The following is a 41,546-nucleotide window of genomic DNA, read 5'->3' on the forward strand; positions in this document are numbered from 1 at the left end:
AGGCAACGGGAGCCGTAACCCCCAGCGCCTTGGACAGCGGCAGCCAGAACACCGAAAAGCCATAGGCCATGCCAATGCACAAATGGATGGCCAGAGCGGCAGGTGGAACCAGCCAACGATTGAAACCGGGTTTTGCGATGATGCGTTCCTTGGACAGGAACGCCGGCTGTGAGGCAAGGCTGCCCGCAGCAATGCTGGTGCTCATTGATGTTTCCCCCATGAAGTAGAAGGTTCCCCAGACACACTCATGCCCTGACTTTGGCGCCCTTGAGCGCACAGTCTTGTTATTGGCGTAAGTTCGAGGCGCGACAATGCGCCGCAGAAGGCCTGAAAAACAGGCGGAGATTACCATTGAGGCGTAGGAGAAAGATCAAACTGATGCGGTCTTTTACGCCAAAGCTGATCTTATTATTCCGATTCAAAACTCAACAGGTGTCTAAACCGTACCTCACCGGTTTCCCGCCTCTGCATCCGACACAAGTCGCATCTGGCCACAGGCAGCCGACGCGTGGCGCTATACTCTGCGGCTAAATTTAAAACTGACCTTCACACAGACTTACAAGGACCTGCCCATGAAAGCGTTCGGCAAAATCCTGGGTCTGGTGCTTCTCGGATTGTTGCTGATCATCGTGGCTCTTGGCTTTGCCTTGAGCCATTTGTTTGATCCCAATGACTACAAAGACGAGATCCGCCAGATAGCCCGTGACAAAGCCCACATTGAGCTGACTCTCAATGGCGACATTGGCTGGAGCCTCTTCCCCTGGCTCGGCCTTGAACTGCACGACGCCAGCGTGGCCACCCTCGCCGCACCGAACAAACCGTTCGCTGATCTGCAAATGCTTGGCCTGTCCGTTCGCGTGCTGCCGCTGCTGCGCAAAGAAGTGCAAATGAGCGACGTACGGGTTGAAGGCCTGAACCTGCGCCTGACCCGCGACAAAGCCGGTCACGGCAACTGGCAAGACATCGGCCAGCCCGCACCGGCCACCGCCAGCGCCCAAACCCCGGCACAGCCTGCAGAGCCCGCGCCGACTGCCAAATCCGACACCGCCAGCCAGCCGATCAAGCTCGACATCGACAGCTTGACCGTGAACAACGCTCGGGTTGAGTACAACGACGAGCAAAACGGCAAGCAGTTCAGCGCAGAAAGCATCCAGCTGAGCACCGGCCCGATTCATGAAGCCACCAGCACCCCGGTCAAATTGACCGCGTTTCTGGGCACCAACCAGCCCGTTATGCGGGTCAAGACCGAGGTCGACGGCAAGCTGCGCTTTGACCGCGTCCTCAAGCGCTACCAGTTCGAAGACATGAGAGTCACGGGCGAAGCCTCGGGCGAGCCACTGCAAGGCAAAACCGTGACTTACGCCGCGCAAGGCCAATTATTGGTCGATCTGGCTGCGAACGTCGCTGAATGGAGCAGTTTGAAGATTTCCGCCAACCAGCTGCGTGCGCTGGGTGAACTCAAGGCCCACAGCCTGGACACCACCCCGCAGATCAGCGGCGGCCTGTCGGTTGCCCAACTTGACCTGGCCAAATTCCTCGACAGCATCGGCCACCCGTTACCGCCTATGGCGCCGGGCAGCCTGAGCAAAGTCGAAATGGTCAGCCGCCTGTCCGGCACGCCCACCAGCGTGACCTTCGATGAGCTGAACCTGAAAGTCGACGACAGCACCTTCACCGGTCGCATCGCCGTCGACGACTTCGCCAAACAGGCCCTGCGCATCCAGCTCAAAGGCGACACGTTTGACGCTGATCGCTACCTGCCGCCAAAAACTGCAGAAGCCGCCAGCGCCACAGCCGCACGCCAGGCCGAAGTACAATCGAGCGAGGCTGGCGCACTGGCCGCTTCGGGCGACACGCCATTGCCTGCCGCGCCGACCAAAAGCGGCTGGAGCACTGCCAAGCTGATCCCGATCACTCGCCTCAAGGCGCTGGACCTGACTGCCGACATCAGTTTCGGTCAACTGACTGTGAGTCAATTGCCGATCCAGCGCGCAGCCCTTAAAGCCAACAGTAAAGACGGCCTGCTGACCCTCGAAACCCTGCGTGGCGATCTGTACAAAGGCAACTTTGCTGCCAACGGCAGCCTTGATGTGCGGCCGATGCTGCCGCTGGTGAACCTGCAAACCCAAATCAACAACGTGCCGGTGGAAAAAATCCTGCAAAGCCAGGGTCAAAAACCGCCAATCAACGGCCTGTTAACCCTCAACAGCAACGTCACTGGCAGCGGCAACAGCCAGAACGCACTGATTGAAAGCCTCAACGGTACCGCCAATTTCGTGCTCAACGACGGCGTGCTGCTTAACGCCAACCTTGAGCAGCAACTGTGCCAGGGCATCGCCATCCTCAATCGCAAAACCCTGAGCGGCGCGCCACGCGGCAAAGACACGCCGTTCAAGGAGCTCAAAGGCAGCCTGGTGTTCCGAAACGGCGTGGCCAGCAACCCGGACATGATCGTGCGTATCCCCGGCATGAGCGTCAAAGGCGATGGCGACATTGACCTGCGCGTACTGGGCATGGATTACCGCATCGGCATCACCATTGAGGGTGACAAGGGCGCCATGCCTGACCCGGCGTGCCAGGTCGGTAAAAACTTCGTCGGTGTCGAGCTGCCTTTGCGCTGCCGTGGCCCGCTGGAGCTAGGCGCCAAGGCCTGCCGCCTGGACAAGGAAGGCTTGGGTAAAGTCGCAGCCAAAGTGGCGGGCAATAAAATCAGCGAAAAGCTTGAAGAGAAACTCGGCGACAAAGTCAGCCCGGAACTCAAAGAAGCCCTCAAGGGGCTGTTCAAGCGATGAGAGATGAGCAGTTCGCAACCGTGGTGCTCGAGTGGTTCGACCGCCACGGCCGCCATGACCTGCCCTGGCAACAGGGCATCACCCCTTACCGGGTGTGGGTCTCGGAAATCATGTTGCAGCAAACCCAGGTCAGCACCGTGCTGAACTACTTCGACCGGTTCATGGCGTCATTGCCGACGGTCGAAGCGCTGGCCGCCGCTCCCGAAGATGAAGTGCTGCACCTGTGGACAGGGCTGGGCTACTACACCCGCGCCCGCAACCTGCAAAAAACCGCAAAGATCGTCGTCGAACAATACGGCGGCGAGTTCCCCCGGGACGTCGAGAAACTGGTGGAGCTGCCCGGCATCGGGTTATCCACTGCGGGGGCGATCGCCAGTATCAGCATGGGCCTGCGCGCACCGATCCTCGACGGCAACGTCAAACGCGTGCTGGCCCGCTACACCGCACAAGAAGGGTATCCGGGCGAGCCCAAAGTGGCCAAACAGCTGTGGGCCACCGCCGAACGCTTCACCCCTCACGACCGCGTCAACGCCTACACCCAGGCGATGATGGACATGGGCGCCACGCTCTGCACGCGCAGCAAGCCGAGCTGCCTGCTGTGCCCGCTTGAAACCAGTTGTGAAGCTCACATGCTGGGCCTTGAGACACGCTACCCGATCCCCAAGCCACGCAAAGCGCTGCCGCAAAAACGCACATTGATGCCGATGCTGGCCAATGGCGAAGGTGCAATTTTGCTCTATCGTCGTCCTTCAACGGGACTGTGGGGCGGCTTGTGGAGCCTGCCTGAACTCGACGACCTCAAGGACATCGAGCACCTGGCGCTGCAACACGCGCTCAAGGTAGGCACGCAACAACCCATGCCCGGCCTGACGCACACGTTCAGCCATTTCCAGCTGGCCATCGAGCCGTGGCTGATCCACGTCAAGGAGTCCGGCCATCACGTGGCCGAGGCTGACTGGCTCTGGTATAACCTCGCCACCCCGCCGCGCCTGGGCCTGGCGGCCCCGGTCAAAAAACTGCTCAAACATGCAGCCGACCTATTGAACGCAGGAGAGTCGTCATGACCCGCACCATCATGTGCCGCAAGTACAAAGAAGAATTGCCCGCGCTGGAACGCGCCCCCTTTCCGGGCGCCAAGGGTCAGGACATTTTCGACCACGTCTCGGCCAAGGCCTGGGCCGACTGGCAAAAACACCAAACCCTGCTGATCAACGAAAAGCGTTTGAACATGATGAACGCCGAAGACCGCAAATATCTGCAAGGCGAGATGGACAAGTTCTTCAGCGGCGAAGAATACGCAAAAGCAGAAGGCTATGTCCCGCCGAGCGAGTAAACCCCGGTTTTAAAGGGTTTGGTCTGTAAGCGACGGTAATAATTAAATATTTTTCAAAAAAGTGTTTGACGGATTATCGAAAAAAGCTTCTAATGCGCCCCGTTGCCCAGATAGCTCAGTCGGTAGAGCAGGGGATTGAAAATCCCCGTGTCGGCGGTTCGATTCCGTCTCTGGGCACCAAAATACCGAGAAACCCCCAAGGAACCATGTGTCCTTGGGGGTTTTTTATTGCCTGCGATTTTATGGTTGCCGGACCATTTCTGGACCAAGGCGCTTTAGGCGTGGGATTGAAAGCCGTCCAACTGACTTTCGGTGCCAGCCCCAGCACTGAATAGTTTTAATCTGAATCCAGCTTTCAACTTGAGAGCCTCCCTCAGACACGCTGAGGCGTCGGCCATACAGTCCGCCACAACGCAACCCGTTCGCTCCCCCTGGCACGCCACAGGGCCTCTGAACCCTCCCGATCGCCTTTCAGTCCGCACGATTACACGTCACGTGGTGCGCGAGATGCGAAACCATGGGCCATTATCCGCCCCCAGCTCCGGGGAGCAGATCAAGTCTGGCCCTGCCGGGTGCTCGCTTACCTTCTGGCAGCGCAGCAAGTGCAAGTCAGTACGATCATCGTTTTCGACTGCTTCGGCTTGCTTGGTTACGCCATCACCCAAGTCAGCCACTTGCCGGGAACCTTGGGCAACGAACTGCACCACGGGAATCATTTCCCAGTCGCGGCGCTTCTGGGTGTTGTAACCGTACCCCTTCAAGGTGCCATCGGCCTGCTGCTCAACGTGTTCGCGAACACTTTTACGTCTCTCTTTAAGCGTCTAGAGCTGTTCTTCTGTATATAGGCGGCTGTCGCCCAAGCTGGATGGCCACAGCAATGCAACCACGCCCGCCAATACACGAGCAGCGTCACCAGTGGCTTGGAAAAGGCTTGCTAAACCCGTTACGACTCCTCAACCGGATTCCTTGAGAATTCTTAATCCGCAAGCTTCAACGCCCGCGCTTCCCCGAGCAGCAACGGCGTATTCAGTGGACGTCTGAAGTCATTTCACCGTTGACGGTAAGCGATGTTCACACTCTCTCACCGGGCATCACAGCTATGCACAACAATGAGACTGGCGAAGGGAAATCAATTGTCCTTGAATCCCGGCAAACCCTGAGCCGCCCGCCACTCTTTCACCGCCTGAGTGATGCCTGATGCCGAATCATCAGCGCCGTCTTCTGGGTAGAAAATCAGGTCGGACCCGGCAGGATGCTCGCTCACTTCTTCGAACAGAAACACCATCTTGTCTACTTCCAGCTCCGTGCCATCGTGGTTAATGATGCGCTGTAGCAGGGCTTCGAATTCGCTTTCTGTGTATTCGCTGAATGTGTTTTTCATGATGCCTGCCTGTCTTCCTTATGAATTTCAACGTGACGCTTTGGCGTGGCTACGCAGAGGTTATCAATATCGTAAATAGCGCCACCATGTTGAATGTGTTCGATGTGGTGTATCTCGTAACGACCGTTCCCGCCGTTGCGTTCTGCTTTCGGTGCAAACGGTGAATTGCCTTTCGCTAGCCAGCCTTGGTTAGTGGCGTTGAACTGACTCAGTAGTTCGGGATCATTGCCTATGGCAGTCCAGAGTGCAGCCCTGAAATCATCAAAATGCTTAAATGTCTGTCCCCGTAACTGATCGGCAATTCTCGTTGGTATCGGTGAGCCAAGTCCTGCGCCAGCGCCAGCGCCAGCAAGCCAGATGCCGGACACGTCTTGTCCTTGGCCAGTGACAGCGCCTGTTGAGTGGCGAGCACTCACTACGATGTACAACGGCTGCACACCAGAATCAGCCGGGAACACCAGAATGAAATCGTTGTAAGCATCCGGGTAAATCGGACTGACGATAATGTTATCCGCCTGTTCGGTGGGCGGATAAATCCAAATCTGTGGCGCCTTTGGAGCGCTTTCTAACGCTGGAATACCTAAGGTGTTGGACGGGTCAGCGGCGGGTGTCCATATCAGGGTTACGCCATCGCCCAAGTCAGCCACTTGCCGGGAGCCTTGGGCAACGAACTGCACCACGGGAATCATTTCCCAGTCACGGCGCTTCTGGGTGTTGTACCCGTAACCTTTCAAGGTGCCATCGGCCTGCTGCTCAACGTGCAGGCGAACACGTGTACGTCCCTCTTTAAGCGTCTGGAGCTGTTCTTCGGTATATAGGCTGCTGTCGCCCAAGCTGGATGGCCACAGCAATGCAACAACGCCCGCCAAAGTACCAGCAGCAACACCCGTGGTGGTCCCGGACGCCACAGCACCAGCCGTACACAAACCACCACAAGACACACCGCCTGCGGTGCCAGTAGCAACGCCCCCTAAGAGAAGTGTTCCCAGTGACGAGGGTACGGAGCCGCTGATTTTCTTAAGGGGAATGTTTCCTTGTACATCCGTTTCACGGCCGCCCAGCAAGGCAAACTCGCCATATTGGCTAACCGGATCGGTGGGGATGGCTCCGCCGGGACTGATGTAGTTGATGGTCCCGTATGGCAGCGTGCAACTCTTGGCAAAGACGCATCCGCGCGAGGCCACTTCATCCGGCGTCTTGATCGAACGCCTACGTGCGTCAGCTGCCCGCTCGTTCCGTGCATTCGCCGCCAGTGTTCTGTCCCAAGCGGCCTGTGCGGCCTCTGTCGCCTCGGCATGTCGCCTGTTGCCATCTATCCCATTACATCCCAGGGTATTCGGGAAGATATTCTTAACCGCCATAACATCCCCTGCGCAAATTGACGATCCGTGTTCGCCGCCTAAGTGCGACAGGACGCTACTTCACAATGTTTGGCTTATCCGTAGGAAAACTCTCAAAAGTTATAAAAAGTCGTCTATCAGGCCTACCGATTTGGTCGGAAGGTTTTGGGGCATCTGGCCCGTTTCTGACCGCGCTTTACACGGGTGAAGGGGAGATAGAACAAGGATAACCAGCCACTTCGCTTGGCGATTGCGAAGAGATGGAGTTCAATCCTCTCCTCAGCCTCCACAGGACACGCGTTCATGGCAACGCCAAAGAAACAGCACAAGCACGCGCAGCGGGCCAAGTCCAAAGCCAAACAGAATCGTATGGGCAAGCCAGCGAACGCTTCGGCTTCTGCCCAGATCGATCATCCGTTCGATGACGTGAAGATCGACCTCAGCACCTTCGACTTCCAGGACATCAAGGAAAACGGCTTCGAACCTTCAGATTTCGACGACCTGTTCCAGGCCATGAAAGCCGCCGAAACCAGCGGGCTGCAAGCCATGTGCAGCGTGTTCCTGCAATACCCGGTGCTGGAGCTGGTGATTTCAGAGGAAGAGGAAGAAGACGCCACCGATTTTCTGATGGGCCTGTTGATTGCCTTCCGCATGACCGTGCACGGTGACGACGAAGACGCCGCACTGGCCTGGGTCGAAACCCCGGCCTTCCAGTCTGCTTACGTTGAAGCCTCGCGCCTGCTGGCCGAACATAGCGCCCGTAACGCGCACTGACCGCCCTCAGCCACCCAACCGAACAGCAAGCGCTGCCAAGGTAATCAGCAACACGGGCACGGTCAGCACAATGCCGACCCTGAAGTAATACCCCCACGTGATGCGGATCCCCTTGCGCGCCAGCACGTGCAGCCACAACAACGTGGCCAGGCTGCCAATCGGGGTGATTTTGGGGCCCAAATCGCTGCCGATGACGTTGGCGTACACCATGGCCTCCTTGATCACGCCCGTGGCGCTGCTGGCGTCGATAGACAGCGCGCCGATCAGTACGGTCGGCAAGTTGTTCATGATCGACGACAGCAACGCCGTCAGCAGCCCCGTGCCGAGTGTGGCGCCCCACACGCCATGCGCGGCGAATGCATCGAGCCAGCCGGCCAGTACGTTGGTCAGCCCGGCATTGCGCAAGCCATAAACCACCAGGTACATGCCCAGGGAAAAAATCACAATCTGCCAAGGTGCTTCCTTGAGCACTTTGCGGGTTGAAATCTTGTGCCCGCGAGCCGCGATCAACAGCAGTAACGCCGCGCATAACGCCGAGATGGCACTGATGGGGATGCCCAGCGGCTCCAGCGCAAAACACCCTGCCAGCAGAATAGCCAGCACCCACCAACCGGCGATAAACGTGGCGCGGTCGTGAATAGCGCTGGCCGGGGAATCCAGTTCGGCGGGGTCATAGCGCGCCGGAATATCGCGGCGAAAGAACCACAGCAGCATGCCCAGCGTCGCCGCCACGCTCACCAGGTTGACCGGCACCATGACCGCTGCGTATTGGTTGAAGCCGATTTTGAAGAAGTCGGCCGACACGATGTTCACCAGGTTCGACACCACCAGGGGCAAACTGGCGGTGTCTGCGATGAACCCCGCGCCCATTACAAACGCCAGGGTCGCCGCTGGCGAGAAGCGCAGCGCCAGCAGCATGGCAACCACAATCGGGGTCAGGATCAGCGCCGCACCATCATTGGCAAACAGCGCCGAGACCAGCGCGCCGAGCAATACCATGAAGGCGAATAGCCGTTTGCCACTGCCCTGCCCCCACCGCGCCACATGCAACGCCGCCCAGGCAAAGAACCCCGCTTCATCCAGCAACAGGCTGATAATAATCAGCGCGACAAACGTGCCGGTGGCGTTCCAGATAATTGACCACACCAAAGGGATGTCGCTCACGTGCACCACGCCAAAGATCAGCGCCAACACCGCCCCCATCGACGCGCTCCAGCCCACACCCAAACCGCGGGGCTGCCAGATGACCAACACAATCGTGAAGACGAAAATCGCACTTGCTACCCACATCAAACGTTTTCCTCGCTACAGCGTTTAATTAACAGCCTTCAGGCGTGTTCACCCGCACCGTGGAGGCCGGGTTATCGGTGAGCTTACTGGCCGGGCGACGCGGACGGGCCAGCAGTTCGCCGCCGCAGTTGGGGCACAGCCCGCCCAGTTTTTGTTCTGAGCACGCGGCGCAGAAGGTGCACTCGAATGAACAGATACGTGCATGTGACGCATCCGGCGGCAAATCGCAATCACAGCATTCACAATTGGGGCGCAGTTCGAGCATGGTGAATCCTCGCAGTCACGGGGGCCATAAAATGACGTGTTCGATCGTACCGTCGATCCAGTGTTGAGCCCTTGGGCTCGCACAAAGTGCTATCAATCTGCCAGACTTTTCCTTCACGACCTGACAGATTAATTGCACTTTTTTCACGCCATGGCTTCAAAAAGTCATGAACGTCTATTTATTGCGCACGCAGAGAGCCCTGTTACACGGCATGCCACCAGTCCAACCTTCCCCTGCTGCGCCCAGCGTCCTGAATGATCTGCGCGCCGGTACGCACACCCTGCACGTTGCGCTGGAGCAGCGTTTACCGTTTTTTTCAGACACGCTCGACCTCGAACGTTACACACGCTTGCTGGGTGCGTATTTCGGGTTTTATGAGGCGCTGGAAGACCGGCTGATGCGCAGTGCGTTCATCCCGGCAGGCTTTGACCTGCATGCGCGACTCAAGACCCCTGCCTTGGCGCAGGACCTGTCAGCACTGGGCATTGACACCCAAGCCCTGCCCCGCTGCCCGCACCTGCCTGACTTGCGCAGTGAAGCCGCCACGTTGGGCGTTTTGTATGTGCTCGAAGGCGCCACCCTGGGTGGCAATGTGCTGCGTAAGAGGGTGGCTGAGCAGTTGGGCCTTGATGCCGATACCGGCGGCGCTTTCCTGTTTGTGTATGGCGAAGACACCGGCCAGCACTGGAAAGCATTTCTGGAATTTTTGGGCAGTGTGCCGCTCGATGCCACAGGGCGAAGCGAAGCCGCACAGGCTGCCTGTTCAACGTTTAGCTGTTTCGAGCAGTGGCTCGAACGCCAGGAGGTTTTGCTATGAATCCACTCGACACTGAGGCGTTTGAAGCCCTGCTGGTCAATTGCGCCGATGAACCTATCCGCTACCCGGGCGCCATTCAGCCCCACGGCTTGCTGCTGACGTTGTCTGAGCCTGACCTGCACATCCAGCAAATCAGCGACAACGTACAGCGCTTGTTTGGCCTGAGCGCTCAGGCGCTACTGGGCGAGCCGCTGGCCATGCTGACGGGCCCCGAAGCGGCTAGCGCCGTCAAGAATGCGGCCGTGTTTGCCGCCCAAGTGGACGTGCCGCCGCTGGAGCTGGAACTGCAGGGCATTCAGTACGAAGGCCTGTTGCACCGCGAAGGCGGCGTGTTGGTGCTTGAGCTGGAATTGAAGCCCGACGCGGTACAGATCCAAAGCACGATGGACAAAGTGCGCAACCTGAGCCGCATGCTGCAACGCTTGCAAGCGGCCAAAACCTTGCCCGCTCTGTACGAAATTTGCGTCCAGGAAATCCAGGCCCTCACCGGCTACGACCGCGTGCTGATTTACCGTTTTCAGGAGGAAGGCCACGGCCAAGTCATCGCAGAAGCGTCAGCACCGTCGATGGAGCTGTTTAACGGCATGTTCTTCCCGGCCTCCGATATCCCGGAGCAAGCCCGCGAGCTGTATCGCACGCATTGGCTGCGGATCATTCCGAACGCCGACTACCAGCCGGTCGAACTGGTGCCACGCCTGCGCCCCGACACCGGCGAAGCGCTGGACCTGAGCGGCGCCGTGCTGCGCAGCGTGTCGCCTATTCACTGCCAGTACATGAAAAACATGGGCGTGCTGTCGTCAATGAGCATCTCGCTGATGGACGGCGAGCGGTTGTGGGGCCTGATCAGTTGCGGCCATCGCCAGCCGCTGCACGTGCCCCACGAACTGCGCATGGCCTGCCAGACCATCGGCCAAGTGCTGTCGCTGCAAATCAGTGCGCTGCAAACCCTGGAAATCAGCCGCCAGCGCGAAGCCAAAATGGACGCGCTGGTGCAGCTCAACACTGCCATGGTCAACAGTCAGGAGAATGTCTTTGACGGCCTGGCCGCAACCCCTCAATTGCTGATGTCACTCACGGGCGCCAGCGGCGTGGCGATTATGGAAGACAAGGTGCTGCACCGTTACGGCGAGTGCCCGCAACCTGATGAAATCCGTGCGCTGTACCAATGGTTCAAGGCGTCAGGCGATTCGGTGCTCTCCAGCCACAGCTTGTCCACGCTTTACCCGCCCGCCGCGGACTACAAAGACATCGCCAGCGGCCTGCTGGCCATGACCCTGCCCAAGCCGGTCGACAATGCCGTGCTGTGGTTTCGCAAAGAGGTGAAGGAAAGCATCCCGTGGAGCGGCGACCCGAATAAACCCCTCAACCTTGAGGCCAGCGCCACCGGCCTGCGTCTGAGCCCGCGCACCTCATTCGAGCTGTGGAAAGTCGAGATGGACGGTATCTCCAGCAAATGGAGCCACGGCGACCTGTTCGCGGCCAACGATCTGCGCCGTTCGGCCCTGGAGAACGATCTCGCCCGCCAAGTACTGCGTGAACAACAGGCGGTGCGTGCCCGCGATGAACTGGTGGCGGTGGTCTCCCACGACTTGCGCAGCCCCATGACCATCATCTCGATGCTCTGCGGCATGATGCAAAAAGCCTTCAGCAGCGACGGCCCGCACACCTCACGCCGCATCACCTCGGCCATCGACACCATGCAACAAGCCAGCAGCCGCATGAACGTGTTGCTGGAAGACTTGCTGGACACTTCCAAGATCGAAGCCGGGCGCTACACCATCAACCCGCAGCCGCTGGACGTGACCCAGATTTTTGAGGAAGCGTTCTCGTTGCTGGCACCCTTGGCGCTGGACAAGTCGGTAGAACTGACCTTCAACGCTGAGCCCGACCTGAAGATCCACGCCGACCCGGAACGCCTGTTCCAGGTGCTCTCGAACCTGATCGGCAATGCGATCAAGTTCACCCCGGCAGATGGCAAGATCGGCGTAGCGGCCATGTCCAATGGCGATGAAATCGTGTTCAGCGTGCGCGACTCCGGCAAAGGCATTGCACCTGAGCAGTTGCCGCACATTTTCGAGCGCTACTGGACGGCCAAAGAGGGCAATGCCGCCGGCACGGGGTTGGGGCTCTACATCTCCCAAGGCATCATCAAGGCCCACGGCGGCCAGTTGCTGGCCGAGAGCAAGCCGGGCGAAGGCAGCGAGTTTCGCTTTACCGTGCCGAAACTCGCCTGACAACGCCCCGTCTACGGGTTGGCATCACTGCGGCAGTCGCTGCCGGGGTTCGGGGCTGTGATCGATTGCGACGCGATCGGCCGCCTCGTACCTCGCCAGCCTATTGACCGGCTCAGGCAAACGCGTTGATGAACCAGGTGATCATCGGGATCGCCACGATGTCGATCAAGACCGCGCCACACAACGGCACGATGATGAACGCTTTGTACGAAAACACTTTGTAGTGATCGCAGATTGCGCCCATGTTGGCCACGGCATTGGGCGTGGCACCCAGCCCGTGCCCCATGAAACCTGCGCACAACACAGCGGCGTCGTAGTTGCCGCCAAACAGGCGAAACAGCACAAAGATGCACAGCAGCAACATGATCACCACTTGCACCACCAGAATCACCAGCAACGGCATACCGAGCTGTTCCAGCTCCCAGAACTTGAGACTCATCATGGCCATGGTCAGGAACATGCCCAGGCTGACATCACCGATGGTGCTGACCGCATGGTCGGGCAGTTCTACCGCCTGGGTACGGTCGTTGAGGTTGCGCAGCACGATCGCGACAAACATGGCGCCCACGTAGCTCGGCAACACGATGCCCAAGTGTTGCTGCAAGCTACCGCCCAGCCAGAAGCCCACCACCATGATCACCACGATGCAGGTCAGCAGGCGCAGTAGCGTAGCTGCGTCCAACGCCGCAGGCGGTGTGTGGACCGCACCTTCAAACGCCTTAAGCGAGCCCGCGTCTTCCGCTTTGACACTCAGTTTGTTGCGCTCGATCAACCAGCGCGCCAACGGGCTGCCGAGCAAGCCGCCCGCCACCATGCCGAAGGTAGCCGCCGCGAGTGCTGCGGTGGTCGCCCCCACGGCACCCAGGTTTTCGGCAATCGGGCCAAAGGCCGCTGCCGCGCCAAACCCGCCTTCCAGCGAAACCGCGCCCGCCATGATGCCCAGCAACGGATCGATGCCCAGCGCCTTGGCCACGCTCACGCCGACCACGTTTTGCACCAGCGCCAACCCCCAGCACGCACCGAGGTAGATGAACAGCAGCTTGCCGCCCTTGCGTAACAAGCCCAGGCTGCCGCCCAACCCGACGGTGGTAAAGAACGCGACCATCAAGGGGGTTTGCAGGCTGGTGTCGAGGGTCAGGTCGAGCAGTTGCCGATCGCGCAACAGCCAAATCAGCAAGGCAAAGCCGAAGCCCCCGATCACCGGCGCGGGGACGCAGAGTTGGCGCAGCCAGTAACTGTGTTTTTTCAGTTGGGCACCCAGGCCCAGCAGGAGCAACGCGAGAGCGAGGGTGCTCAGCGCATCCAGTTGGAATGTCAGCATGGCGAATTTCTCTTTTTTTTATGATTCAACAAGCGGGTTCAGGAACGAGGGGAAAACTTAATTAATCAGGCTGGCCAGCAGCCGCGCGCCGATGCGGGCGGTTCTGTGGTCGATGTCGAGGCCGGGGTTGAGCTCAGCAATGTCGGCCATGCGCACTTTGCCGCTGGCCTTGGCGCGCCGCACCAGGTGCTCGACGATGTTCAGGTCGACGCCGTGCGCCGACGGGGCGCTCACGCCCGGCGCCTGGCTGGCAGGCAACACGTCCAGGCAAATCGTCATGTAGAGGTGATCCACACCCTCCAGGAAGTCATCCAGCGCGGTTTCCAGTGCGGGCATGTCCCAACTGTTCATGTGCCGGTCGAGGCGGTAACGCACGTTCAGCCGTTCGGCCTGTTCGAACAGGGCCTGGGTGTTGTTCAACTGGCTGACGCCCAGGCAGCAATACGCAAACGGCATGTTGGCGCGCTGGCAGTACTCGGCGATTTGCCGGAAGGGTGTGCCGGAGCTGCTTTGCTCGGCGTGGCGCAAGTCAAAGTGCGCATCAAAATTGAGAATGCCAATGCGCGGTGCGGGGGTTTGCATGCGCAGGTAATCGGCAAGCCCGCTGAAACTGGCGAAGGCGATTTCATGCCCACCCCCCAGTCCCAGTGGCAAATGCCCTTGGGCCAGCAGCTCACTGACCTGCGCCGCGTAAGCGTGTTGTGCGCCTTCGAGGTCGCTGCCCACACAGGCTACGTCCCCGGCGTCATACAACGGCGCGCTGCCGTGCCACGCCAGATTGGCCAGCGCCGAACGCAAGGCCGGTGGCCCCAGACGCGCGCCTGTGCGGCCTTGATTGCGTTTGACGCCCTCATCACTGGCCAGACCAATGAGCGCCGCGCCCGCAGGCACATTCGGCAACAGCGGCTTGATCCATTGATGCCAGCGCAGGGCACCCTGCCCTTCGGCGGCGTCAATACGGCCTGTCCACAGGGACATGTCAGGTACAACGGTCATGCGAAAACTCCCATTACATTCAATCCAGGCGAGCGCTTAAGCGCAGCGCGACGTCCTGCGTCCAACGGATCAGGCGCTCACTGCGTTGCTGGGCACGAAAGGCTGGGGCCATGAGGCTGATGGCGCCTTGCAGGCGCTCGCGGCTGTCGATCAAGGGGGCGCTGACGCCCCAGATGCCGTCGTCGATTTCACTGAGGCTCACGGCGTAACCCTGAGCGCGGATCTGCTTAAAGCTGCGCCGGTAATCTGCGCACGCCGCCTCGTCGACGCCCTGGCCGTGCAGTAAGGCCAGGCTGTGAGCCGGGTCCATGTGTGCCAACAGCACACGTGCCGAAGCGCCCACCAACAGCGGCTGGGCGAGGCCTTTTTGGTAGCAGCAGCGCAAAGGTTGCGGGCTGTCGACCAATTCGATGCAGATCGCCTGACCGTTGCTGGGCACCATCAGCGCCACGCTTTCCTGGCTCAGGTCGGCCAGCCGTTTGAGTTCGGGCTTGGCCAGCGTGACCAGTACCGCCTCGCGGTCGAATTTTTTTGCCAACTGCAAACAGGCCGGGCCCGGCAGGTAGCGGCCCTGTCCGTTTTCTTCGGCCAGCCCCCAACGCAGCAAGGTTTTGAGGTGGCGGTAGGTGCTGCTCAGTGGCTGACCCAGTTGCGCAGACAGCTCGCGGGCAGAGATGGCCTCGCCGGATTGCCCCAGCGTGACGAGGATGTGCAGCAAGCGATCTGTTGGCGTGTTGTTGTTCATTGTCGGCCCCATGCTCTTGATCGCATGGTGCACGGAGTTTCCCATTAGCTGAAATAGCATTCCCACAGAGTGAGAAATACCCCGCAGATAGTGATCAACGGTCGTGGCGGAGGGCGTTATTGAAGGCAAAAAAAAGACCGCCATCCGTTTCGATGGCGGTCCGGGTGGAACTCAACCGCTTGAGCCGTCCTGGCGTCAGTTGAATACCGGTGCCCCCATTCTTTCAATTCGACGACGACGGGCGACCAGCAGGCCCGCCGTAACCACAAAGAGGCTCAGCAAGCCGGTGGCGATGATCTCGACCTGATGCGCTTCTTGAAACAGCATGACGGTCAAAATTGCCACGATGAACACAATCACCGCCCACGTCAGGCCCGGAAACAGCCACATCTTGAACGCAATTTTTTCGCCCTGAGCGGTGCGCTTCTGACGCATGCGCAGTTGCGAAACAGCAATCACCAAGTACACCAACAAGGCGATAGCGCCGGAGCTGGCGAGCAGGAATTCGAACACCGCCGACGGCGCCACATAGTTGGCGAACACCGCCAGAAACGCAGCACCAGTGGACATCATCACAGCCCAGTAAGGCGTACCGCTGGTATTGGTACGCTTGGCCACAGCCGGGGCGTCACCGCGGTTGCTCAGCGAGAACAACATGCGCGACGAGGTGTAGAGCGCCGAGTTCAGGCAACTGGTCACGGCAATCAGCACCACGATATCGACGATCAGCTTGGCGTTCGGGATGCCCATGCGATCCAGTACGGTCTGGTACGAACCAACCTGCGCCAGGCTCGGGTCGTTCCACGGCACCAGCGCTACAACCAGAAAGATCGACACGAGGTAGAACAGGCCAATGCGCCAGATCACCGAGTTGGTGGCCTTGGTGATTTGCTTGCTCGGGTCTTTGGATTCCGCCGCCGCGATGGTGACGATTTCAGTGCCCATGAACGAGAACATGGTGGTCAGCATGGCGGCCAGTACCGCGCCCATGCCGTTGGGCATGAAGCCAACGGTGTCGACCAGATGGGAAACGCCGCTGACTTGGCTGTTGGGTAAAAGGCCAAAGATCGCCAATACACCCAAAATAATGAAGCCAATGATCGCCAGCACTTTCACCAGCGCGAACCAGAACTCGAACTCGCCGTAGTTCTTCACGCTGAACAGGTTGGTGGCGGTCAGCAATAAGGTGATGACCAGGGTAAACACCCAGATCGCCGTGTCCGGGAACCACGCGTGGAGAATGGTGGCGGCCGCGTTGGCCTCCAGCGGAATCACCAAGACCCAGAACCACCAGTACAACCAACCGATGGTGAAACCGGCCCAGTGACCAATGGCACGGTCGGCGTAGGTGGAGAACGAGCCGGTATCGGGTGAGGCCACAGCCATTTCGGCCAGCATGCGCATCACCAGCACAACCAGCGTACCGGCGGCGGCGTAGGCCAGCAGCACGGCAGGGCCAGCCTGCGCAATGGCGTGACCGGAGCCCACAAACAGGCCGGCGCCGATGACGCCGGCAATCGACAGCATGGTCACATGCCGTGGCTTGAGCCCTTGTTCCAGATGGTTAGAGGATTGCGTATTGCTCATTGCGACTACCTTTGATTGAAGCCATTCCGAGCACCTGCGTTGACTTTCGTAAAAAGTAACAAACACAGGCGTTTAGAATCCTTGACGCAATAAGTGAGCCAAAATGTGACAAAGTGCCGTTTTCTGCGGGCTGCAAAGGCACTTCGAAAAAATCGCAGTCGCTTTAGCGCAAGGCTTTGGATGTCATTGTTACCGTAACACTCAGTTACATCCCACCCAAACGCACCAACATTACCCATTTGCGCTCCATGAGCCCAAATCCGGTGCGCATCTTCGACCTTTAGTAGGTTCGTGCTTCCAACGAGTGGCCAAAACTGGCACCATCGCGACCTTTTTTACGCGATACCTGTCTGGTTCAAGGGCAAAACACCGGCTCGGTTGTTGTCAACGCGACAGTCTGCTGTCGCAATGCGACCAACGGCCACCGGTATGCTTTTTTGTGCCCGTGTAGCAGTTGGTGGCGCTTATAGCCCTATGCTAGCTTGGCCATCGCCAGGACGGCCGCCCAACAGCAGGATCGCACCCGAACACAATGAGGACCGCACATGGCTTTGGCCACGCCCGCGCTTGAAATCCGCAATTTGCACAAACGCTACGGCGAGCTTGAGGTACTCAAAGGTATCTCGCTGACCGCACGCGACGGCGACGTGATCTCGATCCTGGGTTCTTCCGGTTCCGGCAAATCCACGCTGCTGCGCTGTATCAACCTGTTGGAAAACCCTCACGAAGGCCAGATCATCGTGGCCGGTGAAGAGCTCACGCTTAAAAAGGCCAAGAATGGCGAACTGGTTGCTGCCGATGGCAAGCAAATCAACCGCATGCGCAGCGAACTGGGTTTTGTGTTTCAAAACTTCAACCTGTGGCCGCACATGAGCATCCTCGACAACATCATCGAGGCGCCACGCCGGGTACTGGGGCAAAGCAAAGCCGAGGCCATCGAAGTGGCCGAAGCGTTGCTGGCCAAGGTCGGCATCGCTGATAAACGCCACGCCTACCCCTCCGAGCTGTCCGGCGGCCAGCAACAACGTGCCGCGATTGCGCGCACGCTGGCCATGCAGCCCAAGGTGATTCTGTTCGACGAACCGACATCGGCACTTGACCCGGAAATGGTCCAGGAAGTACTAAGTGTGATCCGCGCACTCGCTGAAGAAGGCCGCACGATGCTGCTGGTCACCCACGAGATGGGGTTTGCCCGCCAGGTGTCCACCGAAGTCGTGTTTTTGCACCAGGGTCTGATCGAAGAGCAAGGGTCGCCTGAACAGGTTTTCGATAACCCGGTTTCAGCGCGCTGCAAACAATTCATGTCCAGCAACCGCTAACGGAGCAACACGAATGCAGAACTATAAAAAGTTTCTTCTGGCCGCTGCCGCCACGCTGGTGTTCAGTGCGAACGCCTTGGCTGTGGATAAGTACAAAGTCGGGATCGAAGGGGCTTACCCTCCGTTCAACTCCAAAGACCAAAGCGGCAAGATCGTCGGATTTGACAAAGATATTGCCGACGCGCTGTGTGCAAAAATGAAGGCCGAGTGCGAGGTGGTGACCTCGGACTGGGATGGCATCATTCCTGCCCTGAATGCCAAAAAGTTCGACTTCATCGTTTCGTCGCTGTCGATCACCGACGAACGCAAAAACGCTGTGGATTTCACCGACCCGTACTACTCCAACAAGCAGCAGTTCGTGGCAAAAAAGGGTGTCGAGTTCAAAACTGACATCGACTCGCTCAAAAGCAAACAACTCGGCACCCAGCGTGCGACACAGGCCGCGACCTGGCTGGAAGACAACATCGGCGGCGACATCTCGCTCTATGACACCCAGGAAAACGCTTACCTCGACCTGTCCTCTGGCCGGGTAGATGGGCTGCTGGCCGATAAGTACGCGATTTATGGCTGGTTGAAAGATGACCCGGCAGGCAAAGACTATGAGTTCAAAGGCGAGCCGATCAACGAAGACGACAAAGTCGGCATTGCGCTGCGCAAAGGCGAAACCGACCTGCGCACCAAGTTGAACCTTGCCCTCAAAGAAATCAAAGAAGACGGCACCTACAAGAAGATCAACAACAAGTATTTCCCATTCAGCATTGAATGACCTGCCTGACCGGCGCGCCGCAAGGCTGCGCCGGTCCCTAGCAAAGCCTGCCTATTTATGACTATCGACTTATACGGATTCGGCCCGGCGCTTGCCGCTGGCGCGCTGATGACCGTCAAACTGGCACTCACGGCGCTGTGCCTGGGCCTGGTGCTGGGTTTGCTCGGCGCATTGGCCAAAACCTCCCCATACAAGCCTGTTCGCTGGCTGGGCGGCACATATTCGACGCTGGTACGCGGCGTGCCAGAGCTCTTGTGGGTGCTGCTGATTTATTTCGGCAGCGTGAATGCCGTGCGCGCGCTGGGCGAGTTCATCGGCATGCCCGACCTGACCCTCAGCGCCTTCGCGGCAGGTGTCATCGCGTTGGGCCTGTGCTTCGGCGCGTATGCCACTGAAGTGTTTCGCGGCGCCATTCTGGCCATCCCGAAAGGCCACCGCGAGGCGGGTCTGGCGCTGGGTTTGACCAAACCACGGATTTTCACCCGGCTGGTCTTGCCGCAAATGTGGCGGATCGCCCTGCCCGGACTGGGCAACCTGTTCATGATCCTGATGAAAGACACTGCGCTGGTGTCGGTGATCGGCCTGGAAGAAATCATGCGTCAGGCTCAAAACGCCGTGACCTTCGCCAAACATCCGTTCACCTTCTACATGGTGGCTGCAGTGATGTACCTGGGCCTGACGGTTCTGGCCATGGGTACGATGCATGTGCTTGAAAAACGCGCAGCGCGCGGCTTTGTGAGGAGAACGTAATGATCTGGGAACTCTTCATCAAGTGGCTGCCCAAGCTGATTCAGGGCGCGACCCTGACCCTCGAATTGACCGCACTGTCGGTCATCGCCGGGCTGATCGTCGCCATCCCGCTGGGCATCGCCCGTTCGTCCAAGCTGTGGTACGTGCGCTCGCTGCCTTACGCGTACATCTTTTTCTTCCGCGGCACGCCACTGCTGATCCAGCTGTTTCTGGTGTATTACGGCCTCGGGCAGTTTGAAGCCGTGCGCGACAGTGTGTTGTGGCCATACCTGCGCAGCCCGTTCTGGTGCGCGATCATCACCATGACCCTGCACACGGCGGCGTACATTGCCGAGATCCTGCGGGGCGCGATTCAGGCCATCCCGCCGGGTGAAATCGAAGCTGCCCGTGCGTTGGGCATGTCGCGTTTCAAGACCCTGATCCACATTGTCCTGCCCCGCGCCGCACGCATCGGCCTGCCTGCCTACAGCAACGAAGTGATCCTGATGCTCAAGGCCAGTTCGCTGGCGAGTACCGTGACCCTGCTGGAACTGACCGGCATGACCCGCACCATCATTGCTCGCACGTACCAGACGGTGGACATGTTCCTGATTGCCGGTGTGATCTATCTGGTGATGTCGTTTGTGCTGATTCAGGGTTTCAAACTGCTGGAGCGCTGGTTGCGCGTCGATGCCTGCCAGGGCCGTTAAGCCGGACGTGTTGCGGGGTGAGTCGTTGCTCGCCCGCTTCCGCGCACTGGACACCTTCCTCAGCCAACATCAACACCTGTGGCGCCCGCGTCCATTCACGCAACTGAATCTGCCGTGGGAAGCGCAACACCCCGAACTGGCGCAGTGGCTGCGCCAGCGTTCGTTACAGGACGCCGAAGACAGCCACAACCAACCTCACGCGTTGCCCGCCCCCGCGCCGTTCCCGGTGCTGGCTGCGATGTCGCACGCCTTGAGCGCCGTCACGTCCTTGCCGACGCAGGCGTTCAGGCCAGCATTGCCGCGTTTGCAGGTCGACGTGCCAGGGCGTAAATGGCAGCAAATCGACGCCTTCGCCCAGTGCCTGACGTTTCAAAACGCCCCCACTCATTGGCTGGACTGGTGCGCAGGTAAAGGCCATTTGGGCCGCCGTCTGCTCAGCTCAGGGCAGCAATTGACGTGCCTGGAATACGACCCGGCGCTGATTGAGTCCGGGCACTTGCTCAGCCAGCGTCACCACCTCGATGCCCGCCACGTGCAACAAGACGTGCTCACGGCCGAGGCCGCCGCACAGTTGACGGCCGACATGACCCCGGTGGCGCTGCATGCCTGTGGCGACCTGCATGTGCGGCTGTTGCAACTGGCGAGCGCCGCAGGCTGTGGACAACTGGCGCTTTCACCCTGCTGTTACAACCGCATCAGCACCCCCAGCTATCAACCGTTATCCACAGCCGCCCGCGCTTCGACCCTGTTGCTGTCCCGGGAAGACTTGAGCCTGCCCCTGAGCGAGACCGTTACCGCAGGCAGCCGCGTACGCCGCCAGCGTGATGAGTCGATGGCGCGGCGTTTGGGGTTTGATTTGTGGCAGCGTCAGGCGCGGCAATGTGACGAGTACTTATCCACACCGTCATTGCCGAGCACGTGGCTGAGCAAGCCATTTTCTGTGTATTGCGAGGCGTTGGCGGCGCTGAAAAACTTATCCACAACCGGCGTCGAAGACTGGACTGCACTGGAAAAGGCGGGATGGCAGCGGCTGGCACAGGTACGCAACCTGGAATTGGTGCGCGGCTTATTTAGGCGCCCGCTGGAGTTGTGGCTGGTGCTGGACCGGGCGTTGTTCTTGAGTGAGCGCGGCTATGACGTGCAACTGGGCGCATTCTGCGACAGCCACCTCACCCCGCGTAACCTGATGCTGCTGGCGCAGCGCTGTGGATAACTGACGCCAGCAAGGGGCCTGCCTTTAGGGCTACAAGGCCTAGGAGCCGCGGTAAGTCGAGAAGCCGTACGGGCTCAGCAGCAGCGGGATGTGGTAGTGCTGATCGACGTTTTTCACGTCGAAAATCACCGGAATCTCAGGGAAGAAGGTGTCACGTCCGGCTTTTTTGAAGTAGTCGCCGGTCTTGAACACGACGCGGTACTCGCCGGTTTCGATGGCTTTTTTGGCCGGGAACAGCTCGCTGATACGCCCTTGTTCGTTGGTCACGCCTTGCGCCAGCGGCTTCCAGCTTTCACCAACGTGCTGCTCCAGCGTCACGTTGACACCCGGCGACGGCAAGCCGTTCTCGAGGTTCAACACATGCACGCTCAAAGGGTTGCCTGCGGCCAGTGCCAGGCTGGACACCGCGCTGAGGCTCAAAGCGGCCATCGTCATACGTAAAGATTTCATCGGTCATCCTCCAATTAATAACAATTAACGCTCAATCGTCAGGCCAACGGCGTGAGCGGCTTTGATTGCACACGCCTCGTCCTGCTCGGCCCCACCGGCACCGGCCACGCCCAACGCTCCTACCAGTTCATTGCCGGCAAACAGCGGGACACCGCCGCCCAACAGCAGCAACTCCGGGATGGAATTGAGGTTAGAGGCTTCGGGGTTGGTGCGCGCCCGCTCGGCAAACAGCCGGGTCGGGGTTTTGGTGGACAGCGCGGTGTAGGCTTTGCGCTGGCTGGCCAATAAGTTGTGCGGCCCGACACTTTCAGGTCGCATGGTCACCAGTGCGTTACCACCCCGGTCCAGCACGCTGAAAGCGCCGGTGCAGTGCGCGAGGGTGGCATCGGCCAATTGCCGCGCCGTGGTCAGATCCAGCTCCGCATGCCGCGGCAATGCAGGGGCGGCCTGAGCGTTGAGGGCGACGACCATGGCAGCGCCTGACAGCAGGGTTTTCAGCATCATTGGGCTTGCTCCTGAATGAATGACACCACCTTACCCGGCGCTGTTCGTCAGAACCCCGTCAGTTGGATTACAAGTTTGTAATAGGCAACACTCGCGAAGGCGCCTAGCCTGTGCAGACGATTGATCGAGGTGTGCGATGCGTTTGTTAGTGGTGGAAGACGAAGCCAAGACTGCGGATTTTCTGGCCAAGGGCCTGAAAGAATCAGGCTTTGCAGTGGATGTGGCGTTGAACGGGCTGGACGGGCGTTACTTTATCGAGCAGCAGGAATACGACCTGGTGATTCTTGATGTGATGTTGCCGGGGCTCAATGGCTGGCAGTTGCTGCAATTGATCCGCCAGCGTGGCGCCACACCGGTGTTGTTCCTGACGGCCAAAGACGCCATCGAGGATCGCGTGCGCGGTCTTGAGCTGGGCGCCGACGACTATCTGCTCAAGCCCTTCGCCTTCGCTGAACTGCTGGCACGGGTGCGCACCCTGTTGCGCCGTGGTCCGATGCGTGAAGCCGAGTCCTATACCATCGCTGACCTTGAAATCGACGTATTGCGCCGTCGCGTCAGCCGGGGCGGCCAGCGCATCAGCCTGACCAACAAAGAATTCGCGCTGTTGCATTTACTGGCCAGCCGTCAGGGCGAAGTGCTGTCACGGACCCTGATCGCTTCGCAGGTCTGGAACCTCAACTTCGACAGCGACACCAACATGGTCGAAGTCGCTGTGCGCCGATTGCGCTCCAAGGTCGACGATCCCTACATGCCAAAACTTATCCACACCGTGCGCGGCGTCGGTTATCAACTGGAAGCGCCCGATGAGTAAATCCATCGCCTGGCGACTGGCGCTGGCGATTGCATTGACCTGTGCGCTGGTGCTGAGTGTGATCGGGGTGTTTCTGTATCGCTCGCTGGCGTCGGAACTGGCGCTACGGGACGATCAGGCCCTGCTCGGGCGACTCGAACAGATGCGCGCCTTGCTCCACGACAGTGACAGCCTCGAAGCCCTGCAAGCACGCCCGCGCCTGTACCAGAACATGCTGGGCAATCAGGACAGCGTGCTGCTGGTAAAACGTCAGGATGGCGGGCAAGTCATCGCCATCAACCCGCATCGACAAGCCCTGCCCACGCTGCCGCCCATCGCCAAAGACCGTGCGCCACAGCGGGCCGACATCCAGACCCTGGATGCCACCGTGCTGTTGGCGGGCATGGCGCAAGGGCCTGCGGGCGAAACCTTGAGCGTGATGGTGGGTAAACGCCTGGAAGAGCGCGAGCACATCCTCGCCCGCTATCGCCTGAACTTGTACGTCGCCATCGGGCTGGGCACGTTGCTGGCCTTTGCTCTGGGCGGCCTGCTGTTGCGCCGTGGCCTGAAACCGTTGCACACACTGGCGCAGGCCATGCGCGGCATCAACCCGCGCAGCCTAGACCAGCGCATGGCTGTGGATAACGTACCCACCGAACTCAAAGAACCCGTGCAGGCGCTCAATGCCATGCTGGCGCGACTGGAAGACAGCTTTGAGCGACTGTCCCAGTTCTCGGCTGATCTGGCCCATGAGATCCGCACCCCCCTGCACAACCTGCTGGGCAGCAACAGCCTGGCGCTGAACCAGTCGCGCAGCCCGGCGGAATATCAGGAAGTGCTGGCCTCGAACATCGAAGAGTACGAACGCCTGAACCGCATGGCCGAAAACCTGATGTTCCTCGCCCGCGCCGAACACGGGCAACGTCCGTTGCACCTTCACCCGTTGAATCTGCGGGACGTGGGCGAAGAGCTGTGCGATTACTTCGATGCCCTGGCCGAGGACCGTCAACTGCGCCTGGACAACCAGCTCCACGGGATGCTGACGGCGGATCTGCACTTGCTACAACGGGCCTTGAGCAATCTGATGGCCAATGCCGTGCGCCATGCCGAGCCGGGTTCAACCGTCAGCTTGCTGCGACGGGATGAACCGGGTTATTGCTGGATCGGCGTACACAACACCGGGCCGACCATCGAACCGCAGCACTTGAACAAATTATTCGACCGTTTCTACCGGATCGACCCGTCGCGAGCAGAACCGGGGGACTCGGGTGGTTTGGGGCTGGCGATCGTGCGCTCGATCATGCGCTTGCACGACGGCGAAGTCCGGGTCAGCAGCGACGACAGCGGGACGTTATTTGAGTTGGGATTTACCAACGCGTAATGCCCAAATTTGCTGATCTTTTGGGGCCATGCGAGCGCTTTAAAAACACCCGCAACCCCGATGGCGCCAGCGTTGCAGCAGATTCCGTGAAAATAGTCTGATATCAGGGGTTTACAAGCCAAAACATCCCGGTATACTCGTCGCCCATAACGCCGGTATAGCTCAGTTGGTAGAGCAACTGACTTGTAATCAGTAGGTCCCGAGTTCGACTCTTGGTGCCGGCACCATACTAAACACCGAAAGAGGCTCACCGCAAGGTGGGCCTTTTTTGTTTGTGCCGAAAAAAGTCCCGGAACTCATTCCGTGCTTCCCCCTCTGTCGTCGATGCCGAGCGCTTCATCAACGGTCGCCTGCCCTCTCAAACCCTCAGTGAAGGGTCGACATCATCCACTAGTGTTAATTAGCCATCATCTCCTTTAATATCGCCGCGCTTTTGCGTGCATGGCGCTTAGCCATCATTCGCTTTGAAAAAGCACATGCACGGAAGCGCCTGGATTATCAGCCGATGTTTAAGGAAGAATTTGTGTCCTCTGTTCTATTCCGTAAAAGCCTGCTTGCCCTCGCCATCACTGCCTGTGCCCTGCCTGTTCAAGCGCAAACGCTGCAACTGACCGATGCTGGCATGACCCTTGAACGCCAGCAGTTCAGCGAAAACGTCGAAATCACCGGGTCGATGAACCACTCTCAAGAGGGCGTCGAGGCGCTTCATATCCTAGGTTCCGACTTCGCCAAAGACCTGGTCTTCAACGCCACCATTACCTCAACCCATAGCTCGGGTGGCGGCATCGACATGGACAGTTGGTACAACCCCAACCCGTCGAACGGTGACGTGATGTGGGCCAACAATACGATCGGCGGCAACCTGATCAATAAAGGCAGTGTCAGCTCCCAAGGCAATGGCGCAACCGCGTGGTTGATTGATCCGGCCGTGGTGGGCGGTGATGTCATCAACGAAGGGTTGTTGAGCGCTAAAGGCGAACCGGATGTGGGCGAGGACGACCGTGACGTCTCACGGGCTGCGTATATTTCTGGCTCGACGCATATCAACGGTGATTTCAAAAACACCGCCTCGGGCAAGATCATCGCCGAAGGCACAGGCGCCAAAGCCTTTCAGATGGAAGGCGGGCAACTGGATGGCCGTCTTATCAACAACGGGCTGATTCACGTCACCGGCGAAGGCAGCACTGCCATCGATGTGACCAGTTCCGAACGTTGGAACGGCGTGAGTAACATCAATGACCGCGCTGATGTGCGCGGCATCGAGAACAACGACACTATCATTGCCACCGGCGAAGATGCTGAAGGCATCCGTGCCGACGGTGTCAGTTTCGCCAGCGAGCAAGCCCACATCGTCAACAACGGCGTGATTCAGGCACAAGATGCCGCCATTGTAATCGGCGGTTTTGATATCGATGGCGTCAATCAGGGCGGCGCGCTGAACGTGGTCAACAACGGCACCCTCTTGTCTCAAGACGAAGCGGTAGATGCCTCGGAAAGCGACGGCCGTGTTTACCTGACACTGGGCGACGGCAGCAAGACCACCGGTAACCTGATCGACCTGAGCATGATCGAAGTGACCGGTAACGCTGCGTTCACAGGCACCGACACCACGGCAGACGGCGCCAACATCCGCATGAAAAATAATGGCTGGGTGGATGTCGGCAGCACGTCGTCGCCCGCGCACCTGGACCTCGGCCTGCCCCACACCACGCTGGATGGCAACCTGTACGTGGCCGGTAATTCGTCGCTGGGGCTGAACCTGAGCGCTGCCACCTATGCCCGCCGCCCTGTGCTGGCCGTCAGCGGCACAGCCGAATTCGGCAAAGGTTCGCAGATTCAGCTGGCCGCCAAAGGCAACGACTTCCGCACAGAGGGCACCACTTACACATTGGTGCAAGCCAACGAGCTGCAAGACAACGGGCTGAGCGTCACCAGCAGCTCGTCGCTGCTGAATGTCGACAGCTACGTGGTTGAGAACAATCAGATCGTAAGCAAGGTCACTGCCAAAGGCGCGGCTGAAGTCGGCAATGTGATCGCTGACATCGGCGGCTCGCATAACGCACAACAGGCTGGCGCGGCGTTCACCGAAGTCACCCGCCAATTGGCACAGCTCAGCCCGCAAGACCCGCTGTTTCAGCACTACGTCAACGCTTCCAACAACCCTGAAGCGCTGAAAAAACTGGCAGAACAACTGGCGCCAGATGTGAACGGCGGCGCCACCCAGGCGGCGACCACCAGCCAAACCTTGATCAGTAACGTGACGGGCAACCGTACCGGCGGCGGACGCGGCCTGTCGTCTGGCGACACGCTCAAAGAGACCGGCGTATGGGTGCAAACCCTGTACAGCGATGCCAATCAGGACATGCGCGATGGCGTGGCCGGGTTTAATGCGTACAGCCGCGGGATCGCGGTCGGCGCAGACGGCAAGCTCAACGATCAGCTGACGCTGGGTCTGGCGTACAGCTACTTGAACACCGATGTGAACGGCAAAGCGGGCAGCAAAACCGAAGTCGACAGCCATGCATTCACCCTGTACGGCGGTTTTGAGCAAGGCAATTACTTCGTTGACGCGGCGCTGACCTACGGCATGAACGACAACGACAGCCAGCGCAGCATCGGTAACACCAAGGCCAAAGCCGACTACGACAGCAACCTGTTCGGCGTGAACCTGGTGGGCGGTTACACCTACCACATCACGCCCGACCTGCTGATCGAGCCACGCATCGCTGCGCGCTACAGCCTGGTAGATATCGACGGCTACCGCGAAAAAGGCTCGTCGGCTGCATTGAAGGTCAAGGATCAACGCTACGAAGTGGCAGAACTGGGCGCAGGCTTTCGCGTAGCTGCCAGCTACCCGCTGGGCCAGGGCACACTGACGCCGCAAGCCAAGTTGATGGCGTTCCACGATTTTGCCGCGGATGAAGCCAGCAGCACCTCGACCTTCACCCTCGGTAATACGCCGTTCGTGACCAGCGGTGCCAACGCCGTGCGCAACAGCTATGAAGCCGGTGTAGGCGCCGATTACCGCCTGGGTGCCGTGACGCTGGGCCTGAGTTACGACTATGTCGGCAAATCAGGTTTCGACGCCGATACCTTCTCGGCCAAAGTGCGTTACGACTTCTGATGAAGCCTTCAGGCCCCAACCCGCGCTCGCGGGTGGGTGTCTGGCCGTTGGGCATGGCGTTGTTGTTTAGCGCCCTGCTCGGCGGTTGTCAGACGCCACTTCAGGCGTTGCAGGAACAGGCATCACGCCAGCAGCAACGGCTTGATGTTATCCACACCCCGAATTTTCCCTTGATGCTGGCCCTGCCCTCGCCAGCGCCCGTTTCGTCGCGCATTCGCGTGTACCTGGAAGGCGACGGCCATGCGTGGGCGACGCCCCGTCAGCCAAGCCTGGACCCCAGCCCTCACGACTTGATGATGGCACGCCTTGCATTCAGCGATCCCGTGCCGAGTGTGTACCTGGCGCGTCCGTGTCAGTTTGTCAGCGCCCGCGCATGCACCCCACTGATGTGGACGGATCGGCGTTTCAGCCCCGAGGTGTTGTCGAGCCTCGATCAGGCGCTGGATCAGATCAAGGCACGGCTGGGCAATCAGGACTTTGAGTTGGTGGGGTATTCGGGCGGCGCTGCGTTAGCGTTGCTGCTGGCCAGCCAGCGCGAGGATGTGGCGCAGGTGCAGACGCTGGCCGGGAACCTCAGCCCGCGTCAGTGGGTGGCGCTGCAACAGCTCAGCCCGCTGACCGGATCGCTTGAGCCACTGGACAGGCGCCAGCGTTTGACCCGGATCGTCCAGCGGCATTTTGTGGGCAGCGATGATCGAATCGTGCCGCCCGGGCTGCTCGTTCGCTACCGTCACGCGCTGGGCGCTGCACGCTGCCTGCAATCGGTTGTGGTGCCCGGCGCCAGCCACGGCAGCGGTCTGGAACAGGCCTGGCGCCAGTGGCGCGATCAACCGATTCTCTGTCAGCCCTGAAAACCAAAACGCCCCGACCGGTGATCCGGCTCGGGGCGTTTTTCGTTCAGCGGTTCGGCCTGCAGCGCAGGCCGGCGGCATCAGAATACGTTGATCGGGTAATCAACGAAGATGCGCAGCTCGTTACCTTCTTTGTTGTACTGGTCGGCGTTGTTCGACACGCGCAACCATGAGCCGCGTACACGCACGCTCAGGTCTTTGACCGGGCCGCTTTGCACGACGTACTTGGCCTGGTTGTAGATTTCGCGCTCGGTGCCACGGCCACGGTCGGAACCGTCGTCGATGTTGCTGCCGCGCACGTAAGCGATGTTGTAGGTCAGACCCGGAATGCCCACAGCGCCGAAGTCGAAGCCATAACCCAACTGCCACGAACGCTCGTCTTTGGCGTTGAAGTCGGACCAGTAGGAGTTGGCCAGCAAGATGGTGTTGCCGCCGTCGCCCACGCCGCCTGCGTTGCGGTAGCCGCCGTAGGGGTAGCCGATTTCGCCGGTGCTTTGCTGGTACGCCAAGATCAACGAGTGAGCGCCGAACGCGTAGGTGGTCGCCAGGCTCCAGATTTTGTTGTCCTGACCGTCGACTTCCAGCACATCGCGCGCGTAATCGGAGTTGACGTGGGTGCGGTAGCCGTTGAAGTCAAACGTCAGCGACTGTTTGTCTTGCAGCGGCAGCACGTAGGTCATGCCCAGATATTGCTTGCGCAGCACGTCTTCCATGTCGGAGGCGTACAACGAGGCGGAGAAGTTATCGGTGAACTTGTAGCTACCGCCGAACACGTTGATGCTTTTCAGGTCGCCGCTGTCACGGGCGTCGGCGCTTTTACGCGACTCGGCGGTGAAGCGACCGACGTTGAGTTCCAGGCCGTCGATTTCTTTGGAGGTCAACAACGTACCGGTGAAGCTTTCTGGCATCAGACGCGAGTTGTCGTACATCAGCACCGGCAAGGCAGGCATCTGGTCGCCGTACTTGAGTACGGTGTTGGAGACGCGGAACTTCACCGCAGCGCCGGCCTTGGCAATGTCTTTGGCCGCTTTGCCGCTATCGCCAACCTTGAAGAAATCGATACCGCCAGCGCCACTGAGGTTACCCTCGCTGCCCAGACGCAGTGCGTAAATGCCGAAAGCGTCCACACCCACACCCACGGTGCCTTGGGTGAAGCCGGAGGTGAAGGTGCCCAGGAAGCCTTGGCCCCACTCGGCTTTGCGGTCTACGCCGTTTTTGTAGTCGCGGCTAATGTAGGCGTTGCGCGCCAGCACATTCAGATGGCTGTCTTCTACAAAACCTTTTGCGTCAGCTTGATCGTTAGCCATGGCCTGGGTAGCACTGAGTACGCCCAACGCGAGAAGACCTATCCGTTTGTTCAACATATTATTTTCCTTATTGCTGGATAAAGGCGCGCTGTGGGTTTCAAGCTGAAACATTGAGTGGTGGTTGCTTCACATAAACAAAAAAGGCCGGCACAAAGACACAATGCTGGCCTTTCGAAGAGTTGGTGTATGGCTTATAGCCACAGGCGTTGGCAGGAATCCTATCCGCCGTTACATCCGGGTGTCAATTTGATGAAACTTCCATCGCCGTTGAATGTCAGGCGATCCATTGCCACCACGCCCGGTATTACTCCGCACACCCATCCAGACCGCAGGCTGGCGCCGAGTTGGAAGGCTTATGGGCACCAGTAGCGGCCAGTTGTCGCAGCCATTGGGCGAAGGCCTGCGGGTTGCCCAGCCAAGGGCTTATATCCACAACCTGATACAGCCTCTCACGCTCAAGCACCAATGTCGGAAACCCTTGGCCGCCCACATCGGCCAGTAACCTGCGACTGGCTTTGAAGTGCGCGCGCGTGACCTCGCCGTTGCACGCGTCATACGCCGCGAGAAACGCATGCACATCCAGGCCCATTTGCGCCGCCACGGCCATCAGCACGTCTTCATCTGCAATCCGGCGCCCTTCGACATAGTGAGCAATCTGCAAACGCCCCAGCAGGTCAAGACCGCGCCCGGCCAATTGCTCGGCGGCCAAGACAGCCGTGGTGGGCGGCGCAGAATCGAAGACCGCGCTGGTGTCGCGCAACAAGCCATCGAAGTAGGCGTCGCCAAACACCTGCCCGGTGTGCTCGGCAATGCGTTTGTCATGGGGCATTACATAGTCACGCAACTGCGCGGACACCGGACGCCGATGACTGTCGATCATCATTCCGCCGCTGTGGGCGACCACCGGCAAAATGGCACGGGCAGCGTCAATCAATGGCTTGGCGCCGTAGCACCATCCGCACAGGGGGTCGTAGATGTAGTGCAAGGTCGTAGCAGCGGTCATGAACAGTCTCAAGCGAGGTAAACATCAGGTGGCAAGCCTAGCGCCGAGACGTGCCCTGAAAAAACGCTGAAAGGGTGCTTAGTGTATTTCGTGAATCGTTCAGATCCAGTGTTTACTACGGGTTAATCGATACAGCAACATTCAGACACAAACTTTCCGCTGAAGCAACTGGTAATGATAAACAGATACCAACAAGAACCATTATCATCCGCGACCTAGAAAATAATACTCGCTTTAACCTTCACGGAAGTTTCTCAACCATGCGTTCCCTCTGCCGCTTTACGCCCTTTAAATTGGGGCTGTGTGCATGCCTGTACGTCGGATTCAGTAGCGCTGCCACCACCCTTCCCGAAACCTCGGTCAATGCCACCGAAACCGACCTCGATGACCCGCGGGTCAAAGAGGTCACGACCGCGACCCGTACCTCAACACCCCCGCGGTATGTGCCGCAAGCCATTGATTCGGTCAAAACCAGCAACCTGATGGATTACGGCATCAACACGCTGGGCCAGGCCTTGAGCGGCATTCCCAACGTCAGCAGCACGGCGGACACCCGCTTCGACAGCTTGCGCATTCGCGGCTTTGACGCCAGTAACGACTTTTACCTCGATGGCATTCGCGACGACAGCCAGTACGTGCGCGACTTGCACAACATTGAACGCATCGAAGTGCTCAAAGGTCCGGCCGCCGTGCTGTATGGCCGCGGCAGTCAGGGCGGGATCGTCAACCGCATCAGCAAAATGCCTCAATACGGGCGCCCGTCCAGCATTCAGGCGCAAGGAGGCACAGACGATTTTCGCAGCCTGTATGCCGACCTCAGCGCCGACCCGAGCGACACCCTCAGCCTGCGCTTGAACATGGGTAACGAAGACAAAAACAGCTTCCGCGATCATGTCAGCGGCAACCGCCAACTGTTTGCGCCGTCGATGAGCTGGCAAATCACCCCGGACCTCAATTGGTTGGTGCAGTACGAATACAGTCGCTACAACCGCACCCCGGATCGCGGGATCCCGAGTGTTGACGGACGGCCTGCCGATGTCAGCCGGGGTACTTCGTATGGCGGGCAGAACGACTTCATCGACGACAAGACCCAAAACCTGCGTTCACGGCTCACCTATGAATTGAACGGGAACTGGCAACTGCGCCACACCCTGGGCATTTTCACGCTCGACAGCCAGTTCGAGAACACCTACCTGACCGGCTACGACGCCAAGACCCGCAAGGTGAACCGCCAGAGCTGGCAGCAAGACATGACCACCCGCAACGTCTTCAACAACCTCGAATTGGAAGGTGTGTTTGATACGTTCGGGTTGGAACACCGCCTCCTGACCGGTCTGGAGCTGGGCAGTCAGCGCCGTGACCCCAAGCTTTACAGTGCCAAGGGCGTGCCCGGCGTGGACCTGTACAACCCGGATCGCCGCCTTCGCCCGACAGGCCCGATGGCGCTGTCCAGTGACAACCACACTGAAGTCGAAAGTCAGGGCCTGTATGTACAGGACCAGGTCCGCCTCAACGACCAATGGCAGGTACTGGCCGGTTTGCGCCATGACCGGTTTGAAGTCGACACCACCAGCAACCTGAAAAGCATTTCGCAAACCCGTAACAGTCACGGCACCAGCCCGCGCCTTGGGGTGGTGTGGACGCCGCTGGAAACCCACGCGTTCTATGCTTCGTGGACCAAAACCTTCTCCCCGGTGGGCGGCGGTTTGATCGGCATCACGCCGGGTGCATCGGGCAACACCAATGACCTGAGCCCCGAGCTGACCAAGCAAAAAGAAATCGGCGTGAAAAGTGACTGGCTGAACGAGCGGCTGAGTACCACGCTGGCGGTCTACGAACTGGCGCTTTACAACCGCCGCACCAAAGACCCGGAAAACCCGGAAATCACGTTGCTGTCAGGCTTGCAGCGTTCGCGGGGCATCGAGCTGACGGCCAGCGGCAAATTGGGCGGCAACTGGTACATGCGCGGGGGTGTCGGCGTGCAGGACGCCACCGTGGTCAAGGACAACAACGGCTTTGAAGGCAAGCGCATCAATGGTGTGGCCAAGCGCAACGGCAGTCTGTTCCTGACCTGGAAACCGGAAATGGGCTGGTACGCTGAAACAGGTCTGACGCTGGTGGGGCAGCGCTATGCCGATAACCAGAACACTGTAGTGCTACCGGGTTATGGCCGTTGGGATGCATTGGCGGGATATCGGGAAAAAGATTGGGAGGTCAGCGGCGCGTTGACCAACCTCACTGACCGCGACTATTACGCGTCCGCCACCAGCGGTTCGCAAATCATGCCCGGCGAACCCCGCAGCTTGGTGGTGACTGGCAAATACAGCTTCTAAACGTTGAACCTGTAACCGTGGCGAGTAACGCGGGGTTGCCTGGGGCATCGCCTTCGCGGTCTCGTGCCTCGCCAGCGGCGACAGTCAACGTTTCAACTCATCAACACACCCGACAGGGCCTCCAGTTCTGCCTCGCTGAACAACCCGGCCGGGTAGCGTTCGCGAAGAAGTTGATAGGTAGACTGGCCTGGCTGGTTGCAGGGTCCTTTGCGTTTAAACCAATTGGCCAGAACGACAAGCGACTCGTGACTCACAGGTTGTGGTCGCGAACCCCGCTCGCAAAATACGTTCATGACAGCGCTCTCCAGGTACTTGAGCGGCAAATGTACTCAAGGTGTGTGACAGAACATCGCCGCGAGTAGCGCGACATGCCCGGCATGGCTCCCTTTCAAGATTTTTAACAAACTCTTTTACAAAATTTATACGCGTAATTACGGACTCATTTTTTGACCTGAAACAAAAAACCCGCCGTTATTGCAAACGGCGGGCTTTTTATTCATTCAACAAAGCTACAAGGCGTCTGGATCAGGCCTTGTGGGGCGCTGGCTGTTGTTGCGTCAGGCAGTGAATATTGCCGCCACCCAACAACAACTCGCGACCCGGCACCATCACCACTTCGTGTTGCGGGAAGAGGTCTTGCAGGATGGCCTTGGCCTGGGCGTCCATCGGGTCATCGAAGCTTGGCGCAATGATGCCGCCGTTGACGATCAAAAAGTTCACATAAGAACCGGCCAGTCGCTGCGACGGGTGGCGGTCCTGGCTGCCCACCACTTTGTCGACGCCATCGCACTCTTCCTGGGTGGCATACAGTGGCCCCGGAATCGGCATTTTATGCACCACGAATGGGCGGCCCTTAGCGTCGGTGCTGGTCAACAGCACATTCATCGCCGCGTGGCAGCGCACATAGTTCGGATCGCGCTCGTCGTCGGTCCAGGCCAGCAACACTTCACCGGGGCGCACGTAACAGCAGAAGTTATCCACATGGCCGTCGGTTTCGTCGTTGAACAGACCGTCCGGCAGCCAGATGATTTTGCTCACTGCCAAATTGGCGCGCAGCACGTCTTCGATTTCTTCGCGGGACAAATGCGGGTTGCGGTTGCGATTGAGCAGGCACTCGGCCGTGGTAATCAGCGTGCCTTCGCCATCGACATGAATCGAGCCGCCCTCGAGCACGAAACGCTCGGTGTAATAACGCGGGCACCGCTCGATTTCCAGCACCTTGCTGCCCACCTGCTGGTCGCGGTTCCACGGCGCATACAGACCGCCTTCAAAACCGCCCCATGCGTTGAAATCCCAGTTCACGCCGCGCACTTCGCCGCTGTCGTTAATGACGAAGGTCGGCCCGCTGTCACGCACCCAGGCGTCATCGCTGGACATCTCGACCACACGAATATTCGGCACATCCAAGCGGGCACGGGCATTTTCGTACTGACCGGCCGACACACAGACCGTCACCGGCTCAAAGCGCGCAATGGCCTTGGCCACAGCGGCGTGCGCGGCCTGAGCGGGCTTGCCACCCAAACGCCAGTTGTCCGGGCGCTCGGGCCAGATCATCCAGGTTTGGGTGTGCGGCGCCCATTCGGCCGGCATGTAAAAACCGTCTGCGCGGGGCGAACTGTGCAAAAGAGTGGTCATTGAAATCAGGGCTCCAAAAATCCGTCGAGGTTGGGTTGAGCCAGCGCACGGCCCGCCATCACAGAACAGTGGACGTCCGGTGGGGCGGACGTCAACACGCAGCCCTCTTATAGCCGACAAATATCTACTTTTAAAACGTTTTCAGAGGATCGGTACGTTTAAATTGGTTTTTAGGTCGATATATATCGATAAATTCAGGATAAATGCCTTAACCCTTTGCCTCATTCATTCCCTCACCTGCTCAGTAGCACTTGCACCGCTCCGCGCATCCCCACAAGCTATGCGCCAATTGTTTGTACACCGTCAGGGAATAAGGGATATCCACATGCGCATTTTAGTTACCGGCGGCGCCGGTTTTATTGGTTCAGCTCTGATCCGTCACCTGATCCAGAACACCGGGCACGAGGTCCTCAACCTCGACAAACTGACCTACGCCGGCAACCTTGAATCGCTGCACAGCATTGCCACCAACACCCGCTACGAGTTCGTGCAGGCCGATATCGTCGACCAGGCCACCGTCAGCGCTGTAATTGAGCGCTTCCAGCCGGAGGCGATCATGCACCTGGCGGCCGAATCCCACGTTGACCGTTCCATCGACGGCCCGTCGGACTTCATCCAGACCAACATCGTTGGCACCTACAGCCTGCTGGAAGCCACGCGCGCTTATTGGCTCACGCTTGAAGAACCGGCGAAAAGTGCGTTCCGTTTCCACCACATTTCCACTGACGAAGTGTATGGCGACCTGCATGGCGTGGATGACCTGTTCACTGAAACCACTCCGTATGCGCCAAGCTCGCCGTACTCGGCCAGCAAGGCCGCTTCGGACCACTTGGTCCGCGCCTGGAACCGCACCTACGGCTTGCCGGTGTTGCTGACCAACTGCTCGAACAACTACGGGCCGTTCCATTTCCCGGAAAAACTGATCCCGCTGGTGATCCTCAATGCACTGGCGGGCAAACCGCTGCCGGTCTACGGCAATGGCCTGCAAGTACGTGACTGGTTGTATGTGGAAGACCATGCCCGCGCCCTGTTGAAAGTCGTAACCGAAGGCGTGGTGGGCGAGACCTACAACATCGGCGGCCATAACGAGCAGAAGAACATCGACGTGGTGCGTGGTATCTGCACCCTGCTTGAAGAGCTGGCACCTCAGCACCCGGCTGGGGTGGCACACTTCGCAGACCTCATCACCTTCGTCAAGGACCGTCCGGGCCACGACCAGCGCTACGCCATTGACGCCAGCAAAATCGAGCGCGAGCTAGGCTGGGTGCCGGAAGAAACCTTCGAAACCGGTTTGCGCAAAACTGTGCAGTGGTACCTGGACAACCTTGAATGGTGCCAACGCGTTCAGGACGGTAGCTATCAGGGCGAGCGTCTAGGCTCTACAGAACCCAAAGACCTGATTGCATGACCATGGGCTCGCCTGAATTGAAAATTCTCATCAGCGGTAAAACCGGCCAAGTGGCCATGGAGCTGCAAAAACGTCTGGCCGATTTGGGCGAGTTGATCGTGCTGGGTCGCGATCAACTGGACCTGAGTCAGCCTGAGCAAATCCGTGCGCAGGTGCGGGCACATGCGCCTGATCTGATCATCAACGCAGCCGCCTACACGGCCGTGGACCAGGCCGAAAGCGACGTCGACGCCGCGAATGCGATCAACGCCACAGCGCCCGGTATTTTCGCTGAGGAAGCCCAGGCACTGGGCATCCCGCTGATTCATTACTCCACCGATTACGTGTTTGATGGCAGTAAAGAATCGCCCTATACCGAAGACGACCCAACCAACCCGTTGAGCGTCTATGGCCACAGCAAGTTGCTGGGTGAAAAAGCCATTGCCGCGACAGGGTGTCAGCACCTGACACTGCGCACCAGTTGGGTCTACTCCTCGCACGGTAAAAACTTCCTGCTGACCATGCAGCGCATGCTGCAAGAAAAACCGGAACTGCGCATCGTAGCGGACCAGATCGGCGCGCCTACGTGGGCGGGCACCATTGCCAACAGCACGCGGGCCTTGATTGAGCGCTGGCAAGCAGGCAACCCTGGCCCTTGGGGCGTTTACCACCTCACGGCCCATGGCCAAACATCATGGTTCGGCTTCGCCCAGGCCATCGGTGAACAGTTGCTGGCGCTGGACAAGCCATGCGCCGTGCTCGAAGCCATCCCTTCGAGCGCCTATCCAACGCCTGCCAAACGTCCGCTTAATTCACGACTTGATTGCAGTCGGCTGGCGGCTGACTGGGGCGTTACGCAGCCCGACTGGCACACGGCGCTGCGCGAGTGCATGGCCGAGCAAGGCTAAACATCGGACGCGGATAGCTAAAAACCGCAGGTATACTGCGCCGTACTCTTGCGGCGTAGTTTCAACATGATCAAAACCCCTCCCGTGCCTCGCAGACCTCGCTGGCGCAGCCTCGCATTACTGGCCTTGTGTCTGGCGCCGTTGTTGTGGCCGTTGCAGCATCTGGCCGAGCGTTATTACCGCAGTGAACTGGCCGGGCAAAATCGCCAGACCCTCGATCTCTACGTCGCCAACCTGCTGGGCACGCTGCATCGCTATGAAGTGCTGCCGCAAATCCTTGGTGAACTGCCTGCCCTGCGCGCCCTGCTGGCAGACCCGGAAAACCCGCAAATTCTCAGCCACGCCAACCAGTTGCTCAATGAAATCAGCACCCAGACAGGGGCCGAGGTCATGTACCTGATGGATGCCCACGGCGATACGCTGGCCGCCTCTAACTGGGACAAGCAAGACAGCTTTATCGGCCGCAACTTCGCCTTTCGCCCTTATTTCAGTGAGGCGATGGACGGCAAACTGGGGCGTTTCTTCGGGCTGGGCACCACCTCCGGCAAACGCGGTTATTTCTTTGCCGCGCCCGTCGTCGAGGGTGACAAGAAAATCGGCGTGCTGGTGGTCAAGGTCGACCTCGACCACACCGAGCGCCTGTGGGGGCAAACGCCGGAACAACTGATGGTCACCGACCCCAATGGCGTGGTCATTCTGACCTCGCGCCCGGAGTGGCGCTTCAGGGCCACCCGCGAACTGACACCGCAAGAGCAGCAGTCGATCTTTGCCATCCTGCCCTACCCGACCCGCGACCCGAAGCCGCTGAATCTGAACCTCAGCAATTGGTTGGTACAAACCCAGGGCATCGACGAAACCGGCTGGAGCGTCAACATCCTCGCCCCGCGCACCTTGATCGACCGCCCGGTACGCACTGTGCTGGCCATCGGTGGCGCCACGCTGCTGGTGGTGATGTTGCTGATTGGTTTGATGATGCAGCGTCGTCGTCACTACATGGAGCGCATCGCCTTTGAAGCCAAGGCCCGCCGCGAACTGGAAATGCGCGTGGCAGAGCGCACCAGCGACCTTGAAGGGCTGAACCGGCGCCTGCGCGAAGAAGTGCTGGAGCGCGAACATGCGCAACAAGAACTGGTACGTGCGCAGGACGATCTGGTGCAGGCCGGCAAGCTGTCTGCGCTAGGCACCATGTCAGCGAGCATCAGCCACGAGTTGAATCAGCCGCTGGCCGCCATCCGCAGCTACGCCGAAAATGCCGAGGTCTTGCTGGACCACCAACGCATCGACGACGCACGCGGCAATCTCAAGCTGATTAACGAGCTGACTGGGCGCATGGCGTCGATCATTGCTCACCTGCGGGCCTTTGCGCGGCGCGATCGCCATGCCCCGGAAAGCGTCGCCTTGCAACCTGCGCTGGATGACGCGCTGGCCTTACTGGCCAAACGTCGGCGCAGCATGGAAGTCGAGTTGATTCGCGACTTGCCTGCCGCCACGCTCTGGGTTGAAGCCGGAGAAACACGCCTGCGCCAAGTGCTGGGCAACCTGCTGGCCAATGCCCTCGACGCGCTGACCGAAAAAGGTCCGCCGAGGCGGTTGTGGTTGAGTGCCGAATCCACCCCGGAAGGCGTCACCGTGTGCATCCGCGACAACGGGCCGGGTTTCTGCATGGAGGCGCTGGGCCGCGCTGGCGAGCCGTTTTACACAACCAAAACCCGAACCCAGGGGCTAGGCCTGGGCCTTGCCATTTGCGACACCCTGATTCGAGCCTTTGGCGGCGAATTGCTGTTTGCCAACCACAAGGAAGGCGGCGCCTTAATTACCCTACGACTGCGCGCAGGCGCGCCGGGCGTCAGCCTGCAAGCTTCAGAGGATTCCAGGTCATGAGCCAACCCATCGACGAGAAGGTCCAGGTCATCCTGATCGATGACGACCCGCACCTGCGTCAAGCGCTGTATCAAACCCTCGACCTCGCAGGCCTGAACGTCCTGCCGCTGGCCGAAGCCACCGGCCTTGCCGGGCGCATCGAGCGCAACTGGCCGGGTGTGGTGGTCAGTGACATCCGCATGCCCGGCATGGACGGACTTGAACTGCTGGCCGAACTTCACGCCCAGGACCCCGAACTGCCGGTGTTGCTGATTACCGGCCATGGCGACGTGCCCCTCGCGGTACAAGCCATGCGCTCCGGGGCCTACGACTTTCTGGAAAAACCCTTTGCCAGCGACGCTTTGCTGGAGGGTGTGCGCCGCGCCCTGGCCTTACGCGCGCTGGTGCTGGACAACCGCAGCCTGCGCATGGCCCTGAGTGACCGCCAGCAACTGAGTACGCGGCTGGTCGGCCTCTCGCCCCCGATGTTGCGCCTGCGCGAGCAAATCGGCGCACTGGCTGCCACCAAGGCCGACGTGCTGATTCTGGGTGAGACCGGCTCCGGCAAAGAAGTGGTCGCCCGGGCGTTGCACGACTTGTCGAGCCGCCGCGACGGCCCGTTTGTGGCAATCAACGCCGGGGCGCTGGCCGAATCCGTCGTAGAAAGCGAGTTGTTCGGCCACGAGCCGGGCGCCTTCACGGGCGCGCAAAAGCGCCGGATCGGCAAGTTCGAATTTGCCAATGGCGGCACGCTGTTCCTCGACGAAATCGAAAGCATGAGCCTGGACGTGCAGGTCAAGTTACTGCGCCTGCTGCAAGAGCGCGTCGTCGAACGCCTGGGGGGGAACCAGTTGATCCCGCTGGACATCCGCGTGATTGCTGCCACCAAGGAAGACCTGCGTCAGGCCGCCGATCAGGGCCGCTTCCGCGCCGACTTGTATTACCGGCTCAACGTTGCCCCATTGCGCATCGCCCCGTTGCGCGAGCGTGGCGACGATGTACTGATGCTCTTCAAGTACTTTGCAGACGAAGCCAGTGCCCGCCACGGCCTGACCCACAACGTGTTGCAACCTGCACAACGCAGCTTGCTGCTGCGACACGCCTGGCCGGGCAACGTACGCGAACTGCAAAACGTCGCCGAGCGTTTTGCATTGGGGCTTGAGCTGGCGCTGGACAATGAGTCTGCCGATGCCCCGCCATCGTCTAGCCTTGAAGGTTCAGGCAAATTGAGCGAGCAGGTCGAGCATTTCGAGAAAAGCCTGATCATGGCCGAACTCGAACGCTCCCACAGCTCCATGCGCAGCCTGGCCGAAGCGTTGGGCGTGCCGCGCAAAACCTTGCACGACAAGCTGCGCAAGTACGGCCTGCACTTTGAAAGCGGCAGCCACGCCAACCCCGATGAACTTGAGTGATTTGACCAAAGAGGCCTGCATGAACCGCGACAGTCGTTACCTGGAATCCATCCTCCACCACGACATCCCGCTGACCCGCGAAATGGGCCTCAAAGTCCTCGGCTGGCATGACCGGCAGCTGCGCCTGCAGTTGCCGCTGAGTGCCAACATCAACCACAAGAGCACCATGTTTGGCGGCAGCCTGTACTGCGGCGCGGTATTGGCGGGCTGGGGCTGGTTGCATTTGAGGCTACGTGAAGCAGGCATTGAAGACGGGCACATCGTGATTCAGGAGGGCCATATCAGCTACCCGCTGCCGGTCACGCAGGACGCGATTGTGCTGTGCGATGCGCCGAACGAGGCAGCATGGAACACGTTTTTGAGCATGTACACACGCCATAGCCGCGCGCGCCTGACACTGCAAACCCGGGTCATCAATACGGACGGCGAAGAAGACGCCGTCCGCTTCAGCGGCCAGTATGTGTTGCATCGTTGACCCTGGAACGAGGGGCAATACCGATTAGGTACGGGCAAGCTGCAACAGCGTCTCGCGTTCAACCTTATAGACGGTGACACCAAAAGTTGGCGGGGAGACGTTGGTACCCACCTAAAGCAGACTGCTGCGAAGTCCTAAGAAGTAAACCAACTCACTATTCAAGGGGTCACCCAGTATCGCCATAGCCGCGATCGATTGATCTGGCGTTAGTTCATGCTCTCCCTCAGGGACATCACCCAGGGTGGTCCAGCCCATTGCAGCGAGTATTGCTGGCTCTAACTCTTGTGGGACGCTTTTCTTGTACTGCAAAGAGTCGTCTGGGTTGGGCTCTGGATAAAAGCCACTGATTGCAATAAATACCATGGGTGACACTCCTAATTCACTTAGGGATGCTCCGATCAACTTGTCGTGCAGCCGCGGCAAGTTGCAATTTTCCAGGCACCTACAGCGTCATTGGACGAAAAGTGACCGAAAAATCATGTACGGAGAGCTTTTTCGACCGGTTCTCCGTGTT

The 41,546-nt window shown here is 59.4% G+C and carries 38 protein-coding genes, 2 tRNA genes and 1 pseudogene (1 of these 41 running past the window's edge); 23 read left to right on the forward strand and 18 right to left on the reverse strand.

Annotated features, from left to right (window positions below; all coding sequences use genetic code 11):
• Positions 1 to 205, reverse strand: partial view of an OFA family MFS transporter gene (locus HBN61_RS12835; RefSeq protein ID WP_094994305.1) — the start only. Its footprint begins 1,457 nt before the window's first position; only the first 205 of its 1,662 coding nucleotides appear in the window; the start codon lies at positions 203 to 205; its stop codon lies off the left edge, out of view.
• Positions 206 to 572: 367 nt separating this feature from the next.
• Between HBN61_RS12835 and HBN61_RS12840 the strand changes: the two genes are divergently transcribed.
• From HBN61_RS12840 to HBN61_RS12855, 4 genes are all read left to right on the forward strand, one after another.
• On the forward strand, positions 573 to 2,792 hold the full coding sequence (locus tag HBN61_RS12840) for an AsmA family protein (RefSeq protein ID WP_170046905.1): 2,220 nt from the start codon (positions 573 to 575) through the stop codon (positions 2,790 to 2,792).
• On the forward strand, positions 2,789 to 3,856 hold the full coding sequence (gene mutY, locus HBN61_RS12845) for an A/G-specific adenine glycosylase (RefSeq protein ID WP_170046906.1): 1,068 nt from the start codon (positions 2,789 to 2,791) through the stop codon (positions 3,854 to 3,856). Before HBN61_RS12840 ends, mutY begins: the two co-directional genes overlap by 4 nt.
• Positions 3,853 to 4,125: an oxidative damage protection protein gene (locus tag HBN61_RS12850; RefSeq protein WP_047272894.1), complete on the forward strand. Its 273-nt coding sequence runs from the start codon at positions 3,853 to 3,855 to the stop codon at positions 4,123 to 4,125. The genes mutY and HBN61_RS12850 overlap by 4 nt, the downstream gene beginning before the upstream one ends.
• A gap of 104 nt (positions 4,126 to 4,229) precedes the next feature.
• Positions 4,230 to 4,305: transfer RNA gene (locus HBN61_RS12855), tRNA-Phe, on the forward strand.
• Positions 4,306 to 4,616: 311 nt separating this feature from the next.
• Here the strand turns inward: HBN61_RS12855 and HBN61_RS22840 are convergent.
• The 4 genes and pseudogenes from HBN61_RS22840 to HBN61_RS12870 form a co-directional block, all read right to left on the reverse strand.
• The gene (locus HBN61_RS22840; protein ID WP_346266459.1) at positions 4,617 to 4,799 is read right to left on the reverse strand and encodes a hypothetical protein; all 183 of its coding nucleotides are present in this window, start codon (positions 4,797 to 4,799) and stop codon (positions 4,617 to 4,619) included.
• A pseudogene (locus HBN61_RS12860) lies at positions 4,773 to 5,039 on the reverse strand (S-type pyocin domain-containing protein); the annotation flags it as partial. The gene HBN61_RS22840 and the pseudogene HBN61_RS12860, both read right to left, overlap by 27 nt.
• 215 nt (positions 5,040 to 5,254) lie before the next feature.
• Positions 5,255 to 5,506, reverse strand: coding sequence for a bacteriocin immunity protein (locus tag HBN61_RS12865; protein ID WP_170046907.1), 252 nt, complete (start codon positions 5,504 to 5,506; stop codon positions 5,255 to 5,257).
• The gene (locus tag HBN61_RS12870) at positions 5,503 to 6,867 is read right to left on the reverse strand and encodes a pyocin-S2/colicin E7-DNase domain-containing protein (RefSeq protein WP_170046908.1); all 1,365 of its coding nucleotides are present in this window, start codon (positions 6,865 to 6,867) and stop codon (positions 5,503 to 5,505) included. Before HBN61_RS12870 ends, HBN61_RS12865 begins: the two co-directional genes overlap by 4 nt.
• A 282-nt stretch (positions 6,868 to 7,149) precedes the next feature.
• Between HBN61_RS12870 and HBN61_RS12875 the strand changes: the two genes are divergently transcribed.
• Positions 7,150 to 7,620: a hypothetical protein gene (locus HBN61_RS12875; RefSeq protein WP_094993207.1), complete on the forward strand. Its 471-nt coding sequence runs from the start codon at positions 7,150 to 7,152 to the stop codon at positions 7,618 to 7,620.
• A 6-nt stretch (positions 7,621 to 7,626) separates the two neighbouring features.
• On the opposite strand, the gene arsB is transcribed toward HBN61_RS12875, so the two are convergent.
• Positions 7,627 to 8,910: an arsenic transporter gene (arsB, locus tag HBN61_RS12880; RefSeq protein WP_169964568.1), complete on the reverse strand. Its 1,284-nt coding sequence runs from the start codon at positions 8,908 to 8,910 to the stop codon at positions 7,627 to 7,629.
• Positions 8,911 to 8,938: 28 nt separating this feature from the next.
• Positions 8,939 to 9,175 (reverse strand): DUF1272 domain-containing protein, encoded by a 237-nt coding sequence (locus HBN61_RS12885; RefSeq protein ID WP_094993209.1) that lies wholly within the window; start codon positions 9,173 to 9,175, stop codon positions 8,939 to 8,941.
• A gap of 211 nt (positions 9,176 to 9,386) precedes the next feature.
• Between HBN61_RS12885 and HBN61_RS12890 the strand changes: the two genes are divergently transcribed.
• Entirely contained in the window at positions 9,387 to 9,992 is a 606-nt protein-coding gene (locus HBN61_RS12890; RefSeq protein WP_094993302.1) for a biliverdin-producing heme oxygenase, read from the forward strand.
• The gene (locus tag HBN61_RS12895; RefSeq protein WP_094993210.1) at positions 9,989 to 12,226 is read left to right on the forward strand and encodes an ATP-binding protein; all 2,238 of its coding nucleotides are present in this window, start codon (positions 9,989 to 9,991) and stop codon (positions 12,224 to 12,226) included. Before HBN61_RS12890 ends, HBN61_RS12895 begins: the two co-directional genes overlap by 4 nt.
• Before the next feature lie 112 nt (positions 12,227 to 12,338).
• Here the strand turns inward: HBN61_RS12895 and gltS are convergent, their stop codons facing one another.
• The 4 genes from gltS to gabP all read right to left on the reverse strand — a co-directional run bounded on the left by gltS (position 12,339) and on the right by gabP (position 16,875).
• A complete protein-coding gene (gltS, locus tag HBN61_RS12900) occupies positions 12,339 to 13,547 on the reverse strand; it encodes a sodium/glutamate symporter (protein ID WP_094993211.1) in 1,209 nt (402 codons plus the stop codon).
• Between the two features lie 57 nt (positions 13,548 to 13,604).
• Positions 13,605 to 14,543, reverse strand: a complete 939-nt coding sequence (gene hutG / locus HBN61_RS12905; protein ID WP_094993212.1) for a formimidoylglutamase — start codon at positions 14,541 to 14,543, stop codon at positions 13,605 to 13,607.
• Between the two features lie 19 nt (positions 14,544 to 14,562).
• On the reverse strand, positions 14,563 to 15,288 hold the full coding sequence (locus HBN61_RS12910; protein WP_170046909.1) for an IclR family transcriptional regulator: 726 nt from the start codon (positions 15,286 to 15,288) through the stop codon (positions 14,563 to 14,565).
• Positions 15,289 to 15,483: 195 nt separating this feature from the next.
• Positions 15,484 to 16,875 carry a GABA permease gene (gene gabP / locus HBN61_RS12915; protein WP_170046910.1) on the reverse strand — a complete coding sequence of 464 codons (1,392 nt, stop codon included), beginning with the start codon at positions 16,873 to 16,875 and terminating at the stop codon, positions 15,484 to 15,486.
• Positions 16,876 to 17,420: 545 nt separating this feature from the next.
• Here gabP and HBN61_RS12920 point away from each other — a divergent pair.
• Genes HBN61_RS12920 through HBN61_RS12940 form a run of 5 tightly spaced genes read left to right on the forward strand, consistent with a single transcriptional unit; the run spans position 17,421 to position 21,612 of the window.
• Positions 17,421 to 18,194 carry an ABC transporter ATP-binding protein gene (locus HBN61_RS12920; protein WP_169964573.1) on the forward strand — a complete coding sequence of 258 codons (774 nt, stop codon included), beginning with the start codon at positions 17,421 to 17,423 and terminating at the stop codon, positions 18,192 to 18,194.
• Positions 18,195 to 18,207: 13 nt separating this feature from the next.
• Positions 18,208 to 18,960, forward strand: a complete 753-nt coding sequence (locus HBN61_RS12925; RefSeq protein ID WP_094993216.1) for a transporter substrate-binding domain-containing protein — start codon at positions 18,208 to 18,210, stop codon at positions 18,958 to 18,960.
• A 57-nt stretch (positions 18,961 to 19,017) separates the two neighbouring features.
• Positions 19,018 to 19,710 carry an ABC transporter permease gene (locus tag HBN61_RS12930; protein WP_094993217.1) on the forward strand — a complete coding sequence of 231 codons (693 nt, stop codon included), beginning with the start codon at positions 19,018 to 19,020 and terminating at the stop codon, positions 19,708 to 19,710.
• Positions 19,710 to 20,399, forward strand: coding sequence for an ABC transporter permease (locus HBN61_RS12935; RefSeq protein ID WP_170046911.1), 690 nt, complete (start codon positions 19,710 to 19,712; stop codon positions 20,397 to 20,399). Before HBN61_RS12930 ends, HBN61_RS12935 begins: the two co-directional genes overlap by 1 nt.
• Complete coding sequence (locus HBN61_RS12940) at positions 20,380 to 21,612, forward strand: methyltransferase (RefSeq protein WP_170046912.1); 1,233 nt, start codon at positions 20,380 to 20,382, stop codon at positions 21,610 to 21,612. Before HBN61_RS12935 ends, HBN61_RS12940 begins: the two co-directional genes overlap by 20 nt.
• 39 nt (positions 21,613 to 21,651) lie before the next feature.
• Here the strand turns inward: HBN61_RS12940 and uraH are convergent, their stop codons facing one another.
• Together uraH and HBN61_RS12950 are read right to left on the reverse strand one after the other, a co-directional pair.
• Positions 21,652 to 22,062 carry a hydroxyisourate hydrolase gene (uraH, locus tag HBN61_RS12945; RefSeq protein WP_170046913.1) on the reverse strand — a complete coding sequence of 137 codons (411 nt, stop codon included), beginning with the start codon at positions 22,060 to 22,062 and terminating at the stop codon, positions 21,652 to 21,654.
• A gap of 24 nt (positions 22,063 to 22,086) precedes the next feature.
• Positions 22,087 to 22,566 carry a GlcG/HbpS family heme-binding protein gene (locus tag HBN61_RS12950; RefSeq protein WP_094993221.1) on the reverse strand — a complete coding sequence of 160 codons (480 nt, stop codon included), beginning with the start codon at positions 22,564 to 22,566 and terminating at the stop codon, positions 22,087 to 22,089.
• A 136-nt stretch (positions 22,567 to 22,702) separates the two neighbouring features.
• Here HBN61_RS12950 and HBN61_RS12955 point away from each other — a divergent pair, with 136 nt between their 5' ends.
• The 5 genes from HBN61_RS12955 (at position 22,703) to HBN61_RS12975 (ending at position 28,712) form a co-directional block, all read left to right on the forward strand.
• Entirely contained in the window at positions 22,703 to 23,377 is a 675-nt protein-coding gene (locus tag HBN61_RS12955; protein WP_094993222.1) for a heavy metal response regulator transcription factor, read from the forward strand.
• On the forward strand, positions 23,370 to 24,737 hold the full coding sequence (locus tag HBN61_RS12960) for a heavy metal sensor histidine kinase (protein WP_170046914.1): 1,368 nt from the start codon (positions 23,370 to 23,372) through the stop codon (positions 24,735 to 24,737). Before HBN61_RS12955 ends, HBN61_RS12960 begins: the two co-directional genes overlap by 8 nt.
• Before the next feature lie 151 nt (positions 24,738 to 24,888).
• Positions 24,889 to 24,964 (forward strand) — tRNA-Thr (locus HBN61_RS12965).
• A gap of 296 nt (positions 24,965 to 25,260) precedes the next feature.
• Positions 25,261 to 27,861 carry an autotransporter family protein gene (locus HBN61_RS12970; protein ID WP_346266458.1) on the forward strand — a complete coding sequence of 867 codons (2,601 nt, stop codon included), beginning with the start codon at positions 25,261 to 25,263 and terminating at the stop codon, positions 27,859 to 27,861.
• Positions 27,861 to 28,712 (forward strand): alpha/beta hydrolase, encoded by an 852-nt coding sequence (locus tag HBN61_RS12975; protein ID WP_262373528.1) that lies wholly within the window; start codon positions 27,861 to 27,863, stop codon positions 28,710 to 28,712. Before HBN61_RS12970 ends, HBN61_RS12975 begins: the two co-directional genes overlap by 1 nt.
• Before the next feature lie 80 nt (positions 28,713 to 28,792).
• Here the strand turns inward: HBN61_RS12975 and HBN61_RS12980 are convergent, their stop codons facing one another.
• Positions 28,793 to 30,076 (reverse strand): OprD family porin, encoded by a 1,284-nt coding sequence (locus HBN61_RS12980; RefSeq protein WP_094993224.1) that lies wholly within the window; start codon positions 30,074 to 30,076, stop codon positions 28,793 to 28,795.
• A 247-nt stretch (positions 30,077 to 30,323) separates the two neighbouring features.
• Positions 30,324 to 31,022 (reverse strand): DsbA family protein, encoded by a 699-nt coding sequence (locus HBN61_RS12985; protein ID WP_094993225.1) that lies wholly within the window; start codon positions 31,020 to 31,022, stop codon positions 30,324 to 30,326.
• Between the two features lie 260 nt (positions 31,023 to 31,282).
• On the opposite strand from HBN61_RS12985, the gene HBN61_RS12990 reads away from it, so the two are divergent.
• Positions 31,283 to 33,355 carry a TonB-dependent receptor gene (locus HBN61_RS12990; RefSeq protein WP_170046915.1) on the forward strand — a complete coding sequence of 691 codons (2,073 nt, stop codon included), beginning with the start codon at positions 31,283 to 31,285 and terminating at the stop codon, positions 33,353 to 33,355.
• 92 nt (positions 33,356 to 33,447) lie between these two features.
• On the opposite strand, the gene HBN61_RS12995 is transcribed toward HBN61_RS12990, so the two are convergent.
• Both HBN61_RS12995 and aguA read right to left on the reverse strand, forming a co-directional pair.
• Positions 33,448 to 33,648: a hypothetical protein gene (locus HBN61_RS12995; RefSeq protein WP_094993227.1), complete on the reverse strand. Its 201-nt coding sequence runs from the start codon at positions 33,646 to 33,648 to the stop codon at positions 33,448 to 33,450.
• Positions 33,649 to 33,880: 232 nt separating this feature from the next.
• On the reverse strand, positions 33,881 to 34,990 hold the full coding sequence (aguA, locus tag HBN61_RS13000) for an agmatine deiminase (protein ID WP_169964587.1): 1,110 nt from the start codon (positions 34,988 to 34,990) through the stop codon (positions 33,881 to 33,883).
• A 325-nt stretch (positions 34,991 to 35,315) separates the two neighbouring features.
• Here aguA and rfbB point away from each other — a divergent pair, with 325 nt between their 5' ends.
• From rfbB to HBN61_RS13025, 5 genes are all read left to right on the forward strand, one after another.
• On the forward strand, positions 35,316 to 36,398 hold the full coding sequence (gene rfbB, locus HBN61_RS13005; protein WP_094993229.1) for a dTDP-glucose 4,6-dehydratase: 1,083 nt from the start codon (positions 35,316 to 35,318) through the stop codon (positions 36,396 to 36,398).
• A gap of 2 nt (positions 36,399 to 36,400) precedes the next feature.
• Positions 36,401 to 37,285, forward strand: a complete 885-nt coding sequence (gene rfbD, locus HBN61_RS13010; RefSeq protein WP_170046921.1) for a dTDP-4-dehydrorhamnose reductase — start codon at positions 36,401 to 36,403, stop codon at positions 37,283 to 37,285.
• Positions 37,286 to 37,351: 66 nt separating this feature from the next.
• Complete coding sequence (locus HBN61_RS13015) at positions 37,352 to 39,166, forward strand: sensor histidine kinase (protein WP_170046916.1); 1,815 nt, start codon at positions 37,352 to 37,354, stop codon at positions 39,164 to 39,166.
• On the forward strand, positions 39,163 to 40,557 hold the full coding sequence (locus HBN61_RS13020) for a sigma-54-dependent transcriptional regulator (RefSeq protein ID WP_169964591.1): 1,395 nt from the start codon (positions 39,163 to 39,165) through the stop codon (positions 40,555 to 40,557). The genes HBN61_RS13015 and HBN61_RS13020 overlap by 4 nt, the downstream gene beginning before the upstream one ends.
• Positions 40,558 to 40,576: 19 nt before the next feature.
• On the forward strand, positions 40,577 to 41,032 hold the full coding sequence (locus HBN61_RS13025; protein ID WP_170046917.1) for a thioesterase domain-containing protein: 456 nt from the start codon (positions 40,577 to 40,579) through the stop codon (positions 41,030 to 41,032).
• A 111-nt stretch (positions 41,033 to 41,143) separates the two neighbouring features.
• On the opposite strand, the gene HBN61_RS13030 is transcribed toward HBN61_RS13025, so the two are convergent.
• Entirely contained in the window at positions 41,144 to 41,395 is a 252-nt protein-coding gene (locus HBN61_RS13030; protein ID WP_094993232.1) for a pyocin S6 family toxin immunity protein, read from the reverse strand.
• Between the last annotated feature and the right edge of the window lie 151 nt (positions 41,396 to 41,546).

The organism is Pseudomonas sp. WS 5071 (assembly GCF_012985765.1).
GTDB lineage: Bacteria > Pseudomonadota > Gammaproteobacteria > Pseudomonadales > Pseudomonadaceae > Aquipseudomonas > Aquipseudomonas lundensis_A.

What these genes read in the sequence shown, in the direction of transcription:
- HBN61_RS12840 (WP_170046905.1), top strand. Translation starts at nt 573, where the DNA reads ATGAAAGCGTTCGGCAAAATCCTGGGTCTGGTGCTTCTCGGATTGTTG.
- mutY (WP_170046906.1), top strand. Translation starts at nt 2,789, where the DNA reads ATGAGAGATGAGCAGTTCGCAACCGTGGTGCTCGAGTGGTTCGACCGC.
- HBN61_RS12850 (WP_047272894.1), top strand. Translation starts at nt 3,853, where the DNA reads ATGACCCGCACCATCATGTGCCGCAAGTACAAAGAAGAATTGCCCGCG.
- HBN61_RS12865 (WP_170046907.1), bottom strand. Translation starts at nt 5,506, where the DNA reads ATGAAAAACACATTCAGCGAATACACAGAAAGCGAATTCGAAGCCCTG.
- HBN61_RS12870 (WP_170046908.1), bottom strand. Translation starts at nt 6,867, where the DNA reads ATGGCGGTTAAGAATATCTTCCCGAATACCCTGGGATGTAATGGGATA.
- HBN61_RS12875 (WP_094993207.1), top strand. Translation starts at nt 7,150, where the DNA reads ATGGCAACGCCAAAGAAACAGCACAAGCACGCGCAGCGGGCCAAGTCC.
- arsB (WP_169964568.1), bottom strand. Translation starts at nt 8,910, where the DNA reads ATGTGGGTAGCAAGTGCGATTTTCGTCTTCACGATTGTGTTGGTCATC.
- HBN61_RS12885 (WP_094993209.1), bottom strand. Translation starts at nt 9,175, where the DNA reads ATGCTCGAACTGCGCCCCAATTGTGAATGCTGTGATTGCGATTTGCCG.
- HBN61_RS12890 (WP_094993302.1), top strand. Translation starts at nt 9,387, where the DNA reads ATGCCACCAGTCCAACCTTCCCCTGCTGCGCCCAGCGTCCTGAATGAT.
- HBN61_RS12895 (WP_094993210.1), top strand. Translation starts at nt 9,989, where the DNA reads ATGAATCCACTCGACACTGAGGCGTTTGAAGCCCTGCTGGTCAATTGC.
- gltS (WP_094993211.1), bottom strand. Translation starts at nt 13,547, where the DNA reads ATGCTGACATTCCAACTGGATGCGCTGAGCACCCTCGCTCTCGCGTTG.
- hutG (WP_094993212.1), bottom strand. Translation starts at nt 14,543, where the DNA reads ATGACCGTTGTACCTGACATGTCCCTGTGGACAGGCCGTATTGACGCC.
- HBN61_RS12910 (WP_170046909.1), bottom strand. Translation starts at nt 15,288, where the DNA reads ATGAACAACAACACGCCAACAGATCGCTTGCTGCACATCCTCGTCACG.
- gabP (WP_170046910.1), bottom strand. Translation starts at nt 16,875, where the DNA reads ATGAGCAATACGCAATCCTCTAACCATCTGGAACAAGGGCTCAAGCCA.
- HBN61_RS12920 (WP_169964573.1), top strand. Translation starts at nt 17,421, where the DNA reads ATGGCTTTGGCCACGCCCGCGCTTGAAATCCGCAATTTGCACAAACGC.
- HBN61_RS12925 (WP_094993216.1), top strand. Translation starts at nt 18,208, where the DNA reads ATGCAGAACTATAAAAAGTTTCTTCTGGCCGCTGCCGCCACGCTGGTG.
- HBN61_RS12930 (WP_094993217.1), top strand. Translation starts at nt 19,018, where the DNA reads ATGACTATCGACTTATACGGATTCGGCCCGGCGCTTGCCGCTGGCGCG.
- HBN61_RS12935 (WP_170046911.1), top strand. Translation starts at nt 19,710, where the DNA reads ATGATCTGGGAACTCTTCATCAAGTGGCTGCCCAAGCTGATTCAGGGC.
- HBN61_RS12940 (WP_170046912.1), top strand. Translation starts at nt 20,380, where the DNA reads ATGCCTGCCAGGGCCGTTAAGCCGGACGTGTTGCGGGGTGAGTCGTTG.
- uraH (WP_170046913.1), bottom strand. Translation starts at nt 22,062, where the DNA reads ATGAAATCTTTACGTATGACGATGGCCGCTTTGAGCCTCAGCGCGGTG.
- HBN61_RS12950 (WP_094993221.1), bottom strand. Translation starts at nt 22,566, where the DNA reads ATGATGCTGAAAACCCTGCTGTCAGGCGCTGCCATGGTCGTCGCCCTC.
- HBN61_RS12955 (WP_094993222.1), top strand. Translation starts at nt 22,703, where the DNA reads ATGCGTTTGTTAGTGGTGGAAGACGAAGCCAAGACTGCGGATTTTCTG.
- HBN61_RS12960 (WP_170046914.1), top strand. Translation starts at nt 23,370, where the DNA reads ATGAGTAAATCCATCGCCTGGCGACTGGCGCTGGCGATTGCATTGACC.
- HBN61_RS12975 (WP_262373528.1), top strand. Translation starts at nt 27,861, where the DNA reads ATGAAGCCTTCAGGCCCCAACCCGCGCTCGCGGGTGGGTGTCTGGCCG.
- HBN61_RS12980 (WP_094993224.1), bottom strand. Translation starts at nt 30,076, where the DNA reads ATGTTGAACAAACGGATAGGTCTTCTCGCGTTGGGCGTACTCAGTGCT.
- HBN61_RS12985 (WP_094993225.1), bottom strand. Translation starts at nt 31,022, where the DNA reads ATGACCGCTGCTACGACCTTGCACTACATCTACGACCCCCTGTGCGGA.
- HBN61_RS12990 (WP_170046915.1), top strand. Translation starts at nt 31,283, where the DNA reads ATGCGTTCCCTCTGCCGCTTTACGCCCTTTAAATTGGGGCTGTGTGCA.
- HBN61_RS12995 (WP_094993227.1), bottom strand. Translation starts at nt 33,648, where the DNA reads ATGAACGTATTTTGCGAGCGGGGTTCGCGACCACAACCTGTGAGTCAC.
- aguA (WP_169964587.1), bottom strand. Translation starts at nt 34,990, where the DNA reads ATGACCACTCTTTTGCACAGTTCGCCCCGCGCAGACGGTTTTTACATG.
- rfbB (WP_094993229.1), top strand. Translation starts at nt 35,316, where the DNA reads ATGCGCATTTTAGTTACCGGCGGCGCCGGTTTTATTGGTTCAGCTCTG.
- rfbD (WP_170046921.1), top strand. Translation starts at nt 36,401, where the DNA reads ATGGGCTCGCCTGAATTGAAAATTCTCATCAGCGGTAAAACCGGCCAA.
- HBN61_RS13015 (WP_170046916.1), top strand. Translation starts at nt 37,352, where the DNA reads ATGATCAAAACCCCTCCCGTGCCTCGCAGACCTCGCTGGCGCAGCCTC.
- HBN61_RS13020 (WP_169964591.1), top strand. Translation starts at nt 39,163, where the DNA reads ATGAGCCAACCCATCGACGAGAAGGTCCAGGTCATCCTGATCGATGAC.
- HBN61_RS13025 (WP_170046917.1), top strand. Translation starts at nt 40,577, where the DNA reads ATGAACCGCGACAGTCGTTACCTGGAATCCATCCTCCACCACGACATC.
- HBN61_RS13030 (WP_094993232.1), bottom strand. Translation starts at nt 41,395, where the DNA reads ATGGTATTTATTGCAATCAGTGGCTTTTATCCAGAGCCCAACCCAGAC.